General features: G+C 33.5%; 43 protein-coding genes (1 of these 43 running past the window's edge). 25 read left to right on the top strand and 18 right to left on the bottom strand.

Translation table 11 applies throughout. From position 1 onward, the window contains the following. Positions 1–708, top strand: partial view of an aspartate kinase gene (locus tag BMZ09_RS13920; protein WP_090841693.1) — the 3' portion only. 621 nt of this gene lie to the left of the window's left edge; only the last 708 of its 1,329 coding nucleotides appear in the window; the start codon falls outside the window, past its left edge; its stop codon occupies positions 706–708. Positions 709–744: 36 nt separating this feature from the next. Here the strand turns inward: BMZ09_RS13920 and BMZ09_RS13915 are convergent, their stop codons facing one another. Together BMZ09_RS13915 and BMZ09_RS13910 are read right to left on the bottom strand one after the other, a co-directional pair. Continuing rightward, positions 745–1,395, bottom strand: a complete 651-nt coding sequence (locus tag BMZ09_RS13915) for a peroxiredoxin-like family protein (protein ID WP_090841691.1) — start codon at positions 1,393–1,395, stop codon at positions 745–747. An 88-nt stretch (positions 1,396–1,483) separates the two neighbouring features. Then, positions 1,484–2,776, bottom strand: coding sequence for an aminopeptidase P family protein (locus tag BMZ09_RS13910; RefSeq protein ID WP_090841689.1), 1,293 nt, complete (start codon positions 2,774–2,776; stop codon positions 1,484–1,486). 216 nt (positions 2,777–2,992) lie between these two features. Between BMZ09_RS13910 and BMZ09_RS13905 the strand changes: the two genes are divergently transcribed. The 6 genes from BMZ09_RS13905 (at position 2,993) to BMZ09_RS13880 (ending at position 12,206) form a co-directional block, all read left to right on the top strand. Then, on the top strand, positions 2,993–5,803 hold the full coding sequence (locus tag BMZ09_RS13905; RefSeq protein ID WP_090841687.1) for a WD40/YVTN/BNR-like repeat-containing protein: 2,811 nt from the start codon (positions 2,993–2,995) through the stop codon (positions 5,801–5,803). A gap of 107 nt (positions 5,804–5,910) precedes the next feature. Further along, a complete protein-coding gene (locus tag BMZ09_RS13900; RefSeq protein WP_090841685.1) occupies positions 5,911–6,597 on the top strand; it encodes a succinate dehydrogenase cytochrome b subunit in 687 nt (228 codons plus the stop codon). Between the two features lie 14 nt (positions 6,598–6,611). Then, positions 6,612–8,609, top strand: a complete 1,998-nt coding sequence (locus tag BMZ09_RS13895) for a fumarate reductase/succinate dehydrogenase flavoprotein subunit (protein ID WP_090841683.1) — start codon at positions 6,612–6,614, stop codon at positions 8,607–8,609. A 9-nt stretch (positions 8,610–8,618) separates the two neighbouring features. Beyond that, positions 8,619–9,365, top strand: coding sequence for a succinate dehydrogenase/fumarate reductase iron-sulfur subunit (locus BMZ09_RS13890; RefSeq protein ID WP_090841681.1), 747 nt, complete (start codon positions 8,619–8,621; stop codon positions 9,363–9,365). A gap of 109 nt (positions 9,366–9,474) precedes the next feature. Beyond that, positions 9,475–10,431 carry a M28 family peptidase gene (locus BMZ09_RS13885; protein WP_090841679.1) on the top strand — a complete coding sequence of 319 codons (957 nt, stop codon included), beginning with the start codon at positions 9,475–9,477 and terminating at the stop codon, positions 10,429–10,431. A gap of 5 nt (positions 10,432–10,436) precedes the next feature. After that, positions 10,437–12,206, top strand: a complete 1,770-nt coding sequence (locus BMZ09_RS13880; RefSeq protein WP_090841677.1) for a MutS-related protein — start codon at positions 10,437–10,439, stop codon at positions 12,204–12,206. 64 nt (positions 12,207–12,270) lie between these two features. On the opposite strand, the gene BMZ09_RS13875 is transcribed toward BMZ09_RS13880, so the two are convergent. Beyond that, positions 12,271–13,164 carry a thioredoxin domain-containing protein gene (locus BMZ09_RS13875; RefSeq protein WP_090841675.1) on the bottom strand — a complete coding sequence of 298 codons (894 nt, stop codon included), beginning with the start codon at positions 13,162–13,164 and terminating at the stop codon, positions 12,271–12,273. Between the two features lie 184 nt (positions 13,165–13,348). Here BMZ09_RS13875 and BMZ09_RS13870 point away from each other — a divergent pair, with 184 nt between their 5' ends. From BMZ09_RS13870 to BMZ09_RS13860, 3 genes are all read left to right on the top strand, one after another. After that, complete coding sequence (locus BMZ09_RS13870) at positions 13,349–14,320, top strand: sensor histidine kinase (protein WP_245741152.1); 972 nt, start codon at positions 13,349–13,351, stop codon at positions 14,318–14,320. After that, entirely contained in the window at positions 14,317–15,021 is a 705-nt protein-coding gene (locus tag BMZ09_RS13865; protein WP_090841671.1) for a LytR/AlgR family response regulator transcription factor, read from the top strand. Before BMZ09_RS13870 ends, BMZ09_RS13865 begins: the two co-directional genes overlap by 4 nt. Positions 15,022–15,104: 83 nt before the next feature. Continuing rightward, a complete protein-coding gene (locus BMZ09_RS13860) occupies positions 15,105–15,884 on the top strand; it encodes a nitrilase family protein (RefSeq protein ID WP_090841669.1) in 780 nt (259 codons plus the stop codon). Here BMZ09_RS13860 and BMZ09_RS13855 read toward each other — a convergent pair. Together BMZ09_RS13855 and BMZ09_RS13850 are read right to left on the bottom strand one after the other, a co-directional pair. Next, positions 15,871–17,484, bottom strand: coding sequence for an Ig-like domain-containing domain (locus BMZ09_RS13855; protein WP_090841666.1), 1,614 nt, complete (start codon positions 17,482–17,484; stop codon positions 15,871–15,873). The genes BMZ09_RS13860 and BMZ09_RS13855 overlap by 14 nt on opposite strands. A 57-nt stretch (positions 17,485–17,541) precedes the next feature. After that, entirely contained in the window at positions 17,542–18,225 is a 684-nt protein-coding gene (locus tag BMZ09_RS13850) for a ComF family protein (protein ID WP_090841664.1), read from the bottom strand. Positions 18,226–18,381: 156 nt separating this feature from the next. On the opposite strand from BMZ09_RS13850, the gene BMZ09_RS13845 reads away from it, so the two are divergent. The 4 genes from BMZ09_RS13845 to BMZ09_RS13830 all read left to right on the top strand — a co-directional run bounded on the left by BMZ09_RS13845 (position 18,382) and on the right by BMZ09_RS13830 (position 22,620). Continuing rightward, entirely contained in the window at positions 18,382–19,290 is a 909-nt protein-coding gene (locus BMZ09_RS13845) for a hypothetical protein (protein WP_090841662.1), read from the top strand. Between the two features lie 164 nt (positions 19,291–19,454). Further along, entirely contained in the window at positions 19,455–20,360 is a 906-nt protein-coding gene (locus BMZ09_RS13840; RefSeq protein WP_090841660.1) for an SH3 domain-containing protein, read from the top strand. Between the two features lie 112 nt (positions 20,361–20,472). Then, positions 20,473–21,030: a class I SAM-dependent methyltransferase gene (locus BMZ09_RS13835; RefSeq protein WP_090841659.1), complete on the top strand. Its 558-nt coding sequence runs from the start codon at positions 20,473–20,475 to the stop codon at positions 21,028–21,030. Positions 21,031–21,078: 48 nt separating this feature from the next. Further along, positions 21,079–22,620 (top strand): glycine--tRNA ligase, encoded by a 1,542-nt coding sequence (locus tag BMZ09_RS13830; RefSeq protein WP_090841657.1) that lies wholly within the window; start codon positions 21,079–21,081, stop codon positions 22,618–22,620. A 79-nt stretch (positions 22,621–22,699) separates the two neighbouring features. On the opposite strand, the gene BMZ09_RS13825 is transcribed toward BMZ09_RS13830, so the two are convergent. The 6 genes from BMZ09_RS13825 to BMZ09_RS13800 form a co-directional block, all read right to left on the bottom strand. Further along, a complete protein-coding gene (locus BMZ09_RS13825) occupies positions 22,700–23,281 on the bottom strand; it encodes a hypothetical protein (protein ID WP_090841655.1) in 582 nt (193 codons plus the stop codon). A 95-nt stretch (positions 23,282–23,376) separates the two neighbouring features. Beyond that, positions 23,377–25,353: a heavy metal translocating P-type ATPase gene (locus tag BMZ09_RS13820; RefSeq protein ID WP_090841652.1), complete on the bottom strand. Its 1,977-nt coding sequence runs from the start codon at positions 25,351–25,353 to the stop codon at positions 23,377–23,379. Between the two features lie 21 nt (positions 25,354–25,374). Beyond that, on the bottom strand, positions 25,375–26,520 hold the full coding sequence (locus tag BMZ09_RS13815; protein WP_090841650.1) for an efflux RND transporter periplasmic adaptor subunit: 1,146 nt from the start codon (positions 26,518–26,520) through the stop codon (positions 25,375–25,377). Between the two features lie 4 nt (positions 26,521–26,524). Then, positions 26,525–30,838, bottom strand: a complete 4,314-nt coding sequence (locus tag BMZ09_RS13810) for a CusA/CzcA family heavy metal efflux RND transporter (protein WP_090841648.1) — start codon at positions 30,836–30,838, stop codon at positions 26,525–26,527. 66 nt (positions 30,839–30,904) lie between these two features. Further along, entirely contained in the window at positions 30,905–31,294 is a 390-nt protein-coding gene (locus BMZ09_RS13805) for a hypothetical protein (RefSeq protein ID WP_090841645.1), read from the bottom strand. A gap of 59 nt (positions 31,295–31,353) precedes the next feature. Continuing rightward, on the bottom strand, positions 31,354–34,797 hold the full coding sequence (locus BMZ09_RS13800; protein WP_090841643.1) for a hypothetical protein: 3,444 nt from the start codon (positions 34,795–34,797) through the stop codon (positions 31,354–31,356). A gap of 208 nt (positions 34,798–35,005) precedes the next feature. On the opposite strand from BMZ09_RS13800, the gene BMZ09_RS13795 reads away from it, so the two are divergent. The 6 genes from BMZ09_RS13795 (at position 35,006) to BMZ09_RS13770 (ending at position 46,372) form a co-directional block, all read left to right on the top strand. Then, on the top strand, positions 35,006–35,767 hold the full coding sequence (locus BMZ09_RS13795) for an exodeoxyribonuclease III (RefSeq protein ID WP_090841641.1): 762 nt from the start codon (positions 35,006–35,008) through the stop codon (positions 35,765–35,767). Positions 35,768–35,788: 21 nt separating this feature from the next. Then, positions 35,789–36,742, top strand: coding sequence for an OmpA family protein (locus BMZ09_RS13790; protein WP_090841639.1), 954 nt, complete (start codon positions 35,789–35,791; stop codon positions 36,740–36,742). 177 nt (positions 36,743–36,919) lie between these two features. Next, entirely contained in the window at positions 36,920–37,954 is a 1,035-nt protein-coding gene (locus BMZ09_RS13785) for an aldo/keto reductase (protein WP_090841637.1), read from the top strand. Positions 37,955–38,092: 138 nt separating this feature from the next. Beyond that, a complete protein-coding gene (locus BMZ09_RS13780) occupies positions 38,093–43,507 on the top strand; it encodes a fibronectin type III domain-containing protein (protein WP_090841635.1) in 5,415 nt (1,804 codons plus the stop codon). 28 nt (positions 43,508–43,535) lie between these two features. After that, positions 43,536–44,441 (top strand): PorP/SprF family type IX secretion system membrane protein, encoded by a 906-nt coding sequence (locus BMZ09_RS13775; RefSeq protein WP_090841632.1) that lies wholly within the window; start codon positions 43,536–43,538, stop codon positions 44,439–44,441. A 20-nt stretch (positions 44,442–44,461) separates the two neighbouring features. Beyond that, positions 44,462–46,372 (top strand): OmpA family protein, encoded by a 1,911-nt coding sequence (locus tag BMZ09_RS13770; protein ID WP_090841630.1) that lies wholly within the window; start codon positions 44,462–44,464, stop codon positions 46,370–46,372. 408 nt (positions 46,373–46,780) lie between these two features. Here the strand turns inward: BMZ09_RS13770 and BMZ09_RS13765 are convergent, their stop codons facing one another. Both BMZ09_RS13765 and BMZ09_RS13760 read right to left on the bottom strand, forming a co-directional pair. Continuing rightward, a complete protein-coding gene (locus BMZ09_RS13765) occupies positions 46,781–48,325 on the bottom strand; it encodes an Rne/Rng family ribonuclease (protein WP_090841628.1) in 1,545 nt (514 codons plus the stop codon). A gap of 348 nt (positions 48,326–48,673) precedes the next feature. Further along, complete coding sequence (locus BMZ09_RS13760) at positions 48,674–48,964, bottom strand: HU family DNA-binding protein (protein WP_055442767.1); 291 nt, start codon at positions 48,962–48,964, stop codon at positions 48,674–48,676. A 137-nt stretch (positions 48,965–49,101) separates the two neighbouring features. Here BMZ09_RS13760 and mutY point away from each other — a divergent pair, with 137 nt between their 5' ends. The 4 genes from mutY to gldD all read left to right on the top strand — a co-directional run bounded on the left by mutY (position 49,102) and on the right by gldD (position 52,609). Then, positions 49,102–50,142, top strand: coding sequence for an A/G-specific adenine glycosylase (gene mutY, locus BMZ09_RS13755; RefSeq protein WP_090841627.1), 1,041 nt, complete (start codon positions 49,102–49,104; stop codon positions 50,140–50,142). A 91-nt stretch (positions 50,143–50,233) separates the two neighbouring features. Then, complete coding sequence (locus tag BMZ09_RS13750; protein WP_090841625.1) at positions 50,234–50,671, top strand: single-stranded DNA-binding protein; 438 nt, start codon at positions 50,234–50,236, stop codon at positions 50,669–50,671. 9 nt (positions 50,672–50,680) lie between these two features. After that, positions 50,681–51,985 (top strand): gliding motility-associated protein GldE, encoded by a 1,305-nt coding sequence (locus BMZ09_RS13745; RefSeq protein ID WP_090841622.1) that lies wholly within the window; start codon positions 50,681–50,683, stop codon positions 51,983–51,985. 45 nt (positions 51,986–52,030) lie between these two features. After that, entirely contained in the window at positions 52,031–52,609 is a 579-nt protein-coding gene (gene gldD / locus BMZ09_RS13740; protein WP_090841620.1) for a gliding motility lipoprotein GldD, read from the top strand. Positions 52,610–52,713: 104 nt separating this feature from the next. Here the strand turns inward: gldD and BMZ09_RS13735 are convergent, their stop codons facing one another. Both BMZ09_RS13735 and BMZ09_RS13730 read right to left on the bottom strand, forming a co-directional pair. Then, on the bottom strand, positions 52,714–53,169 hold the full coding sequence (locus BMZ09_RS13735; protein WP_090841617.1) for a hypothetical protein: 456 nt from the start codon (positions 53,167–53,169) through the stop codon (positions 52,714–52,716). Positions 53,170–53,510: 341 nt separating this feature from the next. Beyond that, on the bottom strand, positions 53,511–54,227 hold the full coding sequence (locus BMZ09_RS13730) for a DUF6090 family protein (RefSeq protein WP_090841615.1): 717 nt from the start codon (positions 54,225–54,227) through the stop codon (positions 53,511–53,513). A gap of 264 nt (positions 54,228–54,491) precedes the next feature. On the opposite strand from BMZ09_RS13730, the gene BMZ09_RS13725 reads away from it, so the two are divergent. Further along, a complete protein-coding gene (locus BMZ09_RS13725) occupies positions 54,492–55,460 on the top strand; it encodes an IS110 family RNA-guided transposase (RefSeq protein ID WP_090841613.1) in 969 nt (322 codons plus the stop codon). A gap of 231 nt (positions 55,461–55,691) precedes the next feature. Here BMZ09_RS13725 and BMZ09_RS13720 read toward each other — a convergent pair whose 3' ends face one another. From BMZ09_RS13720 to BMZ09_RS13710, 3 genes are read right to left on the bottom strand one after another with little or no spacing between them, the layout of a single operon-like run. Beyond that, entirely contained in the window at positions 55,692–56,045 is a 354-nt protein-coding gene (locus BMZ09_RS13720; RefSeq protein ID WP_090841611.1) for a DoxX family protein, read from the bottom strand. A 1-nt stretch (position 56,046) separates the two neighbouring features. Beyond that, positions 56,047–56,907, bottom strand: a complete 861-nt coding sequence (locus tag BMZ09_RS13715) for an SDR family oxidoreductase (protein WP_090841609.1) — start codon at positions 56,905–56,907, stop codon at positions 56,047–56,049. A 52-nt stretch (positions 56,908–56,959) separates the two neighbouring features. Next, positions 56,960–57,511 (bottom strand): TetR/AcrR family transcriptional regulator, encoded by a 552-nt coding sequence (locus BMZ09_RS13710; RefSeq protein WP_090841606.1) that lies wholly within the window; start codon positions 57,509–57,511, stop codon positions 56,960–56,962. Positions 57,512–57,671: the final 160 nt, after the last annotated feature.

Below are 57,671 nucleotides of genomic sequence, written 5' to 3'. Positions count from 1 at the left end.
GTTTTAAAGGTAGAAGAAGTGCAAATTTGGACAGATATTGATGGTTTTCATAATAACGATCCACGTTTTGTAGATAATACAACCGCTATTTCTAATTTGTCTTTTGATGAGTCTGCAGAGTTGGCTTATTTTGGAGCTAAAATATTGCACCCGCAAACGGTTATGCCTGTGCGTGCATTGGATATTCCGGTGCGATTAAAAAACACAATGGCTCCAGAAGCACACGGTACGTTGATTACTAATCAAGTCCATGGAGAAGGGATAAAAGCAATTGCTGCAAAAGATAATATTACGGCTATAAAAATAAAATCTGCTAGAATGTTATTGGCACATGGTTTTTTAAAGAAGGTTTTTGAGATTTTTGAGCGTTACGAAACGTCCATAGATATGATTACAACATCAGAAATCGCAGTGTCTTTAACTATTGATAATACCACGCATTTAGAAAGTATAGTTGAAGAGTTAGAGCGCTTTTCTGTAGTTGAGGTTGATAATTATATGAGTATCGTCTGTTTGGTTGGTCATGCCATTATATTTCATCCAGATACGCCTAATCTATTCCAGATTTTACAAGATGTTACTGTGCGTATGATTTCTTACGGCGGAAGTAATAACAACATCTCACTACTAATAAATACTAGTGATAAAAATGAAACCTTGAAAAAGCTACAGCGTTATGTTTTTGAGAGTCATACCGTTTTGGTTTAAAATGAGAAAAAGCAAGCTTTAGGGCTTGCTTTTTTTTTAAGACAATTTTTTCAAAGCTTCAATTATTTCATCTGGTTCAGATCGCGTTCGGTAATCTACATTAACATAGTTCCATTTAACTATTCCGTCCTTTGCTATTATAAAGGTGGCAGGAATTGGAAGTATGCTGCTATTACCATTGTTAATTTTTTTCAAATCAAGATTTCGATCTACACGCATATGCTCCATTAAAAATTCTGGGACTTCCCAAGCAACACCATATTGTGTGGCAATTCTAGCATCTTGGTCAGACAATACAATAAATTCCATGTCATTAATTTCATTTTTTGTCAATGATCCGTCTGGCACTTCAGGGCTAATAGCTACTAAAGTTGCGCATAAAGCTTTAATGGTGCTTAATTTAGCTTGCAATGCTCTAAGTTGTAAGTTGCAATACGGGCACCAACTACCACGATAAAAGGTAATAACAACCGGACCTTTATCTAGTAAGTTTGCCAGGATTACGTCTTGCCCTTCAGGATTTGGTAACTTAAAATCAGGAGCTTTATGTCCAATTTTTATTGCGTTTTTTCCGTATTCAAAGTCTTTTGCTTTATTAATAATAGCGTCAACACCTTTCATGAATTCGGGATTATTTTGTCTGCCTGATGCGATTTTAGCATCAGTTTGTTCTTTAAGTGTTTTCATTTGTTTTGTCTGTTTATAAAAACTAGGTGTTAGTGTAATAAAGAAAAGCGAACCTTACGCTCGCTTTTCTTTAAAAAAATTACAACTTTTACTTATTCATTATATCTTCAATTTCCTCAATTTCAATGGGGATGTCTCTCATTAAATTAAAAGGAGCTCCAGATTTTTGGATAACCACATCATCTTCTAATCTAATACCAAAACCTTCTGCAGGAATGTAGATTCCAGGTTCTACTGTAAATACATTGTTAGCTTGCATTGGCTCAGTTAAAATACCATAATCATGCGTGTCTAATCCCATATGGTGAGAGGTTCCGTGCATGAAGTATTTTTTATAAGCAGGCCAGTCTGGATTTTCATTTTGCACATCTGCTTTGTCAAGTAAGCCTAGACCTAAAAGCTCGCTAGTCATTAATTTACCAACTTCAATATGGTAATCTGCCCAAATAGTTCCGGGAACTAGTAGTTTAGTTGCTTCGTTTTTTACTCTTAAAACAGCATTGTAAACCGCTTTTTGTCTGTCGTTATATTTACCAGAGACAGGAATTGTACGTGTCATATCACTTGCGTAATTGGCATATTTTGCTCCTGCATCAATCAATATTAAATCTCCAGCTTTACATTCTTGGTTGTTTTCTATATAGTGCAATACGTTGGCGTTGTTTCCAGAACCAATAATTGGCGTGTAAGCAAAACCATCAGAGCGGTTGTTTAAAAACTCATGCATAAACTCGGCTTCAATATTATATTCCATAACGCCGGGCTTTACAAAACTTAACACACGTCTAAAACCTTTATTTGTTATATCGCAAGCCGTTTGGATTAAGTCTAATTCTATTTGGTCTTTTACAGATCTTAAACGTTGTAAAATAGGATTACTTTTAGCAACGCTATGTGCTGGGTATTTATTTCTGATCCAAGTTGTAAAACGGTCTTCTCTTGTCTCCGTTTCTACGTTAGCTCTGTAATGCTCGTTTGTGTTGATGTAAACTGTTTCGGCTTGTGTCATCATTTCAAACACTACTTTTTCTAAGTCTTGTAACCAGTAAACTGTTTTAATTCCACTAGTTGTTAATGCAGCGTCTTTAGTTAATTTTTCGCCTTCCCAAACAGCAATATGTGCGTTAGTTTCTTTTAAAAATAAAACTTCTCTGTTTTTAGGATTTGGACAGTCCGGAAATAAAACTAAAATACTTTCTTCTTGATCAACACCACTTAAATAAAAGATATCACGGTGTTGCTCAAAAGGTAAAGTGCTGTCAGCACTAACTGGGTAAATGTCATTTGAGTTAAAAAAAGCAATACTTTTCGGCTTCATTTGAGACGCAAAGTTTTTACGGTTTTTTACAAAAAGTGAGGCGTCTATTTTATGGTATTTCATAATAGGATAAGATTATTTTTTATTTCGACGTAAGTCAAAATAGTATAGATATTTTATAATTATTTTTTTCCGTCAAGCGGAAAGTATAAGTAGTCGTAAAAGTAATAACTTTAAGAGAGATAACTTATAAATGTTTCTTAAAATCTGATGCGTTTTGGGTTTTTACTTTGGCAATATTAGTTTTATCAGTATCTTCAAAACTTATAATAATCAACCATGAAACTAAGATTTATATTATCCCTATTTATTGTTTGTTCGGTTAGCGCGCAACAAGATTTACTAACGCAAAAAGCACTATTACAAACCAACTCAATAGTTAAAAATGTAGCGTTCCAAAACATTGGGCCAACGGTTATGAGTGGGCGTGTTGTGGATTTAGCAGTAAACCCCGAAGACCCTACGGAGTTTTATGTTGGGTATGCTTCTGGTGGTGTTTGGCATACAACTAATAATGGGACGACGTTTGTGCCTATTTTAGATAGTTCTCAAACACAAAATGTTGGTGATATTGCAGTGCATTGGCAGTCTAAAACTATATGGGTTGGTACGGGAGAGAATAATGCGTCTAGATCTTCATATTCTGGTGTCGGGATGTTAAAATCTACAGATAACGGAAAGACGTGGCAGCATGTTGGGTTGTCAAATTCGCAACATATTGGTCGTATTTTAATTAATCCAAATAATGTTAACGAAGTAACGGTTGGTGTAACGGGTGCTTTGTATTCTAGTTCTGAAGATAGAGGGGTTTATAAAACTAAAGATGGCGGTGATACTTGGACTAAGACGTTATATATTGATGATGTCAGTGGGATTATTGACATGCAGCATGTTTCTGGCGATTATAACACCATGTTTGCAACCTCATGGACTAAGGATAGAAAAGCGTGGAACTTTGATGGAAGTGGAAATAACTCAGCAATCTATAAGAGTACAGACGCAGGAGAGTCTTGGGTAAGAGTGTCTACAAAAAACAGTGGGTTTCCTACAGGTGATGGTGTTGGTAGAATAGGATTGGCTATTTACGATAATAATATTATTTATGCGATTCATGATAGTCAGTTTAGAAGACCGTCAAGCGGAAATAAAACAAATACAAGAGGTTTACAAAAGAACGATTTTAAAACAATGACTACGTCTGAGTTTTTAAGTTTAGAGGATAAAAAACTGAACAGTTTTTTGAAGACCAATGGGTTTCAAGAAAAGTACAGAGCCGAAAATGTAAAACAAATGGTGCGTAGCGGAAACGTGAAACCAATTGATTTAGCGCATTATTTAGAGGATGCTAATTCTATGTTGTTTGACACGCCGGTTATTGGAGCGGAGGTTTATAAAAGTATAGATGGTGGTAAAACATGGTCTAAAACACATGCTGATTATCTGGATGATTTGTACTATAGTTATGGTTACTATTTTGGGCATGTTTATGTGTCTCCTGCAGATCAAAATGATATTTATGTTTATGGTGTGCCTATTTTAAAATCTAAAGATGGTGGAAAAACATTTACGTCGATAAGTGCAGAAAATGTGCATGCAGATCATCACGCGCTTTGGATAAATCCTAAAAACCCTGATCATTTAATTAATGGTAATGATGGTGGTGTTAATATAACTTACGATGATGGTATTAATTGGATAAAAAATAATTCGCCTTCTGTTGGACAATTTTATGCTATAAATGTGGACAATCAAAAACCATATCGTGTGTATGGCGGTTTGCAGGATAATGGTGTTTGGGTTGGTGCAAATAATGCTCTGGAAGACAAGAGTTGGCATCAAAGCGGAGAGTATCCATGGAGAAGTATAATGGGAGGTGATGGTATGCAAATTGAGATTGATAATCGTAACCCAGACATTGTTTACACGGGATACCAATTTGGTAATTATTTTAGATTAAATAGGGATACGGGAGAACAAACATACATCCAGCCAAAGCATGAGTTAGGAGAAAAGCCGTACCGTTTTAATTGGCAAACACCAATACATTTATCACGTCATAATCAGGATATTTTGTATTTAGGTGGTAATAAGTTGATGCGATCTTTAGATCAGGGTAATACTTGGGAAGCGATAAGTAAAGACTTAACACAAGGCGGAAAAAAAGGAAATGTAGCTTACGGTACAATCGCGACTATAAGCGAGTCTCCTTTTGAGTTTGGTTTAATGTACGTGGGTAGTGATGATGGGTTAATACATGTTACAAAAAATCAAGGCGCAACATGGGAAAACATCTCTGGTAATTTGCCTGATGATTTATGGGTGACACGTGTCGTGGCTTCTAAGCATAAAAAAGAACGTGTTTACGCTACGTTAAATGGTTATAGATTTGACGATTTTGCAACGTATGTGTACATGAGCGATGATTACGGTCAAACTTGGAAGTCAATAAGTGCTAACATACCTACTTCGCCAGTAAATGTGATTGCAGAGGATGAAGTTAAAGACAATATTCTATATTTAGGTACCGATAACGGGGCTTATGTAAGTTTTAATAATGGAGGGCAATGGGAAGCATTTTCTAAAAACCTGCCTGCTGTCGCTGTTCATGATATTAAAATGCACAAAGAAAGTAACGATTTGTTGTTAGGTACGCACGGACGTGGAATTTATAAAACAAACGTGGCTGCTTTGCAAAAGTTTGATTCCCAAATGACTCAAAATAGTAAAATGACCATTTTTGATTTGGATGCCATTAGATATTATTCACGTTGGGGTAACTCTTGGAGTAAATGGATGCAACCGTTTGAACCAAGCACAACAATTCAAGTGTTTAGTGATGTCTCTGGTAACAAAGAAGTTGAGGTCTTGACGGAAAGCGGTAAGGAAGTGCAACGTTTTTCTGTAATGCTAAATAAAGGGTTTAATTTTATTGTTTACGATCTGACGATTAATGAAAAAGGAAGAAAATCTTTAATGAAAGAAAATACGGCTATCGATATCAATAAAGCTAAAAATGGTAAGTATTATCTGATTAAAGGACAATATAAAATTAAAATTGAAGGTGTAGAAAAAAACTTTGAAGTAGAGTAGCGGGTTGTTACTTAAACCCATTCTAAATAGTACAAAAAAGTTTTAAAATTTGTTAGTATATCGCTTGTGGCTTATCTTTGTATAACAAATAATTAACTTCAACTATAATGAGCGGAATTTTAAATTCTTCAATAGGAAGAAAGTTTGCGATGGCACTTTCAGCATTCTTTCTAATGTTTTTTTTACTTCAACATTTTTCAATAAACATACTATCGGTATTTAGTCCAGATACTTTTAACGAGGTATCTCACTTTATGGGAACTTTTCCGTTAGTGCAATATGTATTACAACCTGTATTAATTTTTGGTGTTGTGTTTCACTTTGTAATGGGATTTGTTTTAGAAATTAAAAACAACAAAGCAAGACAAATTAGTTATGCAAAAAACAATGGAGGAGCAAATTCTTCTTGGATGAGCAGAAACATGATTTGGAGTGGTGCTGCAATTTTAGCATTTGTTTGCCTTCACTTTTACGATTTCTGGTTTCCAGAAATAAACACCAAATTTATTGTTGGTGACATGTCAGGTCTTATGGATCCAAACAATGCAGAAAGTGGGTTTAGATACTACGAAGAGCTACAACACAAATTTGTAGATTTATGGAGAGTAGCACTTTATGTGATTGCTTTTGTATTCTTAGCACTACACTTATTACACGGTTTTGATTCGGCTTTTCAGTCTGTTGGAGCAAATAACAAATACACAAAAGGGTTAAAAAGATTTAGTAAAATCTACGCAATCGGGATTCCATTAGGATTCATTTTTATTGCTGTTTTTCACTTTTTAAACCACTAAAAAATATAGTTACTATGAGTTTAGATTCAAAAGTACCTCAAGGTCCAATTAAAGATAAGTGGACAGATTATAAAAATCATATCGATTTAGTAAACCCTGCTAACAAACGTAACATTGATGTTATTGTTGTTGGTACAGGATTAGCTGGTGGATCTGCTGCTGCAACTTTAGCAGAGCTAGGATATAACGTAAAAGCATTTTGCTTTCAAGATTCTCCAAGACGTGCGCATTCAATTGCGGCACAAGGAGGAATTAACGCAGCAAAAAATTACCAAGGTGATGGTGACTCAACTTACAGATTATTTTACGATACTGTAAAAGGAGGAGATTACCGTTCTCGTGAAGCAAACGTATACCGTTTGGCTGAGGTATCTGCAAATATAATTGACCAATGTGTTGCTCAAGGAGTTCCTTTTGCACGTGAGTATGGTGGATTATTAGATAACCGTTCATTTGGGGGTGTATTAGTATCACGTACTTTTTACGCAGCTGGACAGACAGGACAACAATTATTATTAGGAGCGTATTCTGCTATGAACCGTCAAATTGGTCGTGGTAAAATCAAAATGTACAACCGTCACGAAATGTTAGACGTTGTTAAGGTTGATGGAAAAGCTCGTGGAATTATAACACGTAACTTAATTACTGGAGAAATTGAAAGACATTCAGCACATGCTGTAGTTCTTGGAACTGGTGGTTATGGTAACGTTTTCTTCTTATCAACTAACGCGATGGGAAGTAATGTAACAGCAGCATGGAAAGCACACAAACGTGGGGCTTACTTTGCAAACCCTTGTTACACACAAATTCACCCAACATGTATCCCGGTTTCTGGAGATCATCAGTCTAAACTAACGTTAATGTCTGAGTCTTTACGTAATGATGGACGTATTTGGGTGCCAAAACACATGAAAGATGTTGAGGCTATTAAAGCAGGTAAATTAAAGCCTGTACAATTAGCTGAAGAAGATAGAGATTACTACCTAGAGCGTCGTTATCCTGCATTCGGAAACTTAGTACCTCGTGATGTTGCCTCTCGTGCAGCAAAAGAACGTTGTGATGCTGGTTTTGGAGTTAATGCAACAGGAGAAGCTGTATTCTTAGATTTTGCTTCGGCAATTCAACGTTACGGTAAAGAAGCTGCTCACGTTAAAGGTTTAGACGAAAACGATGCTGCACTTGTTAAAAAATTAGGACAAGAAGTAATCAAGAATAAATACGGAAACTTATTCCAAATGTATGAGAAGATCGTAGATCAAGATCCATACAACACACCAATGATGATTTATCCAGCAGTACACTATACAATGGGTGGTGTTTGGGTTGATTATAACTTAATGACAACTGTTCCTGGATTATATGCAATTGGAGAAGCAAACTTCTCTGATCATGGTGCTAACCGTTTAGGTGCCTCTGCTTTAATGCAAGGTCTTGCAGATGGATATTTTGTGTTACCTTATACTATTGGAGATTACTTGTCTGATGATATTAGAACAGGTCCAATTTCTACAGATACAAAAGAATTTGTTGAAGCTGAAGCTGAAGTAAGAAAGAATATCGATCATTTAATAAATAACAACGGGACACATTCTGTTGATTATTTCCATAAGCGTTTAGGTAAAATCATGTGGAATAAATGTGGAATGGCTAGAAACGCAGAGGATTTAAAGTCTGCAATTACTGAGATTTCTGAACTTAGAGCAGAATTTTGGAAAGACGTACGTGTACCAGGAACACAGAATGAATTTAACGAAGAACTAGCTAAAGCAGGTCGTGTAGCAGATTTCCTTGAATTAGGAGAGCTGTTTGCTAAAGATGCTTTACAACGTGAAGAGTCTGCAGGTGGTCACTTTAGAGAAGAGTATCAAACACCTGAAGGTGAAGCGATGCGTCGCAAAGAGTTTCAATACGTATCAGCTTGGGAATACAAAGGAGAACCAAAAGATGCTATACTTCATAAAGAAGAATTAGCATATGAGAATATTGAAGTAAAAGAAAGAAGTTATAAATAAAGAAAAGCTATGAATTTAACGTTAAAAATTTGGCGTCAAGCAAACGCTAACGATAAGGGGAAAATGGTTGATTATCCAATCAGCAATATATCTCCGGATATGTCTTTTCTAGAAATGTTAGACGTTTTAAATAACGAATTAATAGAAAAAGGTGAGTCGCCAGTATCTTTCGATCACGATTGTCGTGAAGGAATTTGTGGGTCATGCTCATTATATATTAATGGTGAAGCACATGGTCCTGACCGTTTAATTACAACATGTCAGTTACACATGCGTACGTTTAAAGATGGTGAAACTATAACTATTGAGCCTTGGAGAGCTAGTGCTTTTCCTGTAATTAAGGATTTAGTTGTAGACAGAACAGCATTTGATCGTATACAACATGCAGGTGGATTTATTTCTGTAAATACATCTGGAAACACAATTGATGCTAACACGATACCTGTAAATAAACAAGACGCAGATGACGCTTTTTCAGCAGCAACTTGTATTGGGTGTGGTGCTTGTGTAGCCTCTTGTAAAAACTCTTCTGCAATGTTATTTGTTGGTGCTAAAGTATCACAATTTGCATTATTACCTCAAGGTAAAGTAGAAGCTACAGAGCGTGTTTTAAACATGGTTAAACAAATGGATGAAGAAGGTTTTGGTAACTGTACCAACACTGGAGCATGTGAGGTGGAATGTCCTAAAGGAATTTCTTTAGAGAATATTGCACGTATGAATCGTGAGTATTTATCTGCAAGTTTAAAAGGATAAAAAAGACATAATTGTCACGCTTTGCATTAGCAAAGCGTCTTAAATAAATAAAAACCCAAGCGATAAGCTTGGGTTTTTTAGTTACTTTTATAATGTAAATATCCCTTATATGAAATCTATATATCTATTACTTTTAGTGCTAATAGTTAGCTGTAAATCAGATAACAAAGCAACGCGAGACATAGCGGTAACTGATGTTTCTAAAACTAGCAATGCTAATCAGGTTACTGTGGACTATCAGTTTGATACCACTGCGTTATTAGATAATGTAAAAGAATTATCTTCAGACACCTATCAAGGTCGCAGAACTGGAACCAAAGGTGGCGAGCTAGCAAGAGCATTTGTAATTAAACAATTTATTGCACGTGGTGTTACTCCATTAGTGCCAGATTATACGCAACCTTTTACATTTAAAATAACTAAAAGCTACGATGCGGTTAATATTTTAGGGTTAATAAAAGGAACAGAAAGCACTGATAAATACATTGTATTATCTGCGCATTATGATCATGAAGGCGTTAAAAACGGAAAGATATATAATGGAGCAGATGACGATGCATCGGGTATTAGTGCATTGTTCGCTTTCGCGGAATTTTTTGCCAAGTATCCGCCAAAACATAATGTTATTTTAGCAGCTTTTGATGCTGAAGAATTAGGTTTAAAAGGGGCTTATCATTTTGTTGAAGACAATACTATCCAAAAAAGAAATATCGTATTGAATCTTAATATGGATATGATTAGTAGAAGTGAAGACAAGCAGTTATTTGCTGTCGGGAGTCACCATTATCCAATTTTAAAACCAATCATAGCTAATTTTAAAGATATTGGAACTACAGATCTAATAATAGGGCACGAAGGTGTTACAAAGGGAGATGATTGGACCTATTCAAGTGATCATGCAGCGTTTCATAAAGCTAAGATCCCTTTTATTTATTTTGGAGTAGCAGATCATAAAGATTATCACAAGCCAACAGATGATTTTGAAAACATTGATCAACAATTTTATAAGGATGCAGTACAAACTATTATAACTGTGTTTACTCAATTTGATAATTTAGATTTTTAATATAAATGACGGATTCTAATTCTTATTACAACAGTAATATTGTAAACTATACAACAGAAGTTTCTAAGCTTTACAAGCAGCTAACCTCTTTAAGTATTGCTAGACTTTTAGTGTTTCTAATCACTGCGGTTGGGGCCTATTTTACGTTTGGTAATTGGGGCTTGTTTTCTGTTATTATAATACTTGTCATTGTCTTGTTTATAGTGTTATTATCGCGTTATACCAATATTAAATCCGTTTACAATTTAAAAAAAGAGCTAATCACAATTAATCAGGATGAGCTAAAGATTGCTTCTGGAGATTTTTTTGAAAAACCGGATGGTCTTACGTTTCAGGAGGCTAACCATAATTATGCTTTAGATATTGATTTATTTGGTAGAGGTAGTTTCTTTCAATTTATAAATAGAACAGCAATAGAGGAAGGTTCGGAAAAGTTAGCAACTAGTTTAAAAGCTAACGTCACAGATGATATTGTACTTAGGCAAGACGCTATTAAAGAGTTAGCTAACAAATCAGATTGGAGACAGCAATTTCAAGCTAATGCTAGTTTAATTAAAGTAGAGACCAAAGGAGCTACAATTCTAAAGTTTTTAAAAGCGCACGAGTCCATATTACCTAAAAACATAAAGATATTACCTTTAGTGGTTTCAGTATTGACTATTATAATTATTGGTTTAGCAATTGCTAAAATAACACCTCCAATTACTATTGGATATTGGTTATTTGTCGGCTTGTTTGTTACTGGACGTTATGTCAAAAAAATAAATGGGCTGAGTGCTAATGCAGATAAAATGCGAGACACTTTTCGTCAATACACCTCTTTGTTAAAAGCTATCGAAACCGAAACATTTACGTCACAATTACTAATTAGCAAGCAGGCTCAAATTCAATTAAAAGACAAAAAAGCGTCTCAGATTTTAAAAGAACTATCAAAAGCAATGGACGCTTTAGATAACAGAAGTAATTTAATCTCGGCTATTTTTGGGAATGGGTATTTTTTAACTGACATAAAGCATACGTATACAATAGAACAGTGGTTAGAAAATTATAAAGACAAAGTTGAAGATTGGTTTGAAGTCGTTGCTTTTTTTGATGCTTATAACAGTTTAGGAAACTATGCTTTTAATCATCAAGAATATGTCTATCCTCAAATAGTAGATAAAAATGAAGATACTAAAGTCACGCAATTAGGACATCCTTTATTAAAATCTGCCAAACGTGTGGATAATGATTTTGAAATAAAAAACAAGCAGTTTTTTATTATTACTGGTGCAAATATGGCAGGGAAAAGTACGTTTTTGCGCACAGTGTCTTTACATATTGTTATGGCTAATGTTGGTTTGCCAGTTTGTGCAACAGCATCGGTGTATAGTCCTGTAAAATTAATTACAAGCATGCGTACCAGCGATTCTTTAACGGATGACAGTAGTTACTTCTTCTCAGAGTTAACACGCTTAAAATACATCGTAGATGCTATTAAGCAGGATAATTACTTTATTATTTTAGACGAAATCCTAAAAGGAACAAATAGTACAGATAAAGCTATTGGGTCGCGCAAGTTTGTCGAAAAATTGGTAGCCAGTCATGCTACCGGGATAATTGCTACACACGATCTAAGTTTATGCGAAATTGAAAAGCATTTATCAGAAGTAAAAAACCACTATTTTGATGCGCAAATCATTGATGATGAATTGTATTTTGATTACACCTTTAAAAAAGGGATTTGTCAAAATATGAATGCTAGTTTCTTACTTAAAAAGATGGAGATTGTGTAGGTGTGATATAATAAATATAATCCCTTTTTGATCAAAAGGGATTTAATCTATAATGTCATTACGGCTATTTTTGTTCAGCCCTTATTTTATCCAACATCTCCAATGCGTTTTTATCTTCAGGCTTAAATTGGAGTACTTTATTGTAATTTTTTGTAGCCTCCTTATAGTTTTTAGTCATATAAAAAGCTTCGCCTAAACTATCAAAAACGTTGGGGTTATTAGGGAACATTTTAGTGTTTAAATCAAAAAGATACAACGCTTTGTCAAATTGCTTGTCCTTTAAATGCCAGTATCCCAATGTATTTAATTCTTTGCTTCCTTCTGAGTAGTCTGGGAAATACGTTAAAAAGTTAGATTCTAACGCAATCAAGTCTTCTAATGGTTTTTCATTCATGTTGTAAAATGTAATGTTAGCAACATAATACTTAGCAAAATAACGTTGGTTAGTGACTATTTTCTCAATGTCGCGTTCTAAAGTTTCAACAGGATGCTCTACTATTCTATTAATTTCTTTTCCATCTTTATAAAAAATAAAAGTTGGTACACGATGGATGTTAAATCCTTTTTCTTCTCCATTAGGTCCTTTTTTGTAGCTTTCTTTTGTGTTGTCTAAAGCAAAGACCTCTAAGTTGTCCATATTAAAATTAGCTAATTCTAGTACTTTGTAAAAACGTGGAACTTCTTTTTTACTATCTCCACACCAAGTACCTAAAAAGACTTTAATGGTGTAGTTGTTTAGCGAGTCTTTAAAGGTGTTTATTAGTTTTTCGTTGGCTATATACTCGTCATGATTTTTATTAAACCACGTTTTATAACCGTCTTTTAAAAGACCATCTTTATTAATCTTTCCTAATAACTTTGGCTGCCCCTTGCCATCCATAACTTCAGTATTTATTGTTTGGGCAATTGTGGTGGTAAGGGTTACTAAAAAAAGGGCAATGGATACAAGTAATTTCATAAGTGTTGTTTTTGATTGATATACTCAAATCTATCTTTAATTTTAATTGATTAGTAATTATTTAAACCAACAACACACTTAAGCTTATAAACAACACACTTTTTGCAGTTTGCATTGCTTTTAATGGTTTTTGTACTTTGTTTTTTGATGGTTTTAGCTTTTTGGTTTACTTTCAAGCTAAATTATGATAAACTTAAAAAAACATACGTCGCAAATCTTAGTACATCTGCTGTTTTGGATGCTATTTGTATTTGTGTCTTTATTTATCTTTTCCAGATATTATTGGGCCGAAAACCCATTTTTGCAATATTTATCCATTTTAGGTGTCATTGTATATGTTAACCATTTTGTGTTATTACCCTTTTTTGTAAAACGAAAATGGTATAAATGGTATGGCTTAGTTTTTATAGCAATATCTTTTTTTGCTACGCAATTGTATTGTAATGTCTTTGCACAATGTGGTTGTTCTATAATGAAATGCTTAAGTGACTACCTTTGGCAGACATTGGTGCCATTAATATTTTTCTCTTTTATTTGGATGTTATTTCGGTTTTTGGACGAGCAAAGTCAAAAGGAATACATGATACAACAGCATGAGAAAATGGAATTAAAGTTTTTGAAATCTCAAATAAACCCACATGTCTTGTTTAATAATTTGAATACTATTTATTCGTATTCAATAGAAAAACCAAACGAAACACCTGAGCTTATTTTGATGTTGTCAGACAATTTGAAGCATGTCTTATATGAGAGTAATGCTCAGTTTGTCGATTTAAATAAGGAACTTCAATTTTTAGATAATTATATTAAGTTTCAGAAGATAAGAACAGAAGGTGTTAAGCATATCAAGTATACTACTAATGTAAAATCAGATTACATTAAAATTGGACCTTTATTGTTAATTACCATTATTGAAAATGCATTTAAACACAGTACATTACATAGCACTATTTTTATACAAATTACTGAAGAAAAAAACACGTTGATTTGTACGTGCATCAACGATTTTGAACATAATAATACGGACGATAACCACTCTAAAATTGGATTCAAAAATCTAAAAAAGCGATTGGATTTGTTGTATCCTAATAAGCATCAGTTACAAATTGAAAAGACAGAGCAGTTTAAAGTAATTTTAACCTTAGATCTATCATGACTTGTATAATTATTGAAGACGAAATACCTGCCCAGAATTTACTTAAAAACTATTTAAGTAAATTACCTAATGTGCAATTGTTAGGTACATTTCAATCTGCTATTCAGGCTCATAATTACTTTAAAACAAGCACAGCGGATGTTGTGTTTTTGGATGTTAATTTACCAGATATATCTGGTTTAGATTTTATAAAAACGGTAAAAAGTCCACCTGCAATTATAATGACAACTGCTTATCCAGATTATGCAGTGAGCTGTTTTGAGTTAGATACAATTGTCGATTATTTAGTGAAACCTTTTGGTTTTGATCGTTTTTTAAAAGCTGTAAACAAAGCGGAAGACAGAGCAAATAACAACATAGATATTAATACAGTAGATACTAAAGTGGTTGAGGATTCTATTTTTTTGAATGTGGATAAAACACTACATAAAATTGTATTAAGTGAAATTTTGTATTTAGAATCTGATAGAAACTATATTACTGTAGTTACTAAAACACAAAAACTGTCTTATATAGATTCTCTTAAAAATTGGGTAGAAAAACTACCGAAGCAAGACTTTATTCAAATTCACAAATCATATATAATTAACGCTACTTACGTGAGTAAAATATCAGGAAATGAGGTCTTTATTAATACGCAACGTTTGCCTATAGGAAGAACTTATAAAGCGGATTTGCTTAAAAAATTAAGAATTGTTTAATGGGTGTCCATTTGTTGTAATTTCTGTTTATTTTTAGAGTAAAGTTAATCGCACAGTCATAACAAGATCTTAAATCATACAAATTGGATAATAAATTAAACGTAGCAATTATTCAGGCTAACTTGGCTTGGGAAAACCCAATTCAGAATAGGCTAAACTTCACACAAAAAATTGAAAACTTAACCAATACTGTTGATCTTATTGTGTTGCCAGAAATGTTTACTTCTGGATTTACAATGTCTCCGCAATTGGTTGCAGAAACTATGGATGGTGCTACCGTGCAATGGATGTTAGCTTTGGCCAAACAGAAAACGGCTGCTATTGTTGGGAGTGTCGTTATTGAAGATAGCGGGCAATACTATAATCGATTAGTGTTTGTGCATCCCGATGGTAAAATAGATAGTTATAACAAGCGTCACACCTTTACTTTAGCGGGAGAAGACAAGGTGTATGCTAAAGGAGACCAAGTAGTGATAGTAGATTACAAGGGATTTAAAATTAAACCTTTGGTATGTTATGATTTGCGTTTTCCTGTATGGGCTAGGGTACAAGACAATTTTGATATACTATTATACGTCGCTAATTGGCCAACAAAACGTATTACCGCTTGGGATACCTTGTTGCAGGCTAGAGCAATTGAAAACATGTGCTATTGCATTGGTGTAAATAGGGTTGGTTTAGACGCTAATAATTACGAATATCCAGGACATTCTGCTGCTTATAATGTGTTAGGAAATGTGCTTGCTAACTTAAAGCCAAATACAGAAGGTGTAACAGAAGTCGTGTTGTCTAAATCTCATGTGGACAACACTAGAAACAAACTTAGATTTTTAGAAGATAAAGATGAATTTAGTTTAGAGTAAAATCTATAATAACTTCCCAACCTGATCTAATTTCTTCTACTTTTTTAGCATAACTTACACGTTCTGCTTGTTGCTTTTTAAGAAAGTTTCCTGAATCGTATTTTCTATTTTTATTAGTATCGTAGATAACTCTAACATAGTATTCTCCTGGTTTTAAAAAGAAAAAATCTAATGGTTTTGGCGTTGTGGCATATTGCTCATATTTTACTTCACCTGTTTTGTTTAAAAACTGAACGATTAGTGGGTAAGTTGCATTTTTTAGAATAACTCTGGCATTACCAAGACCAGATTCTTTAACGGTTCTTAAATTAAAATTTAAAGTGTCATTAGGTAAGTTGTAAAAGTCCGTAATTGTACTTGGTAGTAATTGGATCTTGTATAAATTGTCTTCCGTTTTATCAAAGTCGACCTCTATTGTGTTTTGTAAAGTATCTAATTTAGTAGTGAAACTAACCTTTGTAGAATCTTTGTCTAATATGGTTATTTTGCTTTTGTCAAATTTTGATATCGGAATATTAGCCGATAGCTTTAAGGTTTCAAAAAAGTCAATATTACTACTTGGACTAGCTTTTACTAGTAACGAGTCGCGTTTGTTATCTTTTATTCTAACTGTAAAAGTGTCTATTTTAGTTCTGTTAGTTACTTTAAACACTAATGAGTCCACCTCTAATTTTGGTTTGTAAAAATAGTTTAGTGTATCTGTTTTTTCATCTTTAAAATAACTGTAACTATAGTCTTTAGGCGCGTCAGACAATAAATCAATTGTCATGTCTTTGTAGTCTTCACCTTCAAAACCAAATGCTATTTTTTCGCCAGAAACTAAACGAGCACTTTCTGCTTTATAGTCTATTTCTTCTTTAAATATTTTTAATTCGTAAAACGCAGAAGTATCTGCAGATACGGTTATAAATTCTTCGTAAAAACCAATTTCGTCTGATTTTTGGTCAAACTTATTATTGGAATTATTATCCTTTAAAGCAATAAGCTTGTAAGCTCCTGCTTTTAAGTTTTCTAGTTTAAAATTAGTGGTGCTATCTAAAGTGTTAGTAATGTATTTTGGATTTTCTTTATATACAATAGAATCTGTGTAAGTCGAATCTGCTTCGTATAAATGAATAGAGATAAAAGGGTCTGTTGTTCTTTTTATTGCATCCATAACGCTTCCTTTTACAGATAACGAATCTATGTAATCTCCTGTTGAAAACACATACCTATAATAAGGATAAGGGTTTTCTTCGTTATTATCCACAATACTATTACCAAAGTTAATGGCGTAAGTTGTGTTAGGCGCTAACGTGTCAAGAATCTTGATTTTGATGTACTCACTTGGACTTCCTAAAGGTGTAATGTCCGGTTTTGTGTTCATTGGAGGCGATATAACCAGTTGTTTGGTTAGATCTTTTGTTTTAATATATTCGTCAAAATATATTTTAATCTCTTTACTATTAAAATTTGTCGAGAAGTTAGCAGGCTCAGAATATCTGATTTTAGGAGGTGTAACATCTTTTTCTCCTCCAGTAATATTACCTCTATTGGCGCAATTAATAAAAGTAAGCGCTAAAACGCAATAAAAACAAAAATTTAAGAGACGGTTTTGCATATGATTTTAAATGTGGTTACAAATTAACAACATATTTATGTTTTAACGAAAAATGCACTAGGCTATTGCCATTGTAGCGACACTTATTTTTACATTTTCAGCTTTTTTTAATTCTATTATACAAGCTTCTAATGTGTTTCCGGTGGTAATAATATCATCCACCAATAAGATGTGTTTGTTTTTAAGTTGTGACAATTGTGTTACTGCAAAGGTTTCGTTATTTAATTGCCATCGTTCCAGTCTTTTTTTAGAAGCTTGAGAGCTTGCGGTTGTTGTTACCTTAATTAAAAGATCATCATTATAAATGGTTTGCAAGGCTTGGGCAATTTTTTTACCAAATTCTGCACATTGATTATAGCCTCTTTTTTTTATCTTTTTTGGATGTAATGGCACAGGGATAACCAAGTCTATAGCTTTGTAATCGGTACATTGTTTTAGTTCTTCTCCTAGCCATTCGCCTAGAAAACTACTTACTTCTTCATTTTTTCCGTATTTAAGTTGGTGGAGTAGGTGTTGTACAATACCTTTTTTTTCAAACCTTAGTAAAGCTGTAGCTGCTTCTATTTGTGCCCTACCGTAAAACACGTTTTTTACAAAGGGGTCTTTAGAGGTGTGATAATCTGTGGTTGGCAAGACGTGTCTACAGGTGGTGCATAAAAAGGATTCATTATCGGATAGGAGGCTTTTACACGCGTTGCAGACCTTTGGGAAAAATAAATCAGCTAAGGCTTTAAAGCTCATAAAATATTGGTTTAATGCGGGTTGTAACTTAGATGAAGTGCATATAAATCCTTTTAAAAACTTTCAAAATTACTTTAGCACGGATTTTAATCAAGTTATCGAAAAATTATTACATATAGATATATTAGCAATAGTTTTGCATCAAATATTAAACTAATGATTATAAAATCCCAAATCTATAATCTAAGGTTAGTTATTGTTGCGCTATCAACATTAATGTGCGCTTTAGGTTATTACGCTTATAATAATTATTCGTCTTTAAACGAGTATCATGAGTTTCTAATTGACGAAAATGCTATGGTAGAATCAGAGCTTAGTCAAATGGTAGCTAGCTACGATTCATTGCGTTTTGATAATAGAGATTTGCAAACTAAATTGGATAATTCTAGAATTAGAATTGCACGCATCTTAGATTCTGTTAAATATCTAAAACCAGATGTTTATTTAGTGTCTCACTACAAGAAGCAATTGCAAGTCTTAAAAAATGAAAACAATAGTATTTTAGCGTTAGTTGAGAAATTAAACGCTGAAAACGAATTTTTAAAACAAGAAGCCATCCGCGTAGGCGCAGAGCTTGATCAAACTATTTCATTTTCTGAGCATTTAGAAAGCAAAAACTCAACTTTATCTATTATTAACAGTAAGTACCAAGAAAAGATAAATAAGGCTAAGGTCTTAAGTGTTTCCAGTATTGCTATGCAAGGTGTTAGGCGTGTGACTAACAACGGGGATATTAAAAGTACTACCACAGCAAGACGAGCAAAACAAATTAATGTGTGCTTTACTATTCCTGAAAATAAGTTTGCAGTAAAAGGTAAAAAGGAACTTTATGTACAAATAGTAGACCCTTTAAATAATGTTGTTGGAGATCAAGGGGTGTTTAATACAGAAGCATCCTCTTTAATTTACAGTAAGAAAATAATGGTGGACTATAAAAACAAAAACTTAGAGCAGTGTTTGTTTGTTAAACCATCTGAGGATCAGTCTTTACAAAAAGGCGATTACTATGTTACTGTGTACCATAAAAGTAGATTAATTGGTAAAACAACAATGACCCTTAAATAATATTAAAACCGTACGAAAACTCTTATTTTAAAGGGGTTTGAAAATTATATTGAAGTCTTTTTTTTAGCTTAAAAGGTTACTTTAACAATTTTTTCACCTCTTCATCGGTATTTAACAGTAAACCATATTTTAAATCAATAATTTTATTTGTAATTAATTTATACATGATAGTTATCCCTCATACTTACAACTATAGATTAGTAATTGGTTGCTTGGTTATTGCTTTGGTGTCTTTAGGTGCTTTTAGCTATTTTAACTTAGATAAGTTAGAAAGTTATAATACTTATGTCATTCAAGAAAAAAAACTTTTAGAGATTGAATTATCAGAAATGATAGTACGTTATGACGAAGTTGAAGTTAATAGTGTTGTGCTAAATGACAAACTTGAACAGTCTAAATTTAAAATAGAACGTATTTTAGATTCCATAAGAGTATTAAAACCAAGTGCATCTTTATTAACTGTTTATAGATCTAAAATTAAACTTCTGCAAAAAGAAAAAGCAGAGGTCCTAGCTTTAGTATCTAAACTTGAAAACGAAAACCAACGCTTATCCATAAAAACAGCCAAAGTTGAAGAGGATCTTCAAGGAGCTAGAAGCATAACAAATGCTTTAAAATCTGAGAATAAAGATTTAGCTTTTAATAATACGCAACTTTCTAAAAAAATTGAAGCTGCTAGCCATTTAGAGATAGGTAAGCTTAATGCAAAAGCTGTAAAACGTATTACCAAAAATCGTATTGTAGGGACTAATAAGTCTTATAAGTCTAATAAACTTCATGTAGCATTTACTGTATCTAAAAATAAGTTTGTTAACGAAGGTAAAAAGGATATTTACATACAAATTTTAAGTCCTAGTAACAATGTTGTTGCAGATCAAGGGTCTGTATCTTTTGGTAAACAATCTTTAATTTATAGTAAGAAAATCATTTTGGATTATAAAAATGAAGACATAAACCTAGATGCAATAATTACTACAGATGTTGATCAGCCTTTAACTAAAGGTGTGTATTTTGTAAATATTTTCCACGATAATACTAGGCTTGGAAGTACTTCTGTAACACTTAAATAGCGTTAAATATTATACAAATAAAACCGTTACATTCGTAATGGTTTTATTTTTGCGTTTACACGAATAAATAAAAATCATATATTCGTTAAAATTATCTCTAAAAAATCCTTTTTTGAACAAAATCAACTTTTTAAAAGAATCACTTAAAAGTTTAAAAACTTCTGGGACATTGTTTCCTAGTTCTAGATTCTTGGCGTCAAAATTATTGAAGAGTATAGATTTTGAAACAACAAAATTAGTAGTAGAGTTTGGACCTGGAAATGGGATTATAACTAAAGAGATTTTAGCAAGATTAAAACCGGATGCTACTTTAATTACTTTTGAAATAAATGATAGTTTTTATAAGGCTTTGCTTAAAATTGAAGATTCAAGATTAATTGTGTCTAACCAATCCGCAGATAAAGTATTAGAGGTGATTAAACAACATGGTTTTTCATCTACAGATTACATTGTTTCTAGTTTGCCATTAACTAATATTCCTAAGCCAATTTCGGCTGTTATTTTAGATAGCGCTTACAAAAGTTTAAACCCAAAAGGGTATTTCTTTCAATACCAATATAGTCTTACCTATTATTCTGCATTAAAAGAAATTTTTAAGGGCAACGTAGATTTAGGTTTCGAGCCTTTAAACGTTCCTCCAGCTTTTGTTTATACTTGTCAAAAAGACTAATCAATTTTTGGTTGTACACTTTTATTTATCGTTTATCTTTGTACTATTATGGCAAACAACGACGATCAATTTAAAAAAGTAATCTCTCACGCAAAGGAGTATGGTTACGTATTCCAAAGTAGTGAAATCTACGATGGACTTAGCGCAGTTTACGACTACGCTCAAAACGGAGCAGAATTAAAGAAAAATATACGCGACTACTGGTGGAAAGCAATGGTGCAAATGCACGACAATATTGTAGGTATTGATGCTGCAATATTTATGCATCCAACCACTTGGAAGGCTTCAGGACACGTAGATGCATTTAGCGACCCTTTAATTGACAACAAAGATTCTAAAAAACGTTACAGAGCTGATGTTTTGGTAGAGGATTACTGCCTTAAAATAGAAGCAAAAATAGATAAAGAAGTTGCTAAAGCTGCAAAACGTTTTGGAGAAACTTTTAATAAAGAAGAATTTTTAGCAACTAACGGTAGAGTTTTAGGATATCAAGAAAAAATTGATACCATCTTAAAACGTTTAGGAAAATCTTTAGAAGCTGAAGATTTAGCAGATGTTAAAGCATTAATAGAAGAGTTAGAAATAGCTTGTCCTTTAAGCGGAAGCAGAAACTGGACGGATGTTAAGCAGTTTAACTTAATGTTTGGTACCAAACTTGGTGCAACAGCAGAGACTGCAATGGATTTATATTTACGTCCAGAAACAGCACAAGGTATATTTGTAAACTTCTTGAATGTTCAAAAAACAGGAAGAATGAAAATTCCTTTTGGTATCGCGCAAACAGGTAAAGCGTTTAGAAATGAGATTGTTGCAAGACAATTTATTTTTAGAATGCGTGAGTTTGAACAAATGGAAATGCAATTTTTTATCAAACCTGGGACTCAGAAAAAATGGTTTGAACATTGGAAAGAAACTAGAATGAAATGGCACCTTTCTCTTGGAATGGGGCAAGATAATTACCGTTTCCATGATCACGAAAAATTAGCACATTATGCTGATGCAGCTACAGATATCGAGTTTAAATTCCCTTTTGGTTTTAAAGAATTAGAAGGAATACATTCTCGTACAGATTTTGATTTAAAACAACACGAAGAATTTTCTGGTAAAAAACTACAATACTTTGACCACGAAGACAACGCAAGTTATACACCATACGTTTTAGAAACGTCTATTGGTTTAGACCGTATGTTTTTAGCAGTATTTTCTAATGCTTTAGTTGAAGAAGAATTAGATAACAATACAACAAGAACTGTATTGAAATTACCAGCGGTTTTAGCGCCAGTAAAAGCAGCTATTTTTCCTTTAGTAAAAAAGGATGGTTTACCAGAAGTAGCAAAACAAATTGTTGAAGATCTTAAATGGGACTTTAATGTATTTTATGACGAAAAAGATGCGGTTGGTAAACGTTACAGACGTCAAGATGCTAATGGTACACCATTTTGTATTACAGTAGACCACGACACTTTAACGGATAATACGGTTACTATTAGACATAGAGACACAATGGAACAAAAACGTGTTGCTATCTCAGATCTTAAAGACATCATCAAAAAAGAAGTTGATGTAAAAGAGTGGCTAATGAAGATGTAATAGCTTTCAAAAGTAGATGTAATAAAAAATAAAAAGCCCAAACTAATTAGTTTGGGCTTTTTATTTTTTAATTTAAATGTTAGAATCTAATTCCAAAATTAATTCCAAATCTTGGCTCAACATTATCCAAGTAATCATCATCAATACTACCAAGATTTCTTGCTATTTCTCCGTTAATTCCCAACGTAAAAGTGTCATTAAACACCCATTTATGACCAATACCAAAGCCTAAAGAAAAACCGTCTACATCATACGTATATTCTTCTTCTACATTAGTGTCACTAATATAGTCGTAATAGTAATAATCTTCTACAGTTACAGTTCCTGTTCTAAGTTTGGCTTGCGGATAAAAGTAAAAACCAGCATGATCTTTTTTCTTTGAAAAATAGATAACATATGCTGCTTTAAGACTAATAGCATCAGAGTCTTTTATATATCCAGTATCATAGTAAGCATAAGTGTCAAAAAACGTTGCTCCAATAAAAAGCGACTGATTTTTTTCTAAATAACGTTCGTAATTAACGTTAAATGATCCTGCGACTACTAAGTCAAATAAATTTGATGAAATTTCATTTTTTTTTGTAGTTGTTTCAATGTCTTTTTGAGCAAATCCATAAAAGGATGTCAATAATAAAACGAATAATAAATGTGTTTTTTTCATAAATTTGGTTGATTGATTAAAGCGTATAACTTATCAAAAGCTATACCATTATTAGATGTTAAATGTAGTAAAAGGTTGCGTAAATAAATACGGTTTTATAAATGTTCTTTATAACCTAGTAAACGTAAAGCATTCAAAACAACCACTATGGTTGATCCTTCATGAAATAATACAGCTAATCCAATATTAGTTAATCCAAGAATTGTAACAGGAACAAGTATAGCGACAACGCTTAGGCTAATAAAAATATTTTCTTTAATAATGCGTTTAGACGCTCTACTTAACCCAATAACAAAAGGTAGATTTTCTATTTTATCAGACATTAACGCAACGTCTGCAGTTTCTAAAGCCACATCGCTTCCTGCTGCTCCCATAGCAATACTAACGGTGCTTAATGCCATTGCTGGTGCATCATTTACGCCATCTCCAATCATGGCGATTTTCCCGTCTGTTGCTAACAAATCTTTAATAGCTTTAACTTTATCTTCTGGTAATAAATTTCCTTTTGCTTCTGTTAAACCTATTTGTTTTGCAATGGCATCACCAACATTTTGATGATCTCCTGTTAGCATAATCATACGTTTAATACCAATTGCTTTTAGCCTTTTTAATGTGCTTTCTGCAGTTTGTCTTGGTGTATCCATAACGCTTATTATACCTATTACTTTGTTTTTTAAAGCAACCAACATAACGGTATGACCATGTTTTAAAAGGCTTTCCATTTTTGTGATTACAGAATCTTCAAAAATGACACCTTCATCTTGCATTAATTTTAGATTACCAATAAACACTTTGGCATTATTGTAAGAGGCTGTAACTCCTTTTCCTTGTATGGCTTCAATACTTTTAGCAACGCCTTTAAAACGTATGTTATGTAGCTTTTCAATGTCCTTTGCTATTGCTTTTGCTAGTGGATGATTGCTTAAACTTTCGACTTCTAAAATAATTTGTAGAAATTCATTTTCATCAAAATTATTTATAGCAATCACATTGGTTAATTTTGGCTTTCCTTCAGTTAACGTTCCTGTTTTATCAAACGCAATTGTGGTAATGCTCCCTAAATCTTCTAACGCTTTTCCGCCTTTAATTAAAACCCCTTTTTGTGCTGCTCTTGCAATTCCGCTAAGGACTGCACTTGGTGTAGATATGGCCAAAGCACAAGGACTTGCTGCTACCAAAACAGTTATGGCTCTGTATAAACTTTCGTTAAACGTTTCGTCAATAATTAAGTAGGCAAAACAGAGTAAAACAACCACTATGATTACTATTGGGACATACCATTTTTCAAACTTTTTGGTTAAGCGTTGGGTTGGCGATTTTTGTGTTTCTACCTCACTCACCATTTTAATTAATCGTGCCACTGTTGAGTCGTGACTAAGTTTTAAAACATGTACTTCAATGGTGCTATCTCCATTTATAGTACCTGTAAATGCAATATGTTTTTTATCGATGTGTTTAAATTCCGGTAAATTATCTAAAGTTGCAATCGCTGTTTTATCAACAGGCATACTTTCTCCTGTAATTGGTGCTTGATTTATACTGCTGTTTCCACTAATTATTACACCATCTGCAGCAATTTTAGTACTTGGTTTTATAACAATAATATCACCAATTTTTAAATTTTCAATTGGGGTTTCAATAAGCTGATTTCCATTTTTAACTATTGCTGTTTTTGGAGATAAATCACTTAATGCTTCAATAGATTTTTTAGCTTTATTCATAGCGTAATGCTCTAACGCGTGACCTAAACTAAATAAAAATAGAAGCAAAGCACCTTCTGCCCAACTGCCAATGTATGCAGCTCCAATAGCAGCAGCAATCATTAGAAAATCGATATCAAATTGGCCTTTTGGTATTTTTTTTAACGCTTCAATAGAAATGAAATAACCACCAAAAAAGTATGAAACCATGTAGCTTATTAATGATGCCCAAGCTGGTAAATCGGTTAGTTTTTCAATAGTAAAACCAGTTATTAAAAAAATACCGCAAAGTATAGCAAAATAGAGTTCTGTTTTTTTTCCAAAAATCAAATTATGACTGTGGTTGTGTCCGTTGTTATTATGGTTTTCCATAGTAGTTGTTTTAAATCTTAATTAATGATTATGCCCATCGTCACTCTCATTTAATAGCATACTATTTCCTTTTACTAGAATTTGTTTGTCTTTTAAAAGGCTAGTGTTTAAAATTTCAACAGTATTTTCTGTTTGCTTTCCAAGCTCTAATTTAACTTTTTCTAAAAGAAACTCGTCTCCATGAGCTTCTTCTAAAATTAAAACATAAAAGTCATTTCCAACCTCAATAATAGCTTCTTTAGGCAGTCCAATACTTTTGATGCTATTAATAATAATATCAGCATCAACAAACATCCCAACAATAAAATGCTCTTTGTCATTATCTACGTGTCCATGTACTTTTACGCGTCTAGTTTGCTCGTCAATAGTAGTTCCAACAAGATGGACTTCTGCTTCAAAGGTTTTATCTGAAGCTTCTGGAATTTTGAATGTAATTTTTTGATCTTTCTTAATTTGCATAATGTCTTTTTCGAAGACCGATAATTCTAAATGAATGTGGTCAATATCTACAATTTCCATGATAACATCGCTAGGCGAAACATAGGTTCCGTTGCTAACATTAACCTTTGTAACGTGACCAGAAATTGGGGCGTATAAATTTATAGTCGAAGTTATGCGTCCTTGTTCTACATTACTCGGATTAATATTTAGCATTTGTAATTTTTTGCGTAGTCCATTATAATGGGCGCGGTTACTTTTATACGCACTTTCAGCTTTTAAGTAGTTTTTTTCTGAAGTAATTTTTTCTTCAAACAATGTTTTTTGTCTGTTAAATTCAGATTTTAAGTAATTTAATTGCTCTGAAACTTCTAAATAATTTTGCTGCAGCTCAACAAATTCTGGATTTTTTAGAGTGACTAATAGTTGTCCTTTTTTTACTTGATCCCCGATTAATAATGGTGTTTTTGTAATATAACCACCGCTAAAAGTAGTGATGCTTGATTTGTTGTGAGGCGGTACATCAATCATTCCGTTTACTTTTACGGTTTCATTAAAAGCATATTCCGCTAACGTTCCAAATGCCATTTTTTCGCCTTCAAACTGTGCTTTTGTAATGGTTATTTCGTCATTATGTGTTTCCGTTTCAGGAACTATTTCTACTTTTTTTTCTGAATTTCCGCAGGCTACTAAAACCAGTGAAAATAATAGGATATATATCTTGTTCATCTCTTTATAGTGTTAAATGATTGATGGTGATTACGGTTTGGTTGTATTGATTTAATTGTTCTAAATAGCTAAGCTGAATATCTTTCGCAGTTTCTAAACTCTGTATGTATTGAAAGAAATCAATTTCACCTTCTTTAAAAGTTCTATTTGCTGTTTTTATTATTTCTTCGGAAAGGGTTTTACCTTGCGTTTCGTAATAATTAATAGCGTCTTCATACTGCTGAAGCTTTGCCAATAACGATTGATATTCGGCATTTAATTTAGCCTGATAATCTTGTTTTTGTTCGGCAATAATATCTTGTGCAATTTTTGAAGCTTTAATTTTTGAGCGTTGACCACCAAATAAAACAGGAATTTTAAGACCCAATTGATAGCCTTTAATATTATCGTTTAGAGTACTGTTTGTACCTTGAAAGTATTCCGCATTTAAATCTGGAAGTAACTTTTGTTTTTCTAATTTAGTTTGTGCTTTTTGATAATTAATAGTAGCGTCAAAAACGGATAATCCGACATTTTGATTAACAGACAATTGTTCTACTTCTAATTTTTGTAGTAATCCGTCTTTAATAGTAAGAGAATCTACTTGCACTATCTTTTTAAGCTGTTGGTTATATAAAGTCACCTCTTGCAGTGATTGTTTATAAAGTGTTTCCAATTGTTTCTGTTTGGATTGTGCGGTAATCATTTCTAGATAATTAGTTTCACCTAACTCAAAACGACGCTTTGCTTTTTGTGCAAAATCTTTATACAAGCTGTCTAAATATTTATAGTTTTTAGCTTTGTTTTTAGCATAACTTAACTGGTAATAATTGGCGTAAACTTGTTTTGTCAATTGCTGTAATTGTAAACTAAAATTAGCTTCTTGTAAACTTACTTTAGATTCGTTTACTTTCTTTTCAGCAAAATAAACCGTTGGAAATTTAAAGTCCTGTGAGATGCCAAAAACCTTAAGAGGTACATTGTTTATAGCTAAATTACTTTCGTCATAATTATAATAAACGCTCGTTTTATCAAACGTAAAAGCTGAGCCAACTAAAGCGTTGGATTGCTCAATTTTTAAGTTTTCAGCTTTTAAATTCGCATTATTGTCAATTGCTAATGCTATTGTTTGTTCAATATTTAATGGTTTGTTTTGTGCTTGAATACTAATAGTTAATAGCAAGACAATCACAGAAATAATAGTTTTCTTATTCATTTTAAGCGCTTTTTTTTCTTCGTACCAAGCATATAAAACAGGTAATACCACTAAGGTTAATAAGGTTGCAGTTACTAAACCACCAATAACAACCGTTGCTAAAGGGCGTTGTACTTCTGCACCTGCATTTGTAGAAATAGCCATAGGTAAAAAGCCTAAAGCAGCAGCTGCGGCTGTAAGTAAAACGGGGCGTAAACGTTCTGTGGTTCCTTTTTTTATACGTTGGTTTATGTTACTAAAACCTTCCGCTTTAAGCGCTTTAAAATGCTCGATTAATACAATTCCGTTTAGTACTGCAATTCCAAATAATGCAATAAAACCAACGCCTGCAGATATGCTAAATGGTAAATCTCTAGCCCATAATAATAGTATACCACCAACTGCGGATAACGGAATTGCAGAATAGACGATTAGTGCTTCTTTTACAGAGTTAAATGCAAAATAGAGTAGAATAAAAATTAAAACTAAAGCCAATGGAACGGCTAATAATAAACGGTCTTTTGCACTTTGAAGATTCTCAAATTGTCCGCCATACGTAATACTGTAACCAACAGGTAACTTTAATTTACTGTCTATAATGTTTTGCACGTCATTTACTACAGATTGTAAATCTCTGTTTCTAACATTTATACCAACTACAATACGACGTTTGGTGTCGTCTCGAGATATTTGAGCAGGACCAGTTGTATAGCTGATTTCTGCTAATTCGCTAAGCGGAATTTTATTTCCGTTAGGGGTGTCGATGTAAAGGTTTTCAAGACTTCCTATATCTTTTCTGTTGTTTTCTTTTAAACGTAGGACTAAGTCGAAACGTTTTTCGCCTTCAAAAACACTTCCAGATGTTTTACCCGCAAATCCCATAGAGATAACATCATTTAAATCTGAAATATTAAGCCCATATCGTGCAATTTTACTTCTGTTGAATTTTACACTCATTTGAGGTAAGCCTTCTACTTTTTCAACCGAAAGATCTACAGCGCCTTCAACGTTTTCAATAAGTTCTTTGATTTCATTTGCTTTGCTTGCTAATATCGATAGGTCATCACCAAAAATTTTAATGGCTACATCTGCTCGAACTCCAGTAACAAGCTCGTTAAATCGCATTTCTATAGGTTGTGTAAATTCAACTTCCATACCTGGAATTACGGTTAAAGCTTCTTTAAATTTATCTGCTAACGCGTCTTTGTTTTTAGCAGAAGTCCATTCGTTTTTAGGCTTAAGCTTTATAATTACATCGCTTTGCTCCATGGACATGGGGTCTGTTGGTACTTCTGCAGCTCCGATCCTACTGACTACTTGGTCTACTTCAGGAAAGTTGTCTAGTAGGATTTGTTCTATTCTAGTAGTGATTTCTATGGTTTTGCCTAGTGACGTTCCTGTTTTTAAAACCGGCTGAATAACAAAATCACCTTCATCTAAAGTGGGTATAAATTCGCCACCCATTCTACTAAAAACATAAATACTAGAGGTTAGTAATAATGCTGATAACACAACAACTATTCTTTTATTAGACAATGCCCAATTAATAATAGGTTGGTAGGCTTTATTTAAAAAGGTCATTAATCTAACCGACATGTTTTTTGCAGACTGTGTACTAGGTTTTAAAAACAAAGATGAGACTACAGGAACATAGGTTAAGCATAAAATCATGGCGCCTATTAAAGCAAAGCTGAACGTCATTGCCATAGGCTTAAACATTTTTCCTTCAATACCACTTAAAGACAGAATTGGAATAAACACGATTAAGATTATTAATTGCCCAAAAATCGCTGAATTCATCATTTTTGATGCGCTTTTTAGTGTTATTTGGTCAATTTCTGCTTGTTTTTCGGTTTTATTAATTTCAGAAAGATGCGATGCTTTGGACATGATTTGAAACGCAATAAACTCGACAATAATAACTGCGCCATCAATGATAATTCCAAAATCTATAGCGCCTAAACTCATTAAGTTAGCATCGACACCAAATTGACGCATCAATATAATGGCAAACATTAAGCTTAACGGGATAACAGAAGCTACGACTAAACCAGAGCGCCAATTACCAAGTAGTAAGACGACCACGAAAATAACGATTAGCGATCCTAGTATTAGGTTTTCGGCAACGGTGAATGTTGTTTTTGCAATCAGTTCGCTTCGTTCTAAAAAGCCATTTATATACACACCTTCTGGTAATGTGTTTTGTATGGATGCGACACGTTTTTTAACCGTATCAATAACTTCTTTAGAGTTGCCATCTTTAAGCATCATGATTTGTCCTAATACTTTTTCGCCTTCACCATTTCCTGTAATGGCTCCAAAACGTGTGGCGCTTCCAAAGCCGACAGTAGCCACGTCTTTTATGTATATTGGTGAACCATCATTTTTAACAACACTATTTTCTATATCTTCTAAAGAGCCAACTAGACCTTCGCCACGAATAAAAAAAGCTTTGTCATTTTTTTCAATATAACCACCACCAGAAACACTGTTGTTTTTTTCTAAAGCTTCGTAAACTTCTGCAATAGAAATGTTCATGGCAGTAAGCTTGTTAGGATTTATAGCAACCTCATATTGCTTTAAAAATCCGCCCCAAGTATTCACTTCAACCACGCCAGGAATTCCGGACAATTGACGCTTTACAATCCAATCTTGGATGGTACGTAGATCCATTGTGCTGTATTGGTCTTTGTAGCCCGGTTTGACATCTAAAATGTATTGGTAAATCTCGCCCAACCCAGTGGTTATAGGTCCCATTTCGGGTGTGCCAAAACCTTCTGGAATTTGTTCGGAAGCCGATTTGATTTTTTCGGCAATAAGCTGTCTAGGTAAAAAGGTTCCCATGTCGTCATTAAAAACGATGGTTACTACGGATAATCCAAACTTTGAAACAGAACGAATCTCTTCTACTCCAGGTAAATTAGCCATTTCTAGCTCTACGGGATAGGTTATAAATTGCTCTACATCTTGCGTAGATAAGTTTTGCGATGTTGTAATAACCTGTACTTGGTTATTGGTAATATCTGGCACTGCGCCAATTGGTATTTTAGTTAATGAAAAAATACCAAAGCCTATAATAAAGGCTGTAAATAGAAATATGATCAGCTTATTTTTTAAGCTGAATCTTATGATGTTTTCTAACATAATTCATAATATTTAAGAAATAATAAATGCCTGTTTGAAGCAAACAGGATTAAGATCTAAAATGAATTATGCGTGCTTGGGCGGCTGAAAAACAGAAGTTTTTTCAGAGTCTGTTACCGTTTCGTTGTAATGAAAATTAAAAGGGATTTCAATAAATTCGTACTGGTTAAAGTCAAAATTATTTGCAATACTTATAAAAGAGGTATTGATGTGTGTACACATGTGGTGATTATCCTTAAACGGAAGGTCTTTGTGTTCTTGATGATCATTATCATGCGTGTCTCTAGCGTCTCCGTAATGTTCTGCTAAAAACTGAAAAAACGTGTCACCATACATTTCTTCATGAAATTCTGCATGTTCTAACAACACACTAAACTTAGAAATATCTTCCAAGTTTATGTTGAAACTCTGAACGAGAATCAAAAGTGAATAAGTGATTGCTAAAATTTTGCTCATAATTATATACAAATTTACACAATTAGAAATGTCAATAGGTAACAAAGGTTACAAATGTCTTAAAAATAAGCTTTTAGTTGCACGTTTCCGGTATGGATGGTCTTGCTAGTTTCGGTCTTACGTCCAAAATAAGTTAGGTTTAAATCTAAAAATTTGGTTAGTTTTTTTTGTGCTAGTAAGGTCCAAGTAAAGTTTTTTCCGGGTTGTAAACCTTCTAGCATTTGGAAAGCAACAGGACTGTTGGCATTACCTTCAAAATTGTTATTAAAGACATTAAATTCGCCAGAAATGGCACCGACTTGCGCGTTGCCTTTAGGAGAAAACGCAAAAGATAGACCATATTTTTGCTGTTTTAAGGACTCTAGATTATTGATGGTATTGTCTTTGTTTGTAAATTGATAAAAGACATCAAATTGCACATTGTCGTTTAGTAAATAGGATAATTTAGGATTTAATTTATTAGTGTCAATGTCAAAGTTTTTACTACTAAAATTTTCGCTATTACTAAACTGTTGCTCTAAAGCAGAGGTCAAAGTCACTAGCCAACTATTTTTAATTTTATGGATAAAATTTAACTGATGACTCTTAAGATTGTTTTCAATAAATCCAAAGCTTAGTGTGTTTTCGCTACTATTCCATAAATAGGTGTAAGAAGTGGTGTAGCGTTGTTTTCCGCGATTAAAAAACAACACATTTCTAAAATTAAGCGTTAGTCCTAGTTGGTTGTCTTCGCCTTGCTTGAATGGATTTAAGTCGAAGTCATTATCGTTACGTATAATTTTTCGGTCTATTAGATAGCTACTTTGATTATAAAATTTGGAGAATATTTTTTTGGTTTTACTCTCAGCGTTTACCCAATCTATAGGATTTAGGGTAACGGTTTGACTTAATCTATTTTGATGTGTTTTAATAAAAACTTGATTAGGTAATAAGACTCTAATATATTCACCTTGATCTTGGAATTGTGCTATTTCAAACTCTTCTAATTCTTGGATGCCATTTTCGTTATAGTCAATCCATGTGTATGCACCTTGACCAGGCTCAACTTGGACATAAGTAAAGTCTTGCTGTGGTAAGGTTCCGGAATTAGTTTCGAAAGCGGTGTTCCAAATAATACCATTTTTTAAAAAACGTTGATTAAATAATAGGCGAGAGTTTAATGAGTTTTCATTTGCTTGCTCTTGGTCTTCATTTTTTAATGTTCTGTAATTAACATATAAAGACAGATTGTTTTTTTCGTTTTTAAGTAATCTAGAATCTAAGTAATACGTGTTAGAGCTATTGACGCGATCTAGTTTACCGTTACGCAAGCTGTCATTTACACGATATTTGTAACCAACTTCCGCATAAATATTAGTGCTGTCTCCAATACCAGTAAAAGCTTCGTAAGCAGTAAAACGTTGTGTTAAGTCTGTAAATTGCTGTGTTTGGTTAATACGTTCTTTATTTTCTTCAGCAGAAAAACCAGTTCCAATCCATTGTTTTTTTAGAGTGTATATGGCTTTGTTATACGTTCTAAAAAATTTAGAGGAGTTATCGCTACCATCAGCCTTTAATATATTGGTGTTGGTTGATAATCGTAAATTACCAATATTAATATTTGCTAAAATATTGTGTTTGCTTCCCGAAAAATTTTCGGAATAATCTAAATGCTGAAAGCTATAATTAATATAGCCTTTTTTATGATGAAAACTTTGTAGGCCAACCGATACTAATGTTTGGTCACCAAAGTTTGTGTTTAAAAGGTTAGAATTAGTTTGGCTTAAATTCCAATCACGGTTAAACTCTGGCGCATATAAACGTTGTATGGTTTTAAAGTTTTGCTGAATATAATCTGCATCCAAAACCGCATTTAAATTCCAAAGACTATCGTTTTTTATAATGTTTTGTTCGACGTTTAATTTACCTGCAAAACCGGTGTTGTTAGTGTCATCTGCACTAGAGAATAAGTTAAGATCATTTTTACTGGCTGCCAGTTCAAAACCAACGTTAGTTTTTTTAGTGGGTTTGTAAGCACCGTTTAGTGTCGCTATTTGTAATAATGTAGGCGCTACCAATTGTACAATCGGAGCGTAGTTACCTTGTTTTATGCCTGCGATAGGCGCGGTAAATTGATAGATATTATTTATGGCATTACTAGACGTTAGCGTGTAATCCCCTTGATTGTCTCCAACTAATGTAAAAGTGACGCCAAATAAGGTGTCGTCTGGATTGTTAGAAAACACATAGATATCTTCCCCATTAAAAAGCTCTTTTTTGTATAAGATCCGATTTTCATTAAAGGGTTCTGGTACCTCAGAAGATGTTACCATTTGTTGCGTGTCATCTCCTGCAGTACTTAAAATTAAGACTTGGTCTTCAGATAGATTTTGCTGCAATGGGTTGTTTTTAGAGTCGTTTTCAGAATAAACAGAGACGCCTAGTTTTAGTTTTTCGCTTTCATGAGTCCCACCGCCATAGGCTACAATTCTAGAGTAGTTTCTTTCTGAGTATTGAAAATCTATACTGATTCTCATTTCTGAAGTAACAGGGTAGGTCGGGTTGAAGATAATTTCACCTGCATTATAATCAATGATATAGTCTTCGTTCTCGCCACGTTTTAGTGCAACACCATTAACAAAAACAGTTTCACTTCCGGACACAATTAGTACAAATAATTCTCCGTTGGGGCCTTGTAATTTATAAGGACCTTGATTTCCTTCTTGCGCAGTAAATTGGAAATTTGCAAATTGACCACGGACAATAGCACCTGATGCAAATACATTAGTTTGCTGATCGTCGTCTCCAAACTTGGCTTTTACTTGCATACCTTGCACACGCTTTGTAAAGGATGCAAAATAGGATTGATTGTTTACCAAATCTATATCTCCTGCTCGGATGGCCCAATCGTCTGAAAATAGTTCTAAAAACACTTGGTCAAACTCATCTAAACGCTGAGAATAACCGGTTTCTTGTAACGGGATATTAGCATCTTGGATACTTGCTCTAAGTGATACTTTGTCGCTTAGTTTTCCGGTAATTTGTAAATCAAGCTCACTGTTTAACACTGAGTTTTGATTGTTTCCAATGGTGACCCCACGACTAATACTTCCTGAAGTTGTTAATCCATCAAAAGGGGTGTATGTTTTATTGGTATTGGGTTGTGTAAGTTTAACCAGTTTGTTAATGTTATCTGTATTTTCTACAATCACATTTTTATCAAATTGTGTGTAGGTTCTAGTTAAAAACTCAGGATAATTTTGATAGTTAATAATTATAGAATCGGTTGTTATCGGTTTTATCAAGGTAAGTATGGATTTACCAAAATCAACAGTGTAATAACTAGAGTCTATTGTTGCACCGGTCGTAGTTTCAATTTTAAAACCATTAGTATTAATACTGACGCTGTCAATTTGTATGGTTTTGTTGGTAGCAACAGTCTTTCGGTTTAACCCGTTAGTCTGTTCTTGCGCAAATGCAAAAATTCCGAAGAAAAACAAAAAACAGCTAATGGTAAGTTTCATCTCTATTTATAACACTAATATTACTATATTATTTTGTTAATATTTTTTCAGTAAAAGTGAAGTGATTTATCTTGTAAAAGTAAAGCATTATTTAATTTAGCCGAAACAAATGTTTTAAGCATTAAACAAGCTTGGTAAAAAGGTTGTTTTTTTAACTATAATCAATAGCAAACATTTTGTGAGCTATTAAAACAATTATTAAACACGCATGAAAATTATCTCATATAACGTCAACGGAATTAGGGCAGCAATCAATAAAGGGTTTATAGAATGGCTACAAAGCGCAGATCCGGATGTGATTTGTTTGCAAGAGATAAAAGCAATGGAGGAGCAGTTGGATTTAGAGTTGTTTAAAGAGGCAGGTTACCATTATAATTACTGGTTTAGTGCTCAGAAAAAAGGCTATAGTGGTGTGGCTGTATTGTGTAAAACAGAACCTAATCATATAGAATATGGTACCGGAATAGAATCTATGGATTTTGAAGGTAGAAATATTCGTGTAGATTATGACACGGTGTCTGTTATGAGCATGTATTTACCGTCAGGTACAAACGCAGCACGATTAGAACATAAGTTTGATTACATGGACTTAATCCAAAAATATTTAAATAAGTTAACGGATACGTTACCCAATTTAGTGGTTTGTGGAGACTATAATATATGCCACGAAGCTATTGATATCCATAACCCAAAAATGAAAGGTGTTTCTGGGTTTTTACCAGAAGAGCGCGAGTGGTTAGGTAATTTTATAGATTCTGGATTTATAGACTCGTTTAGATTTTTGCACCCGGAGCGTCAAGAATATTCTTGGTGGAGTTACCGTGCCAATTCTAGAGCTAATAATAAAGGATGGCGTTTAGATTATGCAATGGTTAGTCAGTCATTACAACAAAAAATAAAAAGAGCAGTTATACTACCTGAAGCTAAACATAGTGACCATTGTCCTATTTTAGTAGAAATTGAATCATAATCCCAAATAGTAATTAGTAAAATGAAAAACAGAATAACAGTTATCCTATTAGTGCTTATAGCTACCAGTTGTGTGTCGCCAAAAGTGTATAAAGAGTTAGAAAGCAAATACGCGACTTTAAAAAAGGAAAATAGAAATTTAAAAGATGAAAACGGTGATTTGTTAAAAGCTAAAAATAAAGCAGCAAATGACTTAGCGGAATTACAAGCAAAGTATGATAGTGCGGTAAAACGACGTGATCAGTTAAATACCGATTACACAATAGCTAAAAGTAAATATGACGCATTAAAAGCATCTTATGATGCATTGGATGCAAATAGTAGTTCTGCCATTGCAGCAAATACACAAAAAAACAGAGAGTTATTAGCACAGCTAGAAACTAAAGAGCAGGCTTTAGCTGCAGAAAATGCAAGATTAGAACAACTTAAAAAAGAGTTAGAGTCACGCTCACAACGTGTTGCAGATTTAGAAAGCATTATTGCGTCTAAAGAAGCTGAGATGACGGCGCTTAAAAATGCAATCTCAAGTGCGTTAACTGACTTTGAAGGTAAAGGGTTAACTGTAGAGCAGCGTAACGGTAAAGTATACGTGTCTATGGAAAACAAATTATTGTTTGAGTCAGGTAGTTGGGCAGTCGGGACACAAGGTCGCAGGGCGGTTAAACAATTAGGAACCGTGTTAGGTGACAATCCAGAAATCTCAGTATTAATAGAAGGGCATACAGATAATGCACCTTACCCAGCAAAAGGAAACATTAGTAATAACTGGGATTTATCCACAAAACGTGCCACAGCAATTGTGTCTATATTACAAGAAAACAATAATATAAAAGCAGATAATTTAACAGCTGCTGGTCGTGGAGAGTTTGCACCAATTGCACCAAACACAACACCAGAAGGGAAGGCTAAAAACCGTCGTATTGAAGTTATTTTAACGCCAAAATTGGATAAGATTACCAATCTTTTAAATAATTAATTAGGGCGTTACCACAAGGGTCGGGCTATCCGTTATATCTTTTTTTGCCATATATGGCAGCAAAAAAAGGATGCCACTACTATCCCTAACGCAAACCTTAACAAACATTTGACCTTTAGTTACTAACAATAATTAAAGGTCTTTTTTATATTTGTTAGAAAGCTAAACCACATTAAAATGAAATACACTACACTACCAAATACAGATATTAAAGTCAGTAAAATTTGCTTGGGTACCATGACCTTTGGTAATCAAAATACAGAAGCAGAAGGACATGCCCAATTAAATTACGCAGTAGAGCATGGTGTTAATTTTATTGATACAGCAGAGTTATATCCCGTGCCAGCAACAGCAGAGACATCTGGTAGGACTAGTGAGATTATTGGGACTTGGCTTAAACATCAAAAAAGGGAAGCGCTTGTTGTTGCTTCTAAAATTGCTGGAACAGGAGATTATACAGCACATATACGCACAACAGGGTTTACAGCAGCGTCTATTAGAGAAGCAGTTAATCTAGAATTAAAAAGACTACAAACAGATTATATAGATTTGTACCAATTGCATTGGCCAGAGCGTGAAACTAACACTTTTGGTGTTAGAGATTATAGTCATAATCCAAATGACCCTTGGACAGATAATTTTAGAGAAGTTCTAGAGGCTTTAGATCAAGTAAAAAAAGAAGGTAAAATTAGACAAATAGGGTTGTCAAACGAAAAGGCATGGGGAACGATGCGCTATCTAGAAGAGTCTAAAAACAATAATTTACCACGACCGGTAACCATCCAAAATGCATACTCACTTTTAAATCGCGTTTTTGAAGGGGATATGGCGGAGGTGTCTATTAGGGAAAATATTGGGTTGTTAGTCTATTCTCCTATGGCATTTGGTGTCCTTTCTGGAAAATATATTAAAGGAATAGAAGGGCAAAAGGCTCGTTTACATCTTTTTCCAAGATTTGCTAGATACAGTAGTCAACAAGCTACAGAGGCTACAAAACAGTATCTGCAATTAGCCGAAAACAATGGCTTAACACTGGCTCAAATGGCTCTTGCTTTTGTCAATCAACGACGATTTGTGACCGGTAATATTATTGGGGCAACTTCCGTAAATCAACTAAAAGAGAATATAGATTCTATAAATTTAACATTAAATACAGAGTTAATGCAACAAATAGATGCGATTCATGCAAAAATACCAAACCCTGCGCCATAGGTAATGTAGGTTTTATCTTCTATTTTTGTGCTTTTTGTCGACGTTTTTTGCTTTTAGTCTATAATAGTATTTTTAACAGTTTTTCAAGACGTTTTTTTTTTAGTTTAGGTCTCTAATTAACTAACTACTTCTCAAAAAATGAAAAAAACTACGTTCATTTTAGCCTTGTTACTATTCTCTATTGGGTGGCAAGCTAATTCACAAATTACAACTTATCCTTACACGGAAGATTTTGAAGCTGGCGACGGAGGTTGGGTAGCAGACAATGGAACTGACGGTACCTGGGCACTTGGTTTGCCTGCGTCTACAGTCATTAACAGTGCAGCATCCGGAGCAAACTCATGGGCAACAAATTTAACAGGAGATTATAACAGTTCAGATAATTCATCTGTAACTAGTCCTGTATTTGATTTATCAGCATTAACAGCGCCGACAGTATCATTTAATATTTGGTGGGAAGCGGAAACTAGTTGGGATGGTGCAGTTTTTCAAAGTTCTATCGATGGTGGTACAACTTGGGTTAACGTAGGAGCATTAGGAGATCCAAATAACTGGTATACGGATGACACAATCAGTGGTAATCCGGGTGGTCAACAAGAAGGTTGGACAGGGCGAAATGGTACAGGTTCTAACGGTTGGGTGAGTGCTAATCATGCTTTAATAGGTTTAGCGGGAGAGGCTAATGTAATGTTTAGATTTGCATTTGGTTCTGATGGATCTGTTCAAAGTGAAGGTTTTGCTTTTGACGATGTTTCAATTTTTAATACAGATTGTCCTAGTCCTTCAGGATTAATGGCAAACGCAATAACATCTGACTCTGTTGATTTGTCATGGTCTTTAGGTGATGCAGAAGCGGCTTGGGAAGTCGTAGTGCAAACTGCGGGAACAGGATTGCCAACGTCAGGTACCGCTGTAACGACTAATACAGGATATACGGTGGGATCATTATCACCTGCAACAGATTATGAAGTATATGTTAGAGCAGATTGCGGTGGAGACTTCAGTGTTTGGGCTGGTCCAGTAACTTTTACTACAGCTTGTGCTGTTTTTACACCTGATTATTTACAAGATTTTACAGCGATTCCAGCAATTTGTTGGGAGGTAGCAGATAGTGGTGATTCAACTACAGGTCCCGGAGACTTAGGGACTTCTTCTTGGACACAAGATGGTTATTTAAACAATGGTACAACAGGAGCATATAAGATTAACTTATGGGTTGCTACTAAAAGTGACTGGTTGTTAAGTCCGCTTTTTGATTTAACAGGTGTTCCTTTTCAAGTAGAGTTTGATTTTGGTGTAATGCCATTTGGAGGTTCAACAGTAGCAGGGACTTTAGGATCTGATGATACAGTTGAGTTAATGATAACTACGGATAGTGGAACAACTTGGACAGTATTACAAACCTTTGATGCTTCATCAGTAATTCCTGACTCAGGTTTACATGTTGTACAAGATTTATCAGCGTATTCTGGAGCTACTGCTCAATTTGGAATTAGAGCTTCAGAAGGAACAATTGATGACGCAGCAGATAATGATGTATTTGTAGATAATTTTCAAGTAAGAGCAGTACCTTCTTGTCCAGATCCATTGGCTATAGCAGCAGTGGTTACTGGAGATACAACTGCAGATATTACTTGGGATGCAGGAAGTACAGAAACAGAATGGCAAATATGGATTCAGGCAGCAGGAACAGGAGTACCAACAACAGATGGTGTTGTTACTAGTTTAAATGCGCCATATCCGGCAACAGGATTAACACCTAGCACACCTTACGAGGTATATGTTAGAGGAAATTGTGGAACAGATGGGTTTAGTGCTTGGATTGGACCAGTAAACTTTACAACATTTAATACTCCGCCACCTGCACCATTAGGGGTTACTTGTGCAACTGGAGATTCAACATTTATATTTACTGAAGACTTCGGTTCAACTCCCGGCGTAGCGCCTTCAGGATGGACAGGTACTGGTTTTGACGCTAGTAATGGTAATTGGAGAATTACTAATCCAAATGGAAATTCTGGTGGAACAGGGCCAAATGTTAGTTGGGATGGTAATGCTGGAGTACATTTGGAATATGAAGCATCAGGTAATTCATCAGATATAGCATCAGCAATTTCGCCAGCAATAGATTTAACAACAGCTTTAGATGGTGCAGAATTATCTTTTTACATGCATGCTTTTGGAGATGATATAGGAACATTAAATGTTGGGGTTAGTACATCCGCAACAGGACCATTTACAACAGAATATACTTGGAGTGGAGATTATCAATCAACAGCAGATGAAGCATGGGTTCCAATAGGAGTTAATTTAGACGCCTATTTAGGACAAGTTATATATGTCGAATATAGTTACGGAGGAACTGGTGCAGGTTTTGAAGGAGATTTAGCTTTAGATCAAGTAAGAGTAGAATCTTGTGGAGATTTTTGCGTTGCACCAAGTGGTATTACCGCGACATCAATAACAGAAACTTCAGCTGATATTTCTTGGACTCCAAATGGAGCAGAGACACAATGGAATTATGTAGTGCAATTAGCAGGAACAGGGACACCTACTTCAGGTACTTTATCAAGTACTACAACCATACCAGTGTCTGGTTTAAATCCTGCAACAGATTATGAAGTTTATGTTCAAGCAGTTTGTGGGGCAGAAAATAGTACATGGGCTGGTCCATTCACATTTTCAACATTACTACAATTTAATTTTATTTTAGATTGTGCAACAGATGGACCTCAAACTATAGATTACTGTTATGACAGTAATGATACTAATGTATTTACATTTACATCAACAGATGGTACGCCACTTAATTTAACAATTAACGCGGGACAAGTTGAAAATAATTTTGATGAGCTAATCGTGTTAGATTCTGACGGAGTTACTAACTTAAACGCTGCAACACCTTATGGTGCAAGTGGACAAATTGGTGGTTTAACATTCCAATCATCAGGAGATACTATTTCTTTTGCTATCGAATCTGATGGAAGTGTTAGCTGTCTAAGTAGTACGACATTTACATCACTTTCTGTAACAGTAACTTGTGCAACTTGTATTAATCCAACAGCAACATTTGTAGTTGTTGACGATTGTGCAAACGGTGATCAGTTTTTAGTCGATGTGGATGTAACGTCAATAGGAGATGCTACTACTTTAGAAATAGAAGATAATCAAGGTGGCGCACCGGTAACGGTAACTGCTGCAGGTGTTAGTCAATTTGGACCATACGCTTTTAATACAGATGTTGTTTTTACAGTGTCTAATGTAGACGATGTTAATTGTGTTATTACAAGTAATACAATATCATTAGCAGCTTGTCCACCAAGTAATGATAACCCTTGCGATGCAACAGTGGCTTTAGTTAATAATGGTGAGTCTTGTATCGATGTTAATTCTGGAACTTTAGCAGAAGCAACAGATTCTGGAGTGCCAGCAGGTTCTTGTGCTACAGGTACAGACGATGACGTTTGGTATCAGTTTACAGCATTAGGAGAGCAACAAATAATTCAAATCTTAAATGTTGCTGGAGGATTTAACGTAGACCATGCACTTTATGAAGAAGGTGCTGATTGTAACGATTTAACGCAGTTATATTGTACTACGGACGATTCAAGTATAACACCAACATTAACTGTAGGAAATGTATATTATATTAGAGTGTTCTCTGCAGGTACAACTGCAACAACTATAACTTTTGATTTATGTATCCAAACTTTAGGTGTGCCAACGTATTGTACAGAAGCATTACCAATTTGTGCAGATCCAACAATTTTTTACCCGAGTATAGTTGGTGATCAAGTAGCACCTTCTTATATCGATTACGATTGTTTAGGAAGTCAGCCAGATCCACAATGGAACACGATTCAGTTTGATGATGCAGGAGATTATGTATTCCAATTAGCACAAACCAATGATGCTGGTGTAGGGTTAGATATTGACTTTATAGTTTGGGGACCATTTCCAGGTCAAGAAGCAGGATGTTTTGAACTGTTACCAGAAGCTATCGCAGACTGTAGTTATTCTGCTACAGCAACAGAGACTATTACGTTAACAGGAGTTCCAGCTAACTCGATTTATATAATATTAATTACTAATTTCTCTCAACAAGATGGAACATATGTATTTACTCAAGAGTCAGGCCCATTAGATGGAACAAATTGTGATGTTGTTTGTGACGTAGCTTTAGATTACGACGGAATCCTAATAGAACAAGGGGTAACTGCTGCAGAAGGATCAAGTGATCCTATTAATTTATGTGGAAATGATTCTGTAACATTAACAGCGGATACTGCTTATGCAGTTGATTCTTATGATTGGTACGTGAATGGTATTTATCAAGACGGTATAAACGCTCCTACTTTTGTTGCGACAGAAACAGGAACTTACCAGTGTGTTGTAGGTGGTGGTATTTGTGATGATTTTACATTCTCAATATTAGCAACTATTAATTTCTATGACGCAGCAACAGCAGATCAAGCTTTAGATATGGAAGTTTGTGATGATGGAGCAGGAAACGGAGTGTTTGATTTAGAAACTCAAACAGCAACAATCTTAGGGACACAAGATCCTAGTGAGTTCTCTGTAACATATTACAGTGCTTTGTCAGATGCACAAGCAGGTACAGGAGCATTAACATCTCCTTACACAGCTACAGACGGAACAACTATTTATGTTAGAGTGGAGGATGTTGACGCTGTAGGTTCTAATTCTGGTTGTGCCTCTACTAATACGACTTTTAATTTAGTGGTAAGTACGTCTCCAGAAGCGACACAGCCAATGGATATGGAAGTGTGTGATGACGGAACAGGAAGTAATGTATTTGATTTAACAGCTGACGAAGCTACAATAATAGGTACTCAAACAGGTGTGTTAGTAACATATCATACAACTGAAGCTGACGCTTTAAGTGGAGATAATGCTATTGCTACTCCAGCAACTTACACTTTAACAGCAAACTCAGAGACAATTTATGTTAGAGTAGAGAATGCTACTGCAAGTGATTGTTTTGCAACAACAAGTTTTGGTATCTCATATAATCCAGCACCAGAAACAACGTTTAGTGCTGATATGGCTTTTGAAGTTTGTCCAAATGCAACCACTCCAATTATAGTTACAGCAGAACCTGCAAATTATACTTTAAGTGAAGTTAGTATCAAATGGTACTATGAAGGTGGTGAAATTACTGGTCAAACAGGAATTGAATTACCAACGGTTTTATTAGCTGGTGATTATGAAATAGAAGTTACCTTTAATGATTCAGGATGTACTAGTTCTGCATTTGTTACTGTAGACGAGTTAGAAACATGTATAATTCCTCAGGGAATATCTCCAAACGGAGATGGTATTAATGACCGTTTTGATTTAAGTAGTTTTGATGTACAAAGTTTAGAGATTTATAACCGTAATGGTACTTTAGTATATTCTAAAAACAATTATACATCAGAATGGGGTGGTCAAGCAGACAATGGAGATATGCTTCCGGTAGGAACTTACTACTATGTTATGAAGTATCAAGGAACAAAAACAAAAGCCGCTTGGGTATACATAAACAAATAAACTAACTAGAAAACCAATAAGATAACAGATGAAAAAATTAGTATATATCGTATTCCTAGTGTTTATAGGCGTACAAGCCCAACAAGATCCGCAGTACACACAGTACATGTATAACATGAATGTGGTAAATCCAGCCTATGCAGGTTCTACAGAAGGTGTTGCTATTGGAGCACTTTATAGAAGTCAGTGGGTCGGGTTAGAAGGTGCACCAACGACAGGTACTTTAGCGATACACTCTCCAGTAGGAAAGAATGTAGGTTTAGGACTATCTTTAATAAGTGATGAGGTAGGACCAGTAAAAGAGACTAATGCTTATGTTGATTTTTCATACACTATTCCAGTAGGGACAACTACTAAATTAGCGTTTGGATTAAAGGCAGGAGCAACGTTTCATGATATTGGATTAACACAAATTGATTTAGTAGATCCTAATGATCCTTTCTTTGCACAGAATATTAATGAAACAACTCCAAATATTGGAGCAGGATTATATTTTTATAAGCCAAATAAATTCTATATCTCGGCGTCTATGCCAAATATTTTAAACTCGGTACATTTAGATGCTAACGGGTTTAAGATTGGGTCAGAAACGCAGCACTTTTTTGGTGCAGTTGGATATGTGTTTGATTTATCAGAAGACTTTAAGCTAAAGCCACATGCTTTAGCTAAGGTGGCGTTTGACGCTCCAGTAAGTTTTGATGTTAATTTAAATTTATTTATGTATGATTTTGTTGAGGTAGGAGCGGGATACCGTTTAGACGATTCTTTTAGTGGGATGATCAACTTTTTAGTTGCGCCTAATTTAAGAATTGGTTATGCGTATGACACAATCCAATCTCAATTAGATGTGGTAACTAATTCTTCTCACGAGATTTTTATCAATTTTGATATCAATTTACCAAGAAAAGTTTCTCGTTCACCACGTTATTTCTAATCCAATAAGCTAACCAAACAATGAAAAAAATACAACTATTTATATTCGCCATTTTAATAAGCAGCACAAGTGTGTTTGCTCAAAGTGATGCGACCAAAAAAGCCGATAAATTATTTGCTAAATATAAATTTGTAGATGCTATTGAGGCCTACAATAAATTAGTAGAAAAAGGGGAGGGTGATGCCTACGTATATTCTAGATTAGCAGAAGCTAACTATAATATTTTTAGTACAATCGAATCTGAAAAATGGTATGCTAAAGCTTTAGAGGCTGGAGCATCTCAACCAGAAATGCTTTTTAAGTATTCTGAGATGTTAAAAGCTAACGGTAAATACGATGCGTCTAATAAGCAAATGGACAAGTTTGCGTCTATGAGACCTGGAGATGATCGTGCAGTAATGTACAAAGCTAACCCTGAGTATTTATCTAAAATATTAGATAAAGGAAAAAAGTTTAATGTGCAAAACTTAGATCTTAACAGTAAAATGTCTGATTTTGGAGGAACACTTCAAGATGGTAAATTATACATTACGTCTTCAAGAAATGCAAGTAGAAAAAACTATGGTTGGAATGAAGAGCCATTTTTAGATATCTACTCATACACAGCAGCGGAAGATGGGTCTTATCAAGGAGAAACACTTTTAGACGGAAAGATTAATACTAAGTATCATGAAGGTCTTACAAGTTTTACTCCAGATGGTAAAACAATGTATTTTTCAAGAGAAAGTTTCTTTGAAAACATTTACGAAAAAGACAGTTTATCTAATACAAAGTATAGTGTTTTACACTTATTTAAAGCAAACAAAGGAGCAAATGGATTCTCTCAAGTAGAAGCTTTACCAATTAACAGTCAGAATTATTCTATTAAAAACCCTACTATTAGCGCTGACGGAAGTACAATTTACTTTGCTAGTGATATGCCTGGAGGTTTTGGAAATTTTGATATTTACAAAGCATCTTTAGATGGTAATGGAAAAGTTGGTACACCTGTAAATATGGGGCAGAAAGTAAATACGGAAGGACAAGAGATGTTTCCATACATTAGTGATAATAATACACTTTACTTTTCTTCAACAGGACATTTAGGTCTTGGAGGAATGGATGTGTTTTATACTAAGGAAATTGATGGTAAATTGGCGCCAATACGTAATGTAGGAATCCCTATTAACAGTAATGGAGATGATTTTGCTTTTAGAATGAATGAAGAAACGGGAGAGGGATTTGTATCTTCAAACCGTGAAGGAGGAAAAGGTAGTGATGATATCTATGGTATCAAAAAGTTACAACCGTTATGTGATGTGTTAATTGTTGGAACTGTTTTAGACGAAAAAACAGGAACGCCATTAGCAGGGGCATTAACAACATTAGTAGACGCTCAAGGAAACGTATTAGCTTCTAAGCCTGCAAATGCAAAGGGTGTAGTGGAATATATTGTAGAGTGCGAAACTGGAACTGAATTACAAGTTACTATGGATGGTTATGAAAGTAACAAAGTAACAATAGCTGCAAGTAACGAAGAAGAAGTTGCTGTAACAGTTAGTTTGAAGCCTATAGAGGCTATTGTAACGCCAGAACGTGTTATACTTAACCCAATTTACTTTGACTATGATAAGTCAAACATAACAGCTCGTGCTGCGTTTGAATTAGATAATTTAGTACAAGTGATGAATAAGTATCCTAATATGGTAATACAAGCAACATCACATACAGATTTTAGAGGGTCTAATCAATACAACCAACGCTTATCAGAAAGACGTGCACAAACAACGACACAGTACGTGATTTCTAAAGGAATTGCTGCTAGTAGAATTTCTGCATCAGGTAGAGGAGAGACAGAGCCGGCTATTGATTGTAATCCTTGTACGGATCAAGATCATGATCTTAATAGAAGAAGTCAATTTTTTATTATTAGTGGAGGACCACAGCAATAAATATATTACAAGTTATACAACCAGAATAAACCAAAAAAACCGATAAAAAGCCCCACTGTTAAGTGGGGCTTTTTTGATATATTATGTTTGGTTTTTTATTACTATTTAAGTAATAGTATCTTGTTTTTGACTAATTATATGGCTTTTTAATTGGTTTTAGGGGGTTTTGGTTTGCGTTAAGGATAGTAGTGGCATCCTTTTTAGTAATGCAAACTAAGGGGTTGTTAGTAGAAATGTGGTTGGTTTTTAACTTGTTGTATATTTGTATTACAAGTATTCTAAAAAGATATAACGGATAGCCTGACCTTTGTGCTGATATTAAAAATCAGGACAAAGGTAACGCCCTAAAAAGTGCTAGTTTTTGGGCATAAAAAAAACCTTACTAAATAAATAGTAAGGTTTTTTTTGTTATTTAATTTGTTTACCATTTTGATCATTAAAATGATATTCAAGGTATGTGTAAGCATCTCTTGGTTGTATCTTTACCCATTTTTTGTGTTCAAAAAACCATTTTGAACGAATCGATGGAAAACCTTTTGTTAAAAAGGCTGCTATAAAAGGATGTGTGTTTAAGGTCACCTTTTTGTAGTCTTTTTTTAATAATTGTTCTAAGTCATGAGTTATTTTAGGCACAATGTTAATTGGCGCTTCGACTTCTTCTCCTTTAAAACCGTTAGGATTATCCTCTCTGGTTTTAATGTTCATTTCTGGTCTTACTCTTTGACGTGTTATCTGAATCAATCCAAACTTACTAGGAGGTAATATTTTGTGTTTGGCACGATCATCTTTCATCTCATCACGAAGATGATTAAAAAGTTTTTTCCTGTGTTCTGCAGTGTTTAAATCTATAAAATCTACTACAATAATCCCACCCATATCACGTAATCTTAATTGTCTTGCAACTTCTGTTGCTGATATTAAGTTTACTTCCAATGCGGTGTCTTCTTGAGAGTTTGCTTTGTTAGATCTATTACCACTATTTACATCTACGACGTGAAGTGCTTCTGTATGTTCTATAACAAGGTATGCACCTTTAGACATAGAGACTGTTTTACCAAAAGCGGTCTTGATTTGTCTTTCTATTCCAAATTTTTCGAAAATAGGAACGGTAGACTGATGTAATTTAACTATTGATTCTTTTTTTGGTGCAATTTGCTGCACATATTCTTTTACTTGTACATATAAAGCATCATCGTCTACATGAATTCCGGTGAAGGTGTCATTAAATATATCTCTTAACATTGAAGAGGCTTTATTTAATTCGCCCAGCACTTTGGCAGGATGATTTGCTTTATGTAATTTTTTACACATTGCCGTCCAACGACTAAGCAAGTTTTGTAAATCTTTATCTAGTTCGGCTACTTTTTTGCCTTCTGCTACAGTACGTACAATAACTCCAAAACCTGGCGGAGTTATACTCCTAACCAAACGTTTTAAGCGCTCTTTTTCTTCTTTGCTTTCTATCTTTTGAGAGATGGAAATACGATCAGAAAATGGTACTAAAACAATATATCTACCAGCTATAGACAGCTCAGAGCTAATCCTTGGGCCTTTAGTAGATATTGGTTCTTTTACTATTTGTACTAAAATAGACTGATTTGATTTTAAGACGTCAGTTATCTTTCCGTCTTTATCAATATCTTTTTCAAATGGGTAATTTTTTAAAGAAAAATCTTTTAGTTTACCTGTGCTTACACTTTTTGTGAATTTTAAAAGGGAGGACATTTTTGGACCTAAATCATGATAATGCAAAAATGCATCTTTCTCATAACCTACATTAACAAATGCAGCATTTAGACCTGGAACAGCTTTTCTTACTTTGGCAATAAACACATCACCAACCGCAAAGTTGTTCCCATCTTCCTCTTTATGTAATTCAATTAATTTTCCATCTTTTAATAAGGCAAAATCAACAGCTTCTGGACTAGATCTAATAATTAATTCTTTATCCATTTAGGTTAATTTTTATCCATACAATAAAGTACAGATGGATTATACATATACCTTAACTTGTAATAAGTTAAGGTATTTTTTTTTCACAGGATTTTTTAAATCCGGTAGAGTTTAATAATCACGCAAGGTTTTACGTGTTATAGATAAACTCTATTTCAAAGAACTTTGTTTCTAATAAACCAAAAAAGTAGTTTATAAAAACTACTTTTTTGAATTATTTTTTCTTCTTGTGACGGTTAGCGCGTCTACGTTTTTTACGCTTATGCGTTGCAACCTTGTGTCTTTTACGTTTTTTACCACTTGGCATAGGGTTAATTTTTTTAAATTAATAATTCGATTATATTGTTTTTACTTTACGTCAACGTTAGTTTTTACACCCTCTACAAATACTTTTGCAGGTTTAAACGCTGGGATATTGTGAGCAGGAATCTTGATAGTCGTATTCTTCGAAATATTTCTTCCTGTTTTTTCTGCTCTTGTTTTAATAATGAAGCTACCAAAACCTCTAAGGTATACATTGTCGCCTCCTTCTAAAGATGTTTTAACCTCTTCCATGAAAGTCTCTACAGTTGCCTGTACATCTCCTTTTTCAATTCCTAGTTTTTCAGAAATCTTTGCTACTAAATCAGCTTTAGTCATTTTCTTTTCTTATTTGCGTTATTAATTTTTCTAAGGGTTGGCAAATATAGTCATTTATTATTCAATATTTCAAACCTAATTCATTAAAATTTAATGTGATAAACTTTACTTTTGCTTTTCTTACTTTTTTCTAATAAATGAATCTCTCAAAACAACTAATTAATTGGTACACAGATAATAAGCGTGATTTGCCTTGGCGTAACACCACTAACCCTTATTTTATTTGGCTTTCCGAAATTATATTACAACAAACACAAGTCGTACAAGGTTTACCTTATTATACCGCTTTTACAACCTATTACCCAACTGTTTTTGACCTAGCAAACGCAGACGAGCAAGATGTGTTAAAGTTATGGCAAGGACTTGGTTATTATTCTAGAGCCAGAAACTTACATGCTTCAGCCAAATATATAGTAAATGTATTAAATGGGCAATTTCCAGACACTTTTGATGATATTTTAAAATTAAAGGGTGTTGGAGATTATACGGCAAGTGCCATAGCATCCATTTGTTTTAACCAAATCACCGCTGTTGTAGATGGTAATGTATATCGCGCACTATCTAGAATATATGGTATTGAAACTGCCATAAATACAGGAAAAGGGTTTAAAGAGTTTAAAGCTTTAGCACAACAATTAATAGATGTTAAACAACCGGCGACTTTTAATCAAGCTATAATGGAGTTTGGTGCACGTTTATGTAAGCCCAAAAATCCGGATTGTAATATATGTCCTTTTAATACGGTGTGTGTTGCATTACAAAAAGGAACAATAGGTGAGTTGCCAGTCAAGCTGAAGGCCAACAAGGTTACTAAAAAACATTTTAATTTTATAGTCATGCTGTCCAAAGACAACAAAACTATTATTGAACAACGTCAAGGTAGTGGTATTTGGCAAAACTTATATCAGTTTCCGTTAATCGAAACTGAAAAGGAAGCCACGCATGAGGTTATAGTAAACGAGATTGAAAATTTAGATATTTTAAAAGACGCAACGTTTGATGTGTCTTTATATAATGATAAGGTTATTGTCCATAAATTATCACATCAACATTTAAATACTAAATTTTGGATAGTTACTTTAGATCAAGAGTTATCAAAAGGAGTGTCTATAAAACAAATTAAGGACTATCCTGTGCCTATTTTGATTGGAAATTTTATTGAAAAATTTAATTTTTAAACTATAAACCGTAACACCTCAATATTTTTTATTAAATTTATTTACATTGAAGCTTAAAGCTGTAATTTTGTAGCGGTAAAAACCATAACTTATGTCAGGAACATTAAATAAAGTAATGCTTATAGGGCATTTAGGAGATGAAGTAAAGATGCACTACTTTGAAGGCGGTGGTTGTGTTGGACGTTTTCCTTTGGCAACTAACGAGACTTATGTTAGTAAGCAAACTAATGAGCGTGTTACTAATACAGATTGGCATAATATAGTGGTGCGTAATAAAGCAGCAGAAATTTGCGAAAAATACTTAACCAAAGGGGATAAAGTATATGTGGAAGGGCGTATAAAAAACAGAAAATGGCAAGACGACTCTGGTAATGAGCGTTATAGTACGGAAATACAGGTTTCGGACTTTACATTTTTAAACACAAAACGTGATCCAGAAGCTGCTCCAGCAAAGCAACAAGCTAATCCAATGGCTGAAAAACCAGCAGCACCTAAACCTGTTTCTAGTGATGACGATCTTCCGTTTTAATAATTAATTATGGATCCCGAACCCTCGAGTTTTTTAGCGTTATTAGTTACCAACAATATTAATGTTGTACTTGGTTTTGTGCTATTAATAGTACTATTAATATGCTCTGCAATGATATCAGGAGCAGAAGTGGCCTTGTTTTCACTATCCAAATCAGATTTAGAAGACGAAAATTTAAAAGGTAAAAAACAAATTCAGATCATTTCAAAACTATTAGTGCGTCCAAAAAAATTATTGGCAACAATATTGGTGGCTAATAATTTTATAAATATTGGTATTGTAATATTGTTTGCCTTTTTAGGTAATTATATTTTTGCAAGTATTGCCTCTCCCTTAGCAAAGTTTGTATTAGAAGTTGTTGTTATTACCTTTTTAATATTATTATTTGGAGAAATTTTACCAAAAATATATGCCAGTCGTAATAACTTAAAATTTGCAACGTTTATGGCATATCCACTGCGTGTTTTAGATGTGTTATTTTCGCCTTTAAGTTTGCCTATGCGTAGTATAACTTTAGGGATACATAACAAACTAGGAAAGCAAAAATCAAATTTAAGTGTTGATCAATTATCTCAAGCATTAGAGTTAACCAGTGAGCATGATACCACTAAAGAAGAACAAAAAATACTACAAGGAATTGTTAGTTTTGGTAACACAGATACCAAACAAGTTATGCAACCACGTATAGATGTATTTGCTCTAAATGTGGAGCAACCCTATAGCGAGATTATACCAGAAATTATTGATAATGGGTATTCTAGAATTCCGGTTTATAAAGATAATATGGACACTATTATTGGTGTGTTATATGTAAAAGATTTATTGCCATATATAGATAAAAAAGGGTTTGATTGGACCACACTATTAAGAGAACCGTTTTTTGTGCCAGAAAACAAAAAATTGGATGATTTAATGGCAGAGTTTCAAGAAAAGAAAGTCCATTTAGCGATGGTAGTAGATGAGTATGGTGGGACTTCTGGCTTGGTATCTTTAGAAGATATAATAGAAGAAATAGTAGGTGATATTAGTGACGAGTTTGATGACGAAGATTTGATTTACTCAAAACTAGATGATAAAAATTATGCTTTTGAAGGTAAAACTGCCTTGAAAGATTTTTATAAGATTATTAAAATAGAAGACGATACTGTTTTTGAAAACCATAAAGGGGAAGCAGAAACATTAGCTGGTTTTATTTTAGAAAATTCTGGAGGATTTCCGAAACGTAATAGTAAAATAAATTTTGAAAAATACGTTTTTACTATAGAAGCATTAGATAAAAAACGAATAAAACGTGTCAAGGTTACATTACCTTAAACAATAACTAAATAGGCGCTAATATTGCGTTTAAGTGCTCTTTTTATGAAAAAAACAATAGTCATTCTTATCTCATTTATTGTATTATTAAGCTGTGGAAGTGACCCAATTCCAAAACCAAACGGATATCTAAGGTTAGAGTATCCGCAGGCACAATACAAAACCTATGATCAAGATTTACCATTTACTTTTGATAGAAATGCGCAAAGTGATACCATACGTTTTAAGCCATTAAAAGATGATGTGGAAAGCTTTGGGTTAAATATAGAGTACAAGAAGCTTAAAGGGACGGTTTACTTAACCTATAAGGCTATTGATGGTCAAGAGCGCTTAACTAAATATCTTAAAAACGCACAAAACTTTACACAAGAGCATACTAAAAAAGCGGACGCTATTGAGGAAGTCGTTTGGGAGAACCCAGTTAATAAAGTGTATGGTATGTTTTATGAGGTTGGTGGTAACGCAGCATCACAATCGCAGTTTTATATTACAGATAGCATTAATCACTTTTTAACAGGATCGCTTTATTTTTATGCTAAACCAAATTACGATTCTATTTTACCTGCCGCACACTACTTGCAAAAAGATATTAAGCGTATTATGGAAAGTGTAGAATGGAAGTAAATGTAGTATTAACCATAGCTTAAATAGCAGAAACAAGATATTGGACTAAAAAAAATCGCTTTACCAGCGATTTTTTTAATTAGGCGTATTTGTGAAAAAAAATATTAAGCTTGTAGCTTTGTTATCAATTCAATAATTTTATTTTGAACCGTTTCAGCAACTTCCTCTTTTTTCACCTTTAAAAAGATAAAACAATTGGAGTAATTACCTTTCAAAGCGTCATTGTAGATGTGTTTTCCTTTTGTCTTAATTTCAATAGTTGATGTTAATGTTCTATTATGACGGTTGGTAGATGTTAGTTTTATTTTTTTTAATACTATTTTTTCAATTGTGATCTCTCTTTTCTGAGTGTTTTTTAGTTTGTACTGACTACCAACATTTTCAAAAATCAATTTATCATCACTAACACTTAATTGGGTGTAGTATTTATTATTTATTCCGTTTTCTTTCATTAATATATTAATTTCTGTAATGTCTTTATCTAAGTCTGTAGATTGGGCAAAGGAAACGGTTGCGCTTATTAAAATAATAATTAAAGTAATTGTCTGTTTGATTTTCATAATTCTAATTTGTAATATTTTAAGCGACCTGTTTTAAGGTCTTTATAGTTGGTGTTTTGTAGTTTTTTTTAAGAAAATTAAGTTGTGTAAAATGTATTAGTATGTTTCTGATTTTTCCATTCATTTTTTGTTTTCATAAGTGACTGTAATTAATTGCTTAATTTTTAGTCAACCTATTTCAGGAAAATTCATTGGTTTAATTGTACACAACGGTTTTGTGTATGGAAAGTTGCGTGATTTAAGGAACTAAGTTAGCAAATAAATTACAGATAGAAAGTCCGCGAGGACTTTTGTAAATTGGCTAAAACCAGCAATTAATTATACACGGTGTTGTGCTTTCGTTATTTATCTATTCGTTCATTAATTGATTTCTTTATATTTTCCAATTCTACTATACCATATTCCAAAATCGGTATATAATTATTATATAATTTCTGGTAATTACTAATAACATAATGCCTATATTCTTGACTATTTACAAAATAATCTTGTAGCTCCTTACTGCTATTATCTTTTGTTATTGTTTTACTTATCCATTCGGGATACCAACTGTAATTATCTCTAAATTTATTTACAATTAACCAACTTTCATCAGTAATTTCTTTCTCCATAGTATTAATGACTGTTCCAGTATCATATATTTCAATCAAATACAATGATAGACTATCTTTAGAAGCAATTGATTTTAAGCGTTCAACACCGCCTTTATTCATATTAGTTGCTGTAATTTCGACCATTAATCGAGACAAACCGTCGTCCAATAAATCTATAGTTCTAGTATCTGAAATGACAGCATCGTAAACGGGTTTTATAGAATCGTAATATTTGATAACGTTTGAAAATTCATCAATGTCATTATCTAAATCAAGTACAATCTGCTTATAAATATCAGTAATTTCAGCTTGTTGCTTTCTATTTTCATTCCAATTGTTGATTTGTAATGCTATTAAAATTCCAATAACGACAAGCACAATTTCTCCTAGGGCATATTTAAAATACTTTCCAGTTTTTCCCTCTGAAAGTAAATTTTGTCTAATTTTTCTAAAGAATTTTATCATTGGTTAGTGATTAGTCATAATGAAGCACAACGGTTTTGTATAACTTAAGTTTGATTTTTGATTAAAGGTATTAAATTTAAGTATATAATCAGAAAGAACAAAAAGAGAGGATTAAGGTTATTTTGTATATTGAGACTAGATCTCGTTTTTCTTGAGAATCCCCTCCCTTTTCTACTATTATTTCGTACAGTTCTAAGAGACTAAGGATCTCGTTTTTAAGTTGTAGAAAACACGGTAGATACGTTCTTTCATAACATTTTAATTATGAATGAAAATACAAATTATTTTGGAATTGACATTAGCAAGGATGTTTTTGATGTAATGGGCAATGATAATTTATTTCATCAGTTTAGCAATGATCTTAAAGGTTTTAAGCAATTCCTTAAACTTATGGAAGATAATTCTCATTGTGTTATGGAGTCTACAGGTGTGTATCATCTACGATTGGCCTATTTTTTAATAGAACAAAACATTAAAGTTAGTGTTGAGAATCCATTGTCTGTTAAACGTTTTATACAGATGAAGTTATCAAAAATTAAGACAGACAAGAGTGATTCAAAAATGATTTACGAGTATGCTCTAATTAATACTCCAAGGTTATGGACAGGTCAGACTAAGAGTCAGATAGAATGCTCTCATTTATTAAGTTTAAGTAATTTATATACTAAAGAGATTATTGTTCTTAAAAATAAATTGCACTCTGAAGAAGCTCAAGGCAGTCCCGTGCCTAGAGTAATACGCTCTATAAAACGGAGCTTAAATTATTATAAAAAAGAAATTGAAACTTTAGAGATGACCGTTTTGAAATTGGTAAAAGAAGAGTATCAGGACTTGCATAGTCGGATTAAAAGTATCCCTGGTTTAGGAGCTAAAGCTAGTGCTCTTTTGATTGTCTTGACAGATGGATTTGAGCGTTTTAATACAGCATCAGAATTGTGTTCATTTGCTGGTTTAACACCTATTATAAGAGAGTCTGGTAGTAGTATACGGTCAAGACCTAGAATAAGTAAAATGTGGAATAGGCGATTGAGAAAAATATTATTTATTTGCAGCTTCTCCACTAGTAAACATAATAAAGCTTGTCGCGAACTCTATGGTAGACTTGTAGCTAAGGGTAAGAGTAAAAAACTAGCTTTAGTAGCTGTTTGTAATAAGCTATTGAAACAGTCCTTTGCAATTGCTAAATCTCACTTATGGTATGACGAAAATTATAAGAGTGTATTAGTTAGGTAATACTTTGTTTTTAATTATTTTCAATATGTTTTTATTCAAGGATGAAAATGTAATAGAGGAATATTGCTTAAAAATTAATTGTTTTTTTAATAGGTTTTTAACACAGTTCTTGAAAAGTAGCGAATTTAAATTCACTAACTTTTCAGTTAAACACAAAGATATAAAAAAGCACAAACCTTGATGATTTGTGCTATCCTCGCTATTTTTTATATACAATGTTACCCACAGTATTTATTTTAAAAGCTTGTTCATATATATGTTGGATATTATTAGAATCGCCAAAAGTATTAGAAGTAGAAGCATAATAAAGATAGAATCTTTATGTTTGATATGTGCGACTAAAGCCGTTATTAAAAACAATCCAACACCTGCATAAGTCCATTCTTTTAGTTGTAATGAAGCAAAAGGTATTAGTAATACTATTGCAGCTATCAACTTTAAAACAGCTAGTTCTACCCTGAAAAAGTCAGGAAATCCTAAATTTTTAATTCCTTGAATTGTACTTTTACTGAATAAATAGCTATAAGAGCTTAGGAAGAGAAAAGCGGATAATATTGCTGTCGAAGACCAATATATTACTTTCATATTATAAAAAACTATCTTGTAATTGTTTCACTATTTTATGGCCATCTGGGTCAGCTTTTGTTTTTAACTTACAAAAATCTTCAGCCCATTGTGAAGTTCGGATTCTTAAAGGAGGATTTTCGTTTTGAGCAATACCTAAAGCAACTTCTGCGACTTCTATTCCTGTTTGATACACTTGCTCTTTGCTTTCATTTGCTCTTTTTTGGTTTCCTGCCATATATCTGTCAAATATTGGTGCGTATTCTCCTGTTGCAAATTGTCCCTTAATAGCTGTTTTTTCAATAGCAGACGTCATAAATTCTGTAGCTATACCTCCTGGTTCAACACAAGTAATTTTGATATTGAAAGCATCACTAACATAGGTTGCAAGTCCTTCCATAAACCCTTCTACAGCAAATTTAGCACCACAATATAATTCGTTAAAAGGTTGTCCAACCAAACCACCAACAGAAGTAATACTAATAATTTGACCAGATTTTTGTTTTCTCATATATGGTAATACTGCTTGTGTGCAAAATACAACTCCGTGATAATTTACGTCAGTAACCCATCTAATTTCTTCTTCTGAAGCCTGCTCTGTTGTTTTTGCAAAACCAGCTCCTGCATTATTGACTAATACATCTATTTTTCCATCTTTTTCTATAATTGTTTTTACAACAGATGTTATAGAGGCTACTTTAGTTACATCTAAAGGAAGTACTTCTATGTTAAGATTTTCTTCCAAAATTCTTTGTTTAAGCTTGTCAGCTTTTTTAAGATTACGCATTGTAGCGTAAACCTTATAGTTGTTTTTAGCGAATAGAATAGCACTTTCAAATCCTACTCCTGTTGACGTTCCTGTAATTAATACGTTTTTTTTCATAATTGTTAACTTTTTGGAATGAATGTTCATTCCAGATTATTGATAAATTTTTTTATTCTTTGATTGCGTCCCAAACCATTATTACTTGATTTTTAAGCGAGGTTTGTTTGTTCTCTGTTTGATTAAAATACCATCTTAAATAAGCTAAAATAGCTCCACCTATAAACATTAAAATTTCTTCGATGTCAATGTTTTTTATAATACGTTGTTGTTTTCCTAGTGTTAAAAGTTCAAAAATAGGAGTAATAGATTTTCTACCTTCTTCTTTACTATTTTCCGTTATAATAGGAGAAGCTTGCAGTTGCTCCATAAATTGGAAATAATTAGGATTATCGATGAAAAAGTCGACTGCTATAGTAAAATAGTTTTCAAATTGAGTTTTGATTGGCTTATCCGCTTCAAATTTTTCAAATAGTAATTTTTCTTGTTTTTTTATATCTGTGTAAATTTCATTAATTAAGGCATCTTTATTTGGGAAATAATTATAGATAGTTCCCATTCCAGTTTTTGCAGCTTTTCCAATAGCAGACATAGGTGTGTTATGTACACCTTTTTTTACAAGAATTTTAAGAGCAGATGATAATATGGTTTGTTTTTTATTCACTTTGCAAATATATAATAATTGGAATGATTATTCCAACTATTATATATATATTTTGAAATATGCTGTTTTGTATTATACTGATATAGGTTGACCTTTTTTTGTTAATATTTTCTAGTTCAAAAGATTTTTTTTAGACGTTTAGAAGGTAAAAAAAATAGTT

This window comes from Olleya namhaensis, assembly GCF_900114005.1.
Classification (GTDB): domain Bacteria; phylum Bacteroidota; class Bacteroidia; order Flavobacteriales; family Flavobacteriaceae; genus Olleya; species Olleya namhaensis.
Note: the sequence above shows the minus strand (reverse complement) of the source record. Positions and strands in the feature narration are given on the sequence as shown.

What these genes read in the sequence shown, in the direction of transcription:
- BMZ09_RS13780 (WP_090841635.1), top strand. Translation starts at nt 38,093, where the DNA reads ATGAAAAAAACTACGTTCATTTTAGCCTTGTTACTATTCTCTATTGGG.
- BMZ09_RS13730 (WP_090841615.1), bottom strand. Translation starts at nt 54,227, where the DNA reads ATGATAAAATTCTTTAGAAAAATTAGACAAAATTTACTTTCAGAGGGA.
- BMZ09_RS13765 (WP_090841628.1), bottom strand. Translation starts at nt 48,325, where the DNA reads ATGGATAAAGAATTAATTATTAGATCTAGTCCAGAAGCTGTTGATTTT.
- BMZ09_RS13805 (WP_090841645.1), bottom strand. Translation starts at nt 31,294, where the DNA reads ATGAGCAAAATTTTAGCAATCACTTATTCACTTTTGATTCTCGTTCAG.
- BMZ09_RS13810 (WP_090841648.1), bottom strand. Translation starts at nt 30,838, where the DNA reads ATGTTAGAAAACATCATAAGATTCAGCTTAAAAAATAAGCTGATCATA.
- BMZ09_RS13905 (WP_090841687.1), top strand. Translation starts at nt 2,993, where the DNA reads ATGAAACTAAGATTTATATTATCCCTATTTATTGTTTGTTCGGTTAGC.
- BMZ09_RS13885 (WP_090841679.1), top strand. Translation starts at nt 9,475, where the DNA reads ATGAAATCTATATATCTATTACTTTTAGTGCTAATAGTTAGCTGTAAA.
- BMZ09_RS13870 (WP_245741152.1), top strand. Translation starts at nt 13,349, where the DNA reads ATGATAAACTTAAAAAAACATACGTCGCAAATCTTAGTACATCTGCTG.
- BMZ09_RS13785 (WP_090841637.1), top strand. Translation starts at nt 36,920, where the DNA reads ATGAAATACACTACACTACCAAATACAGATATTAAAGTCAGTAAAATT.
- BMZ09_RS13775 (WP_090841632.1), top strand. Translation starts at nt 43,536, where the DNA reads ATGAAAAAATTAGTATATATCGTATTCCTAGTGTTTATAGGCGTACAA.
- gldD (WP_090841620.1), top strand. Translation starts at nt 52,031, where the DNA reads ATGAAAAAAACAATAGTCATTCTTATCTCATTTATTGTATTATTAAGC.
- BMZ09_RS13825 (WP_090841655.1), bottom strand. Translation starts at nt 23,281, where the DNA reads ATGAAAAAAACACATTTATTATTCGTTTTATTATTGACATCCTTTTAT.
- BMZ09_RS13890 (WP_090841681.1), top strand. Translation starts at nt 8,619, where the DNA reads ATGAATTTAACGTTAAAAATTTGGCGTCAAGCAAACGCTAACGATAAG.
- BMZ09_RS13725 (WP_090841613.1), top strand. Translation starts at nt 54,492, where the DNA reads ATGAATGAAAATACAAATTATTTTGGAATTGACATTAGCAAGGATGTT.
- BMZ09_RS13880 (WP_090841677.1), top strand. Translation starts at nt 10,437, where the DNA reads ATGACGGATTCTAATTCTTATTACAACAGTAATATTGTAAACTATACA.
- BMZ09_RS13745 (WP_090841622.1), top strand. Translation starts at nt 50,681, where the DNA reads ATGGATCCCGAACCCTCGAGTTTTTTAGCGTTATTAGTTACCAACAAT.
- BMZ09_RS13845 (WP_090841662.1), top strand. Translation starts at nt 18,382, where the DNA reads ATGATTATAAAATCCCAAATCTATAATCTAAGGTTAGTTATTGTTGCG.
- BMZ09_RS13830 (WP_090841657.1), top strand. Translation starts at nt 21,079, where the DNA reads ATGGCAAACAACGACGATCAATTTAAAAAAGTAATCTCTCACGCAAAG.
- BMZ09_RS13900 (WP_090841685.1), top strand. Translation starts at nt 5,911, where the DNA reads ATGAGCGGAATTTTAAATTCTTCAATAGGAAGAAAGTTTGCGATGGCA.
- BMZ09_RS13820 (WP_090841652.1), bottom strand. Translation starts at nt 25,353, where the DNA reads ATGGAAAACCATAATAACAACGGACACAACCACAGTCATAATTTGATT.
- BMZ09_RS13840 (WP_090841660.1), top strand. Translation starts at nt 19,455, where the DNA reads ATGATAGTTATCCCTCATACTTACAACTATAGATTAGTAATTGGTTGC.
- mutY (WP_090841627.1), top strand. Translation starts at nt 49,102, where the DNA reads ATGAATCTCTCAAAACAACTAATTAATTGGTACACAGATAATAAGCGT.
- BMZ09_RS13715 (WP_090841609.1), bottom strand. Translation starts at nt 56,907, where the DNA reads ATGAAAAAAAACGTATTAATTACAGGAACGTCAACAGGAGTAGGATTT.
- BMZ09_RS13760 (WP_055442767.1), bottom strand. Translation starts at nt 48,964, where the DNA reads ATGACTAAAGCTGATTTAGTAGCAAAGATTTCTGAAAAACTAGGAATT.
- BMZ09_RS13875 (WP_090841675.1), bottom strand. Translation starts at nt 13,164, where the DNA reads ATGAAATTACTTGTATCCATTGCCCTTTTTTTAGTAACCCTTACCACC.
- BMZ09_RS13850 (WP_090841664.1), bottom strand. Translation starts at nt 18,225, where the DNA reads ATGAGCTTTAAAGCCTTAGCTGATTTATTTTTCCCAAAGGTCTGCAAC.
- BMZ09_RS13790 (WP_090841639.1), top strand. Translation starts at nt 35,789, where the DNA reads ATGAAAAACAGAATAACAGTTATCCTATTAGTGCTTATAGCTACCAGT.
- BMZ09_RS13815 (WP_090841650.1), bottom strand. Translation starts at nt 26,520, where the DNA reads ATGAACAAGATATATATCCTATTATTTTCACTGGTTTTAGTAGCCTGC.
- BMZ09_RS13800 (WP_090841643.1), bottom strand. Translation starts at nt 34,797, where the DNA reads ATGAAACTTACCATTAGCTGTTTTTTGTTTTTCTTCGGAATTTTTGCA.
- BMZ09_RS13895 (WP_090841683.1), top strand. Translation starts at nt 6,612, where the DNA reads ATGAGTTTAGATTCAAAAGTACCTCAAGGTCCAATTAAAGATAAGTGG.
- BMZ09_RS13770 (WP_090841630.1), top strand. Translation starts at nt 44,462, where the DNA reads ATGAAAAAAATACAACTATTTATATTCGCCATTTTAATAAGCAGCACA.
- BMZ09_RS13735 (WP_090841617.1), bottom strand. Translation starts at nt 53,169, where the DNA reads ATGAAAATCAAACAGACAATTACTTTAATTATTATTTTAATAAGCGCA.
- BMZ09_RS13855 (WP_090841666.1), bottom strand. Translation starts at nt 17,484, where the DNA reads ATGCAAAACCGTCTCTTAAATTTTTGTTTTTATTGCGTTTTAGCGCTT.
- BMZ09_RS13910 (WP_090841689.1), bottom strand. Translation starts at nt 2,776, where the DNA reads ATGAAATACCATAAAATAGACGCCTCACTTTTTGTAAAAAACCGTAAA.
- BMZ09_RS13720 (WP_090841611.1), bottom strand. Translation starts at nt 56,045, where the DNA reads ATGAAAGTAATATATTGGTCTTCGACAGCAATATTATCCGCTTTTCTC.
- BMZ09_RS13865 (WP_090841671.1), top strand. Translation starts at nt 14,317, where the DNA reads ATGACTTGTATAATTATTGAAGACGAAATACCTGCCCAGAATTTACTT.
- BMZ09_RS13915 (WP_090841691.1), bottom strand. Translation starts at nt 1,395, where the DNA reads ATGAAAACACTTAAAGAACAAACTGATGCTAAAATCGCATCAGGCAGA.
- BMZ09_RS13750 (WP_090841625.1), top strand. Translation starts at nt 50,234, where the DNA reads ATGTCAGGAACATTAAATAAAGTAATGCTTATAGGGCATTTAGGAGAT.
- BMZ09_RS13795 (WP_090841641.1), top strand. Translation starts at nt 35,006, where the DNA reads ATGAAAATTATCTCATATAACGTCAACGGAATTAGGGCAGCAATCAAT.